The organism is Microbacterium sp. M4A5_1d (genome assembly GCF_053345465.1).
Map to the genome: position 1 here is coordinate 1 of NZ_JBKFAD010000003.1, position 55100 is coordinate 55100.

57 protein-coding genes and 1 tRNA gene (1 of these 58 running past the window's edge) are annotated in these 55100 nt (G+C 69.4%); 18 read left to right on the forward strand and 40 right to left on the reverse strand.

Annotated elements, in window-relative coordinates:
• Nucleotides 1-346 precede the first annotated feature (346 nt).
• The 9 genes from ACLBWJ_RS11770 to ACLBWJ_RS11810 all read right to left on the reverse strand — a co-directional run bounded on the left by ACLBWJ_RS11770 (nt 347) and on the right by ACLBWJ_RS11810 (nt 7534).
• Entirely contained in the window at nt 347-1126 is a 780-nt protein-coding gene (locus ACLBWJ_RS11770) for an ABC transporter ATP-binding protein (RefSeq protein ID WP_447660362.1), read from the reverse strand.
• Nucleotides 1123-1938 (reverse strand): ATP-binding cassette domain-containing protein, encoded by an 816-nt coding sequence (locus tag ACLBWJ_RS11775; protein WP_274178554.1) that lies wholly within the window; start codon nt 1936-1938, stop codon nt 1123-1125. Before ACLBWJ_RS11775 ends, ACLBWJ_RS11770 begins: the two co-directional genes overlap by 4 nt.
• Entirely contained in the window at nt 1935-2810 is an 876-nt protein-coding gene (locus ACLBWJ_RS11780; RefSeq protein ID WP_114588264.1) for an ABC transporter permease, read from the reverse strand. Before ACLBWJ_RS11780 ends, ACLBWJ_RS11775 begins: the two co-directional genes overlap by 4 nt.
• The gene (locus tag ACLBWJ_RS11785; RefSeq protein ID WP_447660663.1) at nt 2807-3793 is read right to left on the reverse strand and encodes an ABC transporter permease; all 987 of its coding nucleotides are present in this window, start codon (nt 3791-3793) and stop codon (nt 2807-2809) included. Before ACLBWJ_RS11785 ends, ACLBWJ_RS11780 begins: the two co-directional genes overlap by 4 nt.
• A complete protein-coding gene (locus ACLBWJ_RS11790) occupies nt 3790-5304 on the reverse strand; it encodes an ABC transporter substrate-binding protein (protein WP_447660363.1) in 1515 nt (504 codons plus the stop codon). The genes ACLBWJ_RS11785 and ACLBWJ_RS11790 overlap by 4 nt, the downstream gene beginning before the upstream one ends.
• Before the next feature lie 78 nt (nt 5305-5382).
• Nucleotides 5383-6147, reverse strand: a complete 765-nt coding sequence (locus tag ACLBWJ_RS11795; RefSeq protein ID WP_282501069.1) for a DUF1684 domain-containing protein — start codon at nt 6145-6147, stop codon at nt 5383-5385.
• Nucleotides 6148-6204: 57 nt separating this feature from the next.
• Complete coding sequence (locus ACLBWJ_RS11800; protein ID WP_282501070.1) at nt 6205-6615, reverse strand: DoxX family protein; 411 nt, start codon at nt 6613-6615, stop codon at nt 6205-6207.
• A 9-nt stretch (nt 6616-6624) separates the two neighbouring features.
• A complete protein-coding gene (locus ACLBWJ_RS11805; protein WP_112617002.1) occupies nt 6625-7086 on the reverse strand; it encodes a DUF3817 domain-containing protein in 462 nt (153 codons plus the stop codon).
• A 22-nt stretch (nt 7087-7108) separates the two neighbouring features.
• Nucleotides 7109-7534, reverse strand: coding sequence for a MarR family winged helix-turn-helix transcriptional regulator (locus ACLBWJ_RS11810; protein ID WP_112617533.1), 426 nt, complete (start codon nt 7532-7534; stop codon nt 7109-7111).
• 39 nt (nt 7535-7573) lie between these two features.
• Here ACLBWJ_RS11810 and ACLBWJ_RS11815 point away from each other — a divergent pair, with 39 nt between their 5' ends.
• The 3 genes from ACLBWJ_RS11815 (at nt 7574) to ACLBWJ_RS11825 (ending at nt 9684) form a co-directional block, all read left to right on the forward strand.
• A complete protein-coding gene (locus ACLBWJ_RS11815) occupies nt 7574-7789 on the forward strand; it encodes a hypothetical protein (protein WP_282501071.1) in 216 nt (71 codons plus the stop codon).
• A gap of 114 nt (nt 7790-7903) precedes the next feature.
• Nucleotides 7904-8332, forward strand: coding sequence for a MarR family winged helix-turn-helix transcriptional regulator (locus ACLBWJ_RS11820; RefSeq protein ID WP_274178558.1), 429 nt, complete (start codon nt 7904-7906; stop codon nt 8330-8332).
• 44 nt (nt 8333-8376) lie between these two features.
• Nucleotides 8377-9684, forward strand: a complete 1308-nt coding sequence (locus ACLBWJ_RS11825) for an MFS transporter (protein ID WP_323987754.1) — start codon at nt 8377-8379, stop codon at nt 9682-9684.
• A 137-nt stretch (nt 9685-9821) separates the two neighbouring features.
• Here ACLBWJ_RS11825 and ACLBWJ_RS11830 read toward each other — a convergent pair whose 3' ends face one another.
• The 5 genes from ACLBWJ_RS11830 to nrdH all read right to left on the reverse strand — a co-directional run bounded on the left by ACLBWJ_RS11830 (nt 9822) and on the right by nrdH (nt 15166).
• Nucleotides 9822-10991, reverse strand: a complete 1170-nt coding sequence (locus tag ACLBWJ_RS11830; protein WP_323985862.1) for an RtcB family protein — start codon at nt 10989-10991, stop codon at nt 9822-9824.
• A gap of 337 nt (nt 10992-11328) precedes the next feature.
• Complete coding sequence (nrdF, locus tag ACLBWJ_RS11835; RefSeq protein ID WP_094259728.1) at nt 11329-12306, reverse strand: class 1b ribonucleoside-diphosphate reductase subunit beta; 978 nt, start codon at nt 12304-12306, stop codon at nt 11329-11331.
• Between the two features lie 35 nt (nt 12307-12341).
• Nucleotides 12342-14510 carry a class 1b ribonucleoside-diphosphate reductase subunit alpha gene (gene nrdE / locus ACLBWJ_RS11840; protein ID WP_023954601.1) on the reverse strand — a complete coding sequence of 723 codons (2169 nt, stop codon included), beginning with the start codon at nt 14508-14510 and terminating at the stop codon, nt 12342-12344.
• Nucleotides 14480-14929, reverse strand: coding sequence for a class Ib ribonucleoside-diphosphate reductase assembly flavoprotein NrdI (nrdI, locus tag ACLBWJ_RS11845; RefSeq protein ID WP_023954602.1), 450 nt, complete (start codon nt 14927-14929; stop codon nt 14480-14482). The genes nrdE and nrdI overlap by 31 nt, the downstream gene beginning before the upstream one ends.
• 3 nt (nt 14930-14932) lie before the next feature.
• Nucleotides 14933-15166: a glutaredoxin-like protein NrdH gene (gene nrdH, locus ACLBWJ_RS11850; protein ID WP_023954603.1), complete on the reverse strand. Its 234-nt coding sequence runs from the start codon at nt 15164-15166 to the stop codon at nt 14933-14935.
• Between the two features lie 383 nt (nt 15167-15549).
• Here nrdH and ACLBWJ_RS11855 point away from each other — a divergent pair, with 383 nt between their 5' ends.
• Nucleotides 15550-16755: an MFS transporter gene (locus tag ACLBWJ_RS11855; protein WP_447660364.1), complete on the forward strand. Its 1206-nt coding sequence runs from the start codon at nt 15550-15552 to the stop codon at nt 16753-16755.
• Between the two features lie 24 nt (nt 16756-16779).
• Here the strand turns inward: ACLBWJ_RS11855 and ACLBWJ_RS11860 are convergent, their stop codons facing one another.
• Nucleotides 16780-17187 carry a pilus assembly protein CpaE gene (locus ACLBWJ_RS11860; RefSeq protein WP_112617009.1) on the reverse strand — a complete coding sequence of 136 codons (408 nt, stop codon included), beginning with the start codon at nt 17185-17187 and terminating at the stop codon, nt 16780-16782.
• Nucleotides 17188-17233: 46 nt separating this feature from the next.
• On the opposite strand from ACLBWJ_RS11860, the gene ACLBWJ_RS11865 reads away from it, so the two are divergent.
• On the forward strand, nt 17234-18403 hold the full coding sequence (locus ACLBWJ_RS11865) for an acyl-CoA dehydrogenase family protein (protein WP_447660365.1): 1170 nt from the start codon (nt 17234-17236) through the stop codon (nt 18401-18403).
• A 110-nt stretch (nt 18404-18513) separates the two neighbouring features.
• Here ACLBWJ_RS11865 and ACLBWJ_RS11870 read toward each other — a convergent pair whose 3' ends face one another.
• The gene (locus ACLBWJ_RS11870) at nt 18514-18786 is read right to left on the reverse strand and encodes a metal-sensitive transcriptional regulator (RefSeq protein WP_023954607.1); all 273 of its coding nucleotides are present in this window, start codon (nt 18784-18786) and stop codon (nt 18514-18516) included.
• A 59-nt stretch (nt 18787-18845) separates the two neighbouring features.
• Between ACLBWJ_RS11870 and ACLBWJ_RS11875 the strand changes: the two genes are divergently transcribed.
• Together ACLBWJ_RS11875 and ACLBWJ_RS11880 are read left to right on the forward strand one after the other, a co-directional pair.
• Entirely contained in the window at nt 18846-20126 is a 1281-nt protein-coding gene (locus ACLBWJ_RS11875) for a DUF445 domain-containing protein (protein WP_274178562.1), read from the forward strand.
• Between the two features lie 4 nt (nt 20127-20130).
• Entirely contained in the window at nt 20131-20604 is a 474-nt protein-coding gene (locus ACLBWJ_RS11880; protein WP_274178563.1) for a SixA phosphatase family protein, read from the forward strand.
• A gap of 7 nt (nt 20605-20611) precedes the next feature.
• Here ACLBWJ_RS11880 and ACLBWJ_RS11885 read toward each other — a convergent pair whose 3' ends face one another.
• On the reverse strand, nt 20612-21088 hold the full coding sequence (locus ACLBWJ_RS11885) for a YbaK/EbsC family protein (RefSeq protein ID WP_274178564.1): 477 nt from the start codon (nt 21086-21088) through the stop codon (nt 20612-20614).
• A 94-nt stretch (nt 21089-21182) separates the two neighbouring features.
• Here ACLBWJ_RS11885 and ACLBWJ_RS11890 point away from each other — a divergent pair, with 94 nt between their 5' ends.
• Entirely contained in the window at nt 21183-22253 is a 1071-nt protein-coding gene (locus ACLBWJ_RS11890; RefSeq protein ID WP_274178565.1) for a Glu/Leu/Phe/Val dehydrogenase family protein, read from the forward strand.
• Nucleotides 22254-22379: 126 nt separating this feature from the next.
• Here ACLBWJ_RS11890 and mgtE read toward each other — a convergent pair whose 3' ends face one another.
• From mgtE to ACLBWJ_RS11915, 5 genes are all read right to left on the reverse strand, one after another.
• The gene (mgtE, locus tag ACLBWJ_RS11895; RefSeq protein ID WP_274178566.1) at nt 22380-23738 is read right to left on the reverse strand and encodes a magnesium transporter; all 1359 of its coding nucleotides are present in this window, start codon (nt 23736-23738) and stop codon (nt 22380-22382) included.
• Nucleotides 23739-24105: 367 nt separating this feature from the next.
• On the reverse strand, nt 24106-25752 hold the full coding sequence (locus ACLBWJ_RS11900) for a dipeptide ABC transporter ATP-binding protein (RefSeq protein ID WP_447660366.1): 1647 nt from the start codon (nt 25750-25752) through the stop codon (nt 24106-24108).
• Nucleotides 25749-26666 (reverse strand): ABC transporter permease, encoded by a 918-nt coding sequence (locus ACLBWJ_RS11905; protein WP_274178568.1) that lies wholly within the window; start codon nt 26664-26666, stop codon nt 25749-25751. The genes ACLBWJ_RS11900 and ACLBWJ_RS11905 overlap by 4 nt, the downstream gene beginning before the upstream one ends.
• Nucleotides 26663-27628, reverse strand: coding sequence for an ABC transporter permease (locus ACLBWJ_RS11910; RefSeq protein ID WP_274178569.1), 966 nt, complete (start codon nt 27626-27628; stop codon nt 26663-26665). Before ACLBWJ_RS11910 ends, ACLBWJ_RS11905 begins: the two co-directional genes overlap by 4 nt.
• Nucleotides 27629-27671: 43 nt before the next feature.
• Nucleotides 27672-29198 (reverse strand): ABC transporter substrate-binding protein, encoded by a 1527-nt coding sequence (locus ACLBWJ_RS11915; RefSeq protein WP_274178570.1) that lies wholly within the window; start codon nt 29196-29198, stop codon nt 27672-27674.
• A 150-nt stretch (nt 29199-29348) separates the two neighbouring features.
• On the opposite strand from ACLBWJ_RS11915, the gene ACLBWJ_RS11920 reads away from it, so the two are divergent.
• Nucleotides 29349-30017, forward strand: coding sequence for a DUF1028 domain-containing protein (locus ACLBWJ_RS11920; protein WP_274178571.1), 669 nt, complete (start codon nt 29349-29351; stop codon nt 30015-30017).
• Here the strand turns inward: ACLBWJ_RS11920 and ACLBWJ_RS11925 are convergent.
• The 3 genes from ACLBWJ_RS11925 to ACLBWJ_RS11935 all read right to left on the reverse strand — a co-directional run bounded on the left by ACLBWJ_RS11925 (nt 29998) and on the right by ACLBWJ_RS11935 (nt 31419).
• Complete coding sequence (locus tag ACLBWJ_RS11925; protein WP_282501081.1) at nt 29998-30591, reverse strand: helix-turn-helix domain-containing protein; 594 nt, start codon at nt 30589-30591, stop codon at nt 29998-30000. The genes ACLBWJ_RS11920 and ACLBWJ_RS11925 overlap by 20 nt on opposite strands.
• A gap of 98 nt (nt 30592-30689) precedes the next feature.
• Complete coding sequence (locus ACLBWJ_RS11930; protein WP_023954623.1) at nt 30690-31256, reverse strand: NADPH-dependent FMN reductase; 567 nt, start codon at nt 31254-31256, stop codon at nt 30690-30692.
• Nucleotides 31257-31346: 90 nt separating this feature from the next.
• Nucleotides 31347-31419 (reverse strand) — tRNA-Ala (locus ACLBWJ_RS11935).
• Between the two features lie 57 nt (nt 31420-31476).
• Here ACLBWJ_RS11935 and ACLBWJ_RS11940 point away from each other — a divergent pair.
• On the forward strand, nt 31477-32676 hold the full coding sequence (locus ACLBWJ_RS11940; protein WP_282501082.1) for an amidohydrolase family protein: 1200 nt from the start codon (nt 31477-31479) through the stop codon (nt 32674-32676).
• Between the two features lie 7 nt (nt 32677-32683).
• Here ACLBWJ_RS11940 and ACLBWJ_RS11945 read toward each other — a convergent pair whose 3' ends face one another.
• From ACLBWJ_RS11945 to galU, 3 genes are all read right to left on the reverse strand, one after another.
• On the reverse strand, nt 32684-33586 hold the full coding sequence (locus ACLBWJ_RS11945) for a large exoprotein (protein WP_274178576.1): 903 nt from the start codon (nt 33584-33586) through the stop codon (nt 32684-32686).
• 72 nt (nt 33587-33658) lie between these two features.
• Nucleotides 33659-34300, reverse strand: coding sequence for a GNAT family N-acetyltransferase (locus ACLBWJ_RS11950; RefSeq protein WP_404568602.1), 642 nt, complete (start codon nt 34298-34300; stop codon nt 33659-33661).
• A 37-nt stretch (nt 34301-34337) separates the two neighbouring features.
• Entirely contained in the window at nt 34338-35216 is an 879-nt protein-coding gene (gene galU / locus ACLBWJ_RS11955) for a UTP--glucose-1-phosphate uridylyltransferase GalU (protein WP_447660367.1), read from the reverse strand.
• 66 nt (nt 35217-35282) lie between these two features.
• Between galU and ACLBWJ_RS11960 the strand changes: the two genes are divergently transcribed.
• The 3 genes from ACLBWJ_RS11960 to mscL are packed head-to-tail and all read left to right on the forward strand — an operon-like array spanning nt 35283 to nt 36695.
• Complete coding sequence (locus ACLBWJ_RS11960) at nt 35283-35879, forward strand: 5-formyltetrahydrofolate cyclo-ligase (RefSeq protein WP_447660368.1); 597 nt, start codon at nt 35283-35285, stop codon at nt 35877-35879.
• Between the two features lie 13 nt (nt 35880-35892).
• On the forward strand, nt 35893-36171 hold the full coding sequence (locus tag ACLBWJ_RS11965; RefSeq protein ID WP_447660369.1) for an FmdB family zinc ribbon protein: 279 nt from the start codon (nt 35893-35895) through the stop codon (nt 36169-36171).
• A 29-nt stretch (nt 36172-36200) separates the two neighbouring features.
• Nucleotides 36201-36695, forward strand: coding sequence for a large conductance mechanosensitive channel protein MscL (mscL, locus tag ACLBWJ_RS11970; RefSeq protein WP_112617025.1), 495 nt, complete (start codon nt 36201-36203; stop codon nt 36693-36695).
• A 186-nt stretch (nt 36696-36881) separates the two neighbouring features.
• Here the strand turns inward: mscL and ACLBWJ_RS11975 are convergent, their stop codons facing one another.
• Entirely contained in the window at nt 36882-40610 is a 3729-nt protein-coding gene (locus ACLBWJ_RS11975) for an AAA family ATPase (protein ID WP_447660370.1), read from the reverse strand.
• A 166-nt stretch (nt 40611-40776) separates the two neighbouring features.
• Between ACLBWJ_RS11975 and ACLBWJ_RS11980 the strand changes: the two genes are divergently transcribed.
• The gene (locus ACLBWJ_RS11980; RefSeq protein ID WP_282501087.1) at nt 40777-41298 is read left to right on the forward strand and encodes a methylated-DNA--[protein]-cysteine S-methyltransferase; all 522 of its coding nucleotides are present in this window, start codon (nt 40777-40779) and stop codon (nt 41296-41298) included.
• A gap of 72 nt (nt 41299-41370) precedes the next feature.
• Here ACLBWJ_RS11980 and ACLBWJ_RS11985 read toward each other — a convergent pair whose 3' ends face one another.
• On the reverse strand, nt 41371-42987 hold the full coding sequence (locus ACLBWJ_RS11985; protein WP_323987756.1) for a solute symporter family protein: 1617 nt from the start codon (nt 42985-42987) through the stop codon (nt 41371-41373).
• Nucleotides 42988-43004: 17 nt separating this feature from the next.
• The gene (locus ACLBWJ_RS11990; protein WP_112617029.1) at nt 43005-43355 is read right to left on the reverse strand and encodes a DUF485 domain-containing protein; all 351 of its coding nucleotides are present in this window, start codon (nt 43353-43355) and stop codon (nt 43005-43007) included.
• Nucleotides 43356-43477: 122 nt separating this feature from the next.
• Here ACLBWJ_RS11990 and ACLBWJ_RS11995 point away from each other — a divergent pair, with 122 nt between their 5' ends.
• The gene (locus ACLBWJ_RS11995) at nt 43478-44335 is read left to right on the forward strand and encodes a LuxR C-terminal-related transcriptional regulator (protein WP_447660371.1); all 858 of its coding nucleotides are present in this window, start codon (nt 43478-43480) and stop codon (nt 44333-44335) included.
• A gap of 8 nt (nt 44336-44343) precedes the next feature.
• Here the strand turns inward: ACLBWJ_RS11995 and ACLBWJ_RS12000 are convergent, their stop codons facing one another.
• From ACLBWJ_RS12000 to ACLBWJ_RS12010, 3 genes are all read right to left on the reverse strand, one after another.
• Nucleotides 44344-45528 carry a glycosyltransferase gene (locus tag ACLBWJ_RS12000; RefSeq protein ID WP_447660372.1) on the reverse strand — a complete coding sequence of 395 codons (1185 nt, stop codon included), beginning with the start codon at nt 45526-45528 and terminating at the stop codon, nt 44344-44346.
• A gap of 126 nt (nt 45529-45654) precedes the next feature.
• Nucleotides 45655-46494 (reverse strand): SDR family oxidoreductase, encoded by an 840-nt coding sequence (locus ACLBWJ_RS12005; RefSeq protein WP_114588288.1) that lies wholly within the window; start codon nt 46492-46494, stop codon nt 45655-45657.
• Between the two features lie 110 nt (nt 46495-46604).
• Nucleotides 46605-47366: an MBL fold metallo-hydrolase gene (locus tag ACLBWJ_RS12010; protein ID WP_447660373.1), complete on the reverse strand. Its 762-nt coding sequence runs from the start codon at nt 47364-47366 to the stop codon at nt 46605-46607.
• A 206-nt stretch (nt 47367-47572) separates the two neighbouring features.
• On the opposite strand from ACLBWJ_RS12010, the gene ACLBWJ_RS12015 reads away from it, so the two are divergent.
• On the forward strand, nt 47573-48445 hold the full coding sequence (locus ACLBWJ_RS12015) for a manganese catalase family protein (protein ID WP_112617034.1): 873 nt from the start codon (nt 47573-47575) through the stop codon (nt 48443-48445).
• A 114-nt stretch (nt 48446-48559) separates the two neighbouring features.
• Here ACLBWJ_RS12015 and ACLBWJ_RS12020 read toward each other — a convergent pair whose 3' ends face one another.
• The 3 genes from ACLBWJ_RS12020 to ACLBWJ_RS12030 are packed head-to-tail and all read right to left on the reverse strand — an operon-like array spanning nt 48560 to nt 50798.
• Complete coding sequence (locus tag ACLBWJ_RS12020; protein WP_112617036.1) at nt 48560-48766, reverse strand: CDGSH iron-sulfur domain-containing protein; 207 nt, start codon at nt 48764-48766, stop codon at nt 48560-48562.
• Complete coding sequence (locus tag ACLBWJ_RS12025) at nt 48763-49716, reverse strand: glycosyltransferase (protein ID WP_447660664.1); 954 nt, start codon at nt 49714-49716, stop codon at nt 48763-48765. Before ACLBWJ_RS12025 ends, ACLBWJ_RS12020 begins: the two co-directional genes overlap by 4 nt.
• Nucleotides 49716-50798 carry an iron-containing redox enzyme family protein gene (locus ACLBWJ_RS12030; protein WP_447660374.1) on the reverse strand — a complete coding sequence of 361 codons (1083 nt, stop codon included), beginning with the start codon at nt 50796-50798 and terminating at the stop codon, nt 49716-49718. Before ACLBWJ_RS12030 ends, ACLBWJ_RS12025 begins: the two co-directional genes overlap by 1 nt.
• Before the next feature lie 226 nt (nt 50799-51024).
• Between ACLBWJ_RS12030 and ACLBWJ_RS12035 the strand changes: the two genes are divergently transcribed.
• The gene (locus tag ACLBWJ_RS12035; protein ID WP_447660375.1) at nt 51025-52173 is read left to right on the forward strand and encodes a zinc-dependent alcohol dehydrogenase; all 1149 of its coding nucleotides are present in this window, start codon (nt 51025-51027) and stop codon (nt 52171-52173) included.
• Nucleotides 52174-52176: 3 nt separating this feature from the next.
• Nucleotides 52177-52767, forward strand: coding sequence for a hypothetical protein (locus ACLBWJ_RS12040; RefSeq protein ID WP_447660376.1), 591 nt, complete (start codon nt 52177-52179; stop codon nt 52765-52767).
• A 13-nt stretch (nt 52768-52780) separates the two neighbouring features.
• On the opposite strand, the gene ACLBWJ_RS12045 is transcribed toward ACLBWJ_RS12040, so the two are convergent.
• From ACLBWJ_RS12045 to ACLBWJ_RS12055, 3 genes are all read right to left on the reverse strand, one after another.
• A complete protein-coding gene (locus ACLBWJ_RS12045; RefSeq protein ID WP_447660377.1) occupies nt 52781-53683 on the reverse strand; it encodes an SDR family NAD(P)-dependent oxidoreductase in 903 nt (300 codons plus the stop codon).
• Nucleotides 53684-53772: 89 nt separating this feature from the next.
• Entirely contained in the window at nt 53773-53907 is a 135-nt protein-coding gene (locus tag ACLBWJ_RS12050) for a hypothetical protein (RefSeq protein WP_269268695.1), read from the reverse strand.
• 136 nt (nt 53908-54043) lie between these two features.
• A protein-coding gene (locus ACLBWJ_RS12055; protein ID WP_447660378.1) for a DEAD/DEAH box helicase crosses the window boundary here: on the reverse strand, nt 54044-55100 show its 3' portion. It continues 770 nt past the right edge of the window; 1057 of the gene's 1827 nt are visible here — the last part of the coding sequence; the start codon falls outside the window, past its right edge — the gene reads right to left on this strand; the stop codon is at nt 54044-54046.

Consider the following 55100-nt stretch of genomic DNA (forward strand, 5'->3'; position numbering starts at 1 on the left):
ATTTGACAAGTGCACGCTGTTGAGTTCTCAAGGATCGGACGCTCCCCCAACTGACCTCACAGCCAGCCCAGAGGGCAACTTCACAACCATACCCCACCGACGACCTGTTCCAGAACGAGACTCGGAGACCGAGTCAGCTGTGGGGGTGTGATGGGGACCCTGTGGCAGGTCTTGGACCTGCGACGCCCGGAAGCGTCTGTTTCGGGTTGTTCTCCGCTTGAGGGAGGCGGGACCTTCCGGCCCTCTCGCTCTTCCCTGTGGGGCGAACAAGTAATAAGTTACGCGGCTCCTGGCATCGTGGCAAAGCGACGCGACATCCCGGGCGTGTCGCGTCCGCAGATCCGCGTCATTCCGCGGGAAGACGGGGCACGGCGTCGACGAGCTGCGCGGTGTACTCGTTCGCCGGCGAAGTGAGCAGCCGCGACGTCGGGCCCTCCTCCACGACGCGACCGGCGCGGAGCACCGTCATCCGCTCGCACAGCGCCGACACGATCGTCAGGTCGTGCGAGACCAGCAGCATTCCGATGCCCTGCTCTGCCGCGAGCCGCTGGAACAGCTGAATGACATGCATGCGCACAGACGTGTCGAGAGCACTCACGGGCTCATCCGCCAGCAGCAGTCGGGGCCGCGGCGCGAGGGCGCGAGCGATGGCGATCCGCTGGCGCTGTCCTCCGGAGAACGCGTCCGGGTAGCGGCCCGCGGCATCCGCGTCGAGGTCGACCGCCGTGAGGAGCTCGGCGACCCGGGCGTCGAGCTGCGATCGGTCGCGGGTGATGCGGAGGGACCGCAGCGGTTCGGCGATCGACTGCCCCACCGTCATCCGCGGGTCGAGCGACGAGAACGGGTCCTGGTAGACCGGCTGCACCGCTCGGCGCAGCGAACGCATCTGTGCACGGTCCGCGCCGCGAAGCGGCGCGCCCTCGAAGAGCGCGCGCCCCGATGTCGGCGTCGCCAGGCCCAGCAGCAGCCGGAGTACCGACGTCTTCCCCGCGCCCGACTCCCCCACGAGCCCGACGGTCTCGCCGGAAGCGAGCGAGAGCGATACGTCGTGGAGCACATTCGCGCTGCGACCGTAGGCGAAGTCGACATGCTCGAGCGCGAGTGTCGCGCGACCGTCGGCCGTCATCGGGTTCCCTTCGCCGGCAGGAAGTCGTCGAGAGCGCGCGAGGCGGCGACCAGTTGCGCGGTGTACTCGTGCTGGGGAGACCGGAGCAGTTGCGCCGTGTCGCCGAGCTCGACCTGACGCCCATCACGCATGACGAGGACGCGGTCGGCGATACGCGAGACGACCGGCAGGTCGTGGCTGATGAACAGCAGCGTCATCCCTCGCTCGCTCACCTCGCGCTGGAGCAGATCGAGGATGCCTGCCTGGACCGTCACGTCGAGCGCGGTCGTCGGCTCGTCGGCGATGAGGATGCTCGGCCCGGCGGCCAGGGCGAGCGCGATCGCGACGCGCTGTCGCTGGCCGCCGGAGATCTCATGGATGAACGATCGCGCGATGCGCTCGGGGTCGGGCAGCTGCACGTCCGCGAGCGCATCGAGCACGCCGCGACGCAGCCCGTCACCGCTCAGGCCGCGGTGCTTGGCGAGCGGCCACGCCAGCTGTCTGCCGACACGCATGAGCGGATCGAGCGAGGCGAGCGGCTCCTGGAAGACCGCCGAGATCGTCCGGCCGCGCACCCGGTCGAGGCGGCGCGAGGCGGTTCCGACAACCTCGACCCGGCCGTCGGGGGTCGCGATCGTCGCCGAACCGAACGGCGTCAGCGGAAACGCGAGCAGACCGAGCATCGCCAGCGCGGTCAGCGACTTGCCCGAGCCGGACTCGCCGATGATGCCCAGACGTTCGCCGGGCTCGAGCGTCACGTCGACGCCGTGCACGAGCGTGCGGTCGTCGCCGATCCGGACGCCGAGACCGGATGCGGTCAGCGCGGCGGTCATCCGATGCTCCTCGTGGTCGGATCGGCGATGTCGCGCAGGCCGTCGGCCAGCAGGTTCGCGCCGATGATGAAGGCGACCAGCAGGACGCCGGGGAGGATCGCCGCCGTCGGTGCGACGAGCACCGTGCTCTGCGCCTCCTCGAGCATCCGGCCCCACGATGCGTTGGGCGGCGGGGAGCCGAGCCCGAGGTACGACAGCGACGCCTCCGCGCCGACCGCGCCGCCGAACTGCAGGGCGAGCGGCACGATGAGGGTCGGCCAGACGTTCCGCAGCACGTGTCGGAACACGATGCCGAGCCTGCTCGTGCCCGAGGTTCGAGCGGCGGTGACGTAGTCCATCGCGAGGACGCGTGTCGCGGCGATGCGGGTGAGCCGGGCGATCACCGCCGAGCCGGCGAGACCGATCGCGAGGATCGCCGAGTCGACCGATGCCCCGCGCCAGGCGACGATCAGCATCGCCAGCAGCAGGGTCGGAAAGGCGATCGCGATGTCGAGCAGGCTCGTGAGCGCATCATCGACCCACCGCCGGGCCACAGCCGCGAGCAGACCGAGCCCGATGCCGACGATGGCCGCGATCAGCACCGACCCGAATCCGACGGTCAGCGCGAGCCGCGCCCCGATCATGAGTTGCGTGAAGAGGTCGCGCCCGAGGCGGTCGGTTCCGGCCCAGTGCTCGGCGGACGGCGGCTGCAGCCGGCCGCCGCTGGTGTCGTCGAAGGTGAACGGGGTCCACAGCAGCGAGATCAGGCCGATCACCGCGATGGCACCGAACAGGATGCCGCCGACGGCGAGGTTCACCGAGCGCCGGCGTCGCGGGCGCCCGCGCCCGGGCGCCCTGACGGCACCCGAGTCCGGAAGGGTCGTCGCTGTCATGCCGCCGCCTTCGCTCTGCGATTGCCCGAGATCGTGTCGCGCAGTCGCGGGTCGATGATGCGCTGCGTGATGTCGGCCGCGAAGCCGAGCAGCAGCACGAGGGCGGTCGAGAAGAGCAGCACCCCCTGGACGCTCGGGAAGTCCTGCTCCTTGATGCCGACCAGCAGCATGTCGCCGAGACCGGGGAGCGCAAAGACCCGCTCGATGATGACGGCGCCGACGAAAGTCGTCGACAGCTGGATCGCGAGGATCGAGATCAACGGGACGACGGCGTTGCGCACGCCGTGACGCCAGATCGCCGTGGCGAAGCTCTGCCCCGTGGCCCGAGCCGCGCGCAGATACTGCTGGCCGAGCACGTCGAGCGTCGCGCTGCGGACGTACCGCGCGAGATCGCTGCCCGCCACGAGCGCGATCGTGAGCACCGGGAGCGTGAGCGAGACGAGCGCGGCGCCGGGGTCCTCCCAGTCGCGCCGCGGGAAGCCGCCCGCCGGCAGCAATCGCCAGTTAAGCGCGAACACCGCGACGAGCAGGATGCCGACCCAGAAGACCGGGATCGCTCCGCCGAGCTGCGACACGGCCGAGAAGGCGGTCCCGTACCAGGTGCGTGCCTTCCACGCCGCGATGAACCCCACCGGCACCGCGATCAGCACCGACAGGACGAACGCGATGAGCGTCAGGGGCAGCGTGACGTTCAGCCGACGGAGGATCTCGTCGCCCACCGGCAGGTTGTTCGTGAACGATCGCCCCAGGTCGAAGCTCGCGAGTTGGCCGAGGTAGGCCAGGAACTGCTCCGGGATCGGCCGATCGACGCCGAGCCGGGCGGCGGCGGCCGCGATCTCGGCGTCCGTCGCCCCCACCGAGATGAGGGCGAAAACCGGGTTGCCGAGAACGCGCAGCACGACGAACAGGATCACCACCGCCAGCGCGAAGGCCAGCAGCAGCAATCCTGTCCGTCGAATCAGATACCGGGTGATGGAGATCAGGCCTTCGTGATGTCGGAGACGTAGAACAACGAGTTCAGTCCATTCTTGGGCACGCCCGACACGCCCTCGGCCGCGATGCGCAGCTGCGGGTTGAGGTAGAGCCACACACTGGCCGCGTCATCCGAGATCTGCTGGTTCGCCTTCTTGATCAGCTCGGTCTGCTCGTCGACGGATGCGGCCGCCTCGGAGTCCGCGAGCCACGTCTGCACATCGGTGTTGTCGTACCCCCAGTAGAAGTCGGGGTTGCCGTAGAAGTTGATGTCGCGGTCGTTGACGTGGCCCTGCAGCGTGGCCTCGAAGTTCTTCTCGGTGTAGACCTTCTGGTACCACTCGTCGTCGGTGATGATGTTGATGTTCAGCGTGATTCCGACCTTCGCGAGCTCCGACTTCAGGAACTCGGCCACCGTCGAGTGCACGCCCGAGTCGGGGGTGTCGACGGTGAACGTGAACCCTCCCGGCTGACCGGCCTCGGCGAGGAGCTTCTCCGACAGCGCCGGGTCGTAGGGGTTGTTGTCCGCGAGGTCGAGGTACCAGGGCTCGGAGGGCGGCACCATCGAGCCGATGAGTTCGCCGCGGCCGTCCCAGATCGCATCGAGCAGCTTCTCGCGATCGATAGCCGAGTAGATCGCCTTGCGCACGCGCGCGTCGTTGAACGGAGCGATCCGGTCGTTGAACGCCAGCAGCTCCTTCGTCGTCGAGGTGCCCTCGATGACCTGGAAGCCGGCGGCCTCGAACTCGGCGATGCTGTCGGGGTTCGACTGGCTCGTGACGAGGTCGACCGCCCCGGTCGTCAGAGCGTTGTTCAGGGCCGTCGGGTCGGCGTAGTACTGGTAGACGACTCCGCCGTTCTTCGGCGCGTCGCCCCAGTACGCGTCGTTGACATCGAGGGTGATCGAGTCGCCCTTGCGGTAGTCACCGAGCTCGTAGGGACCGGTGCCGTCGGCAGTCGCCGTCAGGTCGCCGGCATCCTCGTTGACGATCCAGACGTAGCCCAGGTTGTAGGTGAAGCTGATCGAGGGCTGCGAGAGGGTCACCTCGACGGTCTTGTCGTCGACCGCCGTGACGGTGTCGATGACGCTCAGCTGGCGCTTGCGCGCCGCGATCGACTCGTCGCCCACGAAGCGCTCGAGGCTGTACTTCACGTCATCCGCGGTGAGCTCCTTACCCGAGTGGAAGGTCGCGTCCTCGAGGGTGAAGGTGTACACCAGCCCGTCTGGCGACACCGTCGTCTCGGCTGCCAGAAGGGGCTCGACCTGCGCGTCATCGGTGATCCGGAACAGACCCTCGTACACGTTCCCCGTGAAGACCTCGGTGACCCCGGATGAGCCGCCGAAGATCTGGTCGAGGTTGGTCGGCTCGTTCTGCGATCCGACGACGATCTCGGCATTCGGGTCGCTCGCGCCGGCCGAACCGGCCGGCTCGGTGGATCCGGAGCATCCGGCCAGGACGAGAAGACCGGCCGTCGCTGCCGCGGTGGCGGCGACGATCCGGGAGAAGCCGCGTGAAGTCACGGGTGTTCCTTTGCTGTGTGGAGGGGGCGGCGGAGCGAGGTGCGGGCGCTCGCCGTTTCGAGTGGTGCGGGAGAAAGGTCAGAGCGAGAAGTCGCCGGCGAACCGGACCTTCTTCTCCCCGGCACGGACCGGGAAGGGCAGGCGGTTCTGCAGCGGCGGGAGGGGGCAGTTCATCTGGTTCGAGAAGCCGCACGGCGGAACGACGGCCCGGTTGAAGTCGACCGTGACCGGCGTGCTGTCGCCGGGGGCCAGGTCGCCGGTCGCGCCGGGGTGGTCGAGGAAGAGGAAGCGACCGGCGCCGTAGGACTCGGCCCCGTTGGTCTGGTCGCCGAAGACGAGGTGCAGCTTGGGACCGCCGTAGTTGGTGTCGAACGCGGCGAGCCGGTACTCGGTGCCGTCGATCTCGAAGACCAGGTCGCCCGAGACCGGGAGGCCGCGCGTCGCGCCGCCGTCCTTGATGTGCTCGAAGGGGACCACGCGGTCTTCGTCGACGAGCTCGAAGCGGCCCTCGATCACCCAGGCCGGGTCGTACTCCCAGCGCTCGATGTCTTCGAACGCTTCGTTGGCGGGCGAGTCCTGCCGCCAGATGCGGTAGCCCTCCTGGGGAAGACCGGTCTCGATGTCGGTTCGCTGCAGTCGGGTGAGCAGCGCGTCGACCGGATGCCCCGCACGCGCCGTCTCGTCGTCGACGGCGGGCTCGCCCGGAGCCGACCAGTGCGTGAGCACGAGGGCGAGGGACCCTTGCGGAGCTGAGACCGATTCCCGGCGGTAGGCCGCCCAGGCTCGGTAGTCGGACTCAGCCGAAGAGACGGATGCTGCTGCGGATGCGGATGTGCTCACCATGACAGGCAACCAAACGCGGGGCCGTCCCGAGAAATTCCGTGTCCGCGTATTGCGTCGTCAGCGCGACGACGCTGACGTGTCGCGCGCGGGGCCGCCCACCCACAGCGCCCAGGCGACGAGCACCGGCTGGAGGAAGAGGCGGCCGAATCGCCGCGCGTCGGTGTCGAGGCCGGGAGCCGCGGCTCCGGTGCGCCATTGGTGGATGTTGCCCGGGAGCACCGCGACGAAGAAGGCGGCGATCGCGGCGGCGATGCGTCGGCGCTCGCGCGGCAGCGCGATGAGCCCGGTGCCGAGCATGATCTCGACCGCGCCGCTGGCGACGACGAACATGTCCTTGTCGGTGTGCAGCAGCCGCGTCGCCCAGTCGGGCACCGCGATGCGATACCCCCGCCGGAGCACGGTCAGATGCGCGGCTCCCGCGACGATCAGCAGAGCGGCAAGGGCGAAGCGGGCAACGATGCGCAGCATTCGATCACGTTACGCCCGTCCGGGAGGTCCGATCACCAGCAGCACGACGTACGCCGCGATGATGCCGACCGCGAGGATCACGGCGAGCACCGCCGGACGGCGGACGAACCACCGGAGGAATCGGTCGACTGCCCGCTGGTCGCGCGGGTCGTCGGTCGCCTCGGTGCGCCACTCCCCCTCGAGGAGCCCGCGACGACGCAGCACGATCTCCGTCGGCACGGTCGCGTACGGGACCACGGCGGCGGCGACGGCGCAGATCGTCGGGACGAGCGACCACCGGTTGTTCCACGCGACGAGGACCGCGGTCGCGCCGTAGCAGAGGAACACGAAGCCATGGATGCCCCCGCCGATCGTCACGGCGATCGGAAGGTCGAAGGCGGACCGGAGGATGAGGCCCAGGATGAGCAGCGTCCACGAGAATGCCTCGGCGATCGCGAGCGAACGGAATGCGGTCAGCGGGGTTCGGAACACCCTCGAACCCTATCCAGCCGACTCAGACGATTCCTGCGCGGATGCCGTCCATCGACGAGGCCAGCCCCGGCATGTTGTCGCTGAGCGTCGCGTCGAGCTCGAGCAGCCGTTGGTGGGCCTGCTCCATGACTGCGATGCCTTTCGCTGTGATGCGCAGATCGGATGCCGAGCCGGCGTGCGCGGTCGCATCGGCGACGAGCCCCTCGTCGACGAGGGTGCGCACCGCGGTGTGCGCGGACTGCACCGTGATGTGCGACCGGCGGGCGAGCTCGGAGAACGAGATTCCGGGCTCTGACCCGATGTGCCCGAGCAGGCCGAACTTGCGGGTGGACAGGCCGAGGTCGCGCAGGGCTGCGGAGAGCCGGCCTTCCCACGACGCCGAGACGGCGATGAGCGCGATGACCGGGCTGAAGCGCGGCTCGCGCGTGAGGGCAGGAGTTTCCGACACGGTCACGATTGTAGGAGGCGCGGGCTCTCTCATGCGGTGATGGCGACCGAGAAAAGCTGTGTCGCGCGCCTAACGCGCCGAGCGTCGTTCGTCAAGGACCGCGCGCCGACGCGAGCCGATGTTCATGATGAGTTCCACGGAAGAAGCGGGGAGGTCACCATGATCACGAACGAAGAGCAGAACGAGCAACACACCGACATCCGCGGCGAGAAGCCGTTCGGTCAATGGCTCGGGCTGATCAACGGCGGCCGCTGACGCCACGCGAATGCCCCCGGCATCCTCTCTCGCGAGGAGGATGCCGGGGGCTTCGTCATTTTCGGGGGTCGAGCCTTTTAGATAGCTCCTCTATGCATGTTGTATAGTTGAGCTATGCAGTTCTCCGACTCCCCCATCCTCCTGATGTCGGCGTCGAGCCGGTTCAACCGTGCTGTGGCCCGCCGGGTCGAGGTCGCCGCCGCCGCGGGAACGTGGCGTGCGCTCGCCGCCCTCGACGAGCTCGGCCCCACGCGGGTGAGCGACCTGGCCGAGTGGCAACGCGTCAGCCAGCCCACCATGACGACGCTGGTGCGTCGGATGGAAGCGGAGGGGCTCGTCGAGCGCGCAGCCGACCCCGAGGACGGCCGGGCCTCGCTCGTGTCGATCACCGCGGAGGGGCGGCGCCAGTTCGAGGCGTTCCGCTCGCAGGCGCTCGAGGTGACCGGGCCGGCTTGGGCGAGGCTCAGCGCCGCCGACCGATCCACCCTTGCGCGCGCTGCCGAGCTCCTTGCAGGGCTGCTCGAGGAGCCGGAACTGCAATGACCACCACAGACGCCGAAGAGAGGAAGGTGCGCGTGACCAGCGCGATGCATACAGAACGGCCCGCGACCGGCGATCAGACGAAGGCGACAGCCGAGACCGCGAAGGCGTCGATCTGGCGACAGCCCGTCGCGGTATGGGCGATCGCCTTCGCCTGCACCGTCTCGTTCATGGGCATCGGCCTGGTCGACCCGATCCTCCCGGCGATCAGCCGCGAGCTGGATGCCACGCCGTCCGAGACGATGCTGCTGTTCACCAGCTACCTCTTCATCACGGGCATCGTGATGCTCTTCGCCAGCTGGGTGTCGTCGAGGCTCGGGGTGAAGAAGACCCTGCTGCTCGGGCTCGCCCTGATCGTCGTGTTCGCCGCGGCGGCAGGACTCTCTGGCGGCGTGGTCGAGATCATCGGCTTCCGCGCCGGCTGGGGAATCGGCAACGCGCTCTTCATCGCGACGGCGTTGGCCGCGATCGTCGGAGCCGCGAGCGGCGGAAGCCGTCAGGCGATCGTGCTGTACGAGGCATCCCTCGGCATCGGCCTGGCGGTCGGACCACTCCTCGGCGGCGCGCTCGGCGACCTGTCGTGGCGCGGTCCCTTCTTCGGCACCGCCGCACTCATGGCCATCGCGTTGCTCGCGATCCTCGTCGTGTTCCGCTCCCCCGCGCGGGCGGCCGGTGCCGCCGCGCCGGCGAAGGTGTCGCTTCTCGCGTCGTTCCGCGCGCTGCGCAACCCGGCCCTGCTGACGCTGTCGCTGACGGCGTTCTTCTACAACGTCGCGTTCTTCGTGCTGCTGGCCTATAGCCCGTATCCCATCGAGTCCGCCGCGGCGCAGGCCGGGATGACGTTCGGAGCCCACGAGCTCGGACTCGTCTTCTTCGGCTGGGGGCTCGCCGTCGCACTGACGTCAGTGCTCGCAGCTCCCGTGCTGACCCGGCGGCTCGGCCTGCGGCCCGTTCTCTTCACGATGCTCGGGCTGCTGGCCGTCGCCGAGGCCGTCCTCGCGATCGGCATCGACAGCGCCACCGTGCTGATCGTCACCGTCATCGTGGCCGGTCTGTTCCTCGGCGTGCTGAACACCGCGCTGACCGAGGCTGTCATGGAAGCCACCGACCTCCCCCGGAACGTCGCGAGCGGCACCTACTCGGGCGTGCGCTTCATCGGCGGCGCGATCGCTCCCGCCGTGGCCGGCCCCCTCGCCGCCGCGATCACCCCGAGTGCGCCCTACTGGCTCGGTGTCGCCGCGCTCATCGTCGCGATCGCGATCCTCGCCTTCGCCGGCCGGACCCTCAGCCACCTCGGCCGCCCGCACGAGACCGCGCTCGCCGAGGCCGCCGATATCGGCCAGGGCGACGCCTGACCGCTTCCGGAGGAGATCCGCACAACGGAGGGTGATTTCCCCCTGGGCCACCTCCTTTGTGCAGGTCTGCTCCGGTACCGCGGGTAGGGAGGGGCGGATGCCGCAGAATCCGCCCCTCCCATCCGTCACGACGAGGGTCAGTCGCCCTTCACGTTGACCAGCTGACGCAGTGTGTGCCGCACCTCCACGAGGTCGGCGGCATCCGCCATGACGCGATTGATCGGCTTGTAGGCCTGCGGGATCTCGTCGATGAAGGCATCCGTGTCGCGGAACTCGATCCCCGCCATCGCCGCACGCAACTGGTCGTGCGTGAAGGTCCGGCGCGCGGCCGACCGCGAGTACTCCCGCCCCGCCCCGTGCGGGGACGAGTTCAGTGACAGCGGGTTGCCGAGCCCCGAGACGACGTACGACGCCGTGCCCATGGATCCCGGGATGAGGCCGGGCCGGCCGGCATCCGCCTGGATCGCGCCCTTGCGCGACACCCACACCTGCTTGCCGAAGTGCTTCTCGCTCTCGGTGAAGTTGTGGTGGCAGTTGATGCGCTCGAGCTCCTCGACATCGGCGCCCATCGTCTCGGACAGCTGACGGGCGACGCGGTCCATCATCTCCTCGCGGTTCAGGAGCGCGAAGCGCTGCGCCCACCGGAGCTCGCGGATGTAGCGCCGGAACTCCTCCGTGCCCTCGACGAGGTACGCCAGGTCGGGGTCGGGAAGGTCGATCCACCACTGTTTCGCTAGCCGCTGCGCGACCCCGATGTGGTGCGTCGCGATTTTGTTGCCCACTCCTCGCGAGCCGGAGTGCAGGAACATCCACACCGCGTCGGTCTCGTCGACCGACACCTCGATGAAGTGGTTGCCCGAGCCGAGCGACCCGAGCTGGTTGCGCCAGTGCCCGGCATAGCGGGCGGGGTCGAACTCGTTCTTCTCGGCGAGCTCCTCCAGCTCGGCGACGCGCGGCTCAGCGGTCGCGACGATTCTGCGGTTGTCGCGACCGGCCGACAGCGGGATCGCCCGCTCGATCTGCTCACGCAGCGCCCCCAGGTCGCGGCCGAGCAGCTGCGACTTCGTGAACTGCGTGCGGACGGCGATCATGCCGCATCCGATGTCGACGCCGACGGCAGCCGGCATGATCGCCCCGAGCGTCGGGATGACCGATCCGACGGTCGCCCCCTTGCCGAGGTGCGCATCCGGCATGAGCGCCAGATGCGGGTGGATGAACGGCATGCCAGACGCGGTGCGAGCCTGATCGAGGGTCTTCTCGTCGATGATGCTCGCCCACGACAGCAGCCTGTTCGAGAGCTTCTCCATGGTTCCTTTCCTTGTGATGACGGTCCGGGAACGGGCGCATGGAGAGGAACACACGAACGCCCCGGACCTGTGCGGTGCGGGGCGTTCTGACAGTGGCGGGTCAGACGTCTCGCACCGGAGGGTACGACTCATTGCGGAGCTGGAACTGGCCCAGGTCCGCTGCGATCAGGCGCTCGTTGCGCGTGGTCATGTCGTTCCTCCGGTGATGCCGTGCGGATTCGCGCGGCGTCGCAACCCTATGCGTGGGCGCGGCGCGGCGTCAACGAAAAAGCGGCGCGTGCGCCGGGAATCGCCGGAGCGCTCCCGTCACACGCGCCGCTTTCGTGCGCGAGTCGGCTCAGAAGTCCCAGTCCTCGTCTTCGGTGGCCTCGGCCTTGCCGATGACGTACGACGAGCCCGACCCCGAGAAGAAGTCATGATTCTCGTCGGCGTTCGGCGACAGGGCCGAGAGGATCGCCGGGTTCACGTTGGTGACCGTGGCGGGGAACATCGCCTCGAAGCCGAGGTTCATCAGCGCCTTGTTGGCGTTGTAGTGCAGGAACTTCTTGACGTCTTCGGTCAGCCCGACGGCGTCGTAGAGGTCCTGCGTGTACTGCACCTCGTTGTCGTAGAGCTCGTAGAGCAGCGAGAACGTGTAGTCCTTGATCTCGTCGCGCTCGGCCTGCGTGAGCTGCTCGTAGCCCTTCTGGAACTTGTAGCCGATGTAGTAGCCGTGCACGGCCTCGTCACGGATGATGAGGCGGATAATGTCGGCGGTGTTCGTCAGCTTCGCCTTCGCCGACCAGTGCAGGGGCAGGTAGAACCCCGAGTAGAAGAGAAACGACTCGAGCAGGGTCGAGGCGACCTTGCGCTTGAGCGGCTCGTCGCCACGGTAGTAGTCCATGACGATCGAGGCCTTCTTCTGAAGGTTCGGGTTCTCGACCGACCAGCGGAACGCGTCGTCGATCTCGGGGGTCGAGGCGAGCGTCGAGAAGATCGACGAGTAGCTCTTCGCGTGCACCGACTCCATGAACGCGATGTTCGTGTAGACGGCCTCCTCGTGCGGCGTGATCGCATCGGGGATGAGCGAGACGGCGCCGACGGTGCCCTGGATCGTGTCGAGGAGCGTCAGCCCCGTGAACACGCGCATGGTGAGCGTCTGCTCATCGGGCGTCAGCGTGTTCCACGACTGGATGTCGTTCGACAGCGGCACCTTCTCGGGCAGCCAGAAGTTGTTCACCAGACGGTTCCAGACTTCGAGGTCTTTATCGTCCTGGATGCGGTTCCAGTTGATCGCCTGCACGTGGTCGACGAGCTTGAGCGGTTCGGGAGTCATGTCGCTTCAGTTCCTGGTTCGGGTTCCGGCATCCGTCACAGCATGCAGCTGACGCACTCGGACATGTCGGTGCCCTCGAGCGCCATCTGCCGCAGGCGGATGTAGTAGATCGTCTTGATGCCCTTGCGCCAGGCGTAGATCTGGGCCTTATTGATGTCGCGCGTGGTCGCGGTGTCCTTGAAGAACAGCGTGAGCGACAGACCCTGGTCGACGTGCTGGGTCGCGGCGGCGTAGGTGTCGATGACCTTCTCGTAGCCGATCTCGTACGCGTCCTCGTAGTACTCGAGGTTGTCGTTCGTCATGAACGGCGCCGGGTAGTAGACGCGGCCGAGCTTGCCTTCCTTGCGGATCTCGATCTTCGACGCGATCGGGTGGATCGACGACGTCGAGTTGTTGATGTACGAGATCGAGCCGGTCGGGGGCACCGCCTGCAGGTTCTGGTTGTAGATGCCGTGCTGCTGGATGGATGCCTTCAGCTCGCGCCAGTCGTCCTGCGTCGGGATGTGGATGCCGTCGAACAGACCCTTCACCTTGTCGGTCTGGGGCGCCCACTCCTGCTCGATGTACTTGTCGAAGAACTCGCCCGACGCGTAGGTCGAGTCGGGGAAGCCCTCGAAGTACGTGCCGCGCTCGATCGCGATCTTGTTCGAGGCCCGCAGCGCGTGGAACAGCACCGTGTAGAAGTAGATGTTCGTGAAGTCCAGGCCCTCTTCCGAGCCGTAGTGGACGTGCTCGCGCGCCAGGTAGCCGTGCAGGTTCATCTGACCGAGACCGATCGCGTGCGAACGGTCGTTGCCGTCCTCGATCGAGCGGACCGAGGCGATGTGGCTCTGATCGCTGACCGCGGTGAGGGCGCGGATGCTGGTCTCGACGGTTTGGGCGAGGTCCTTGCCGTCCATCGCGAGCGCGATGTTCATCGACCCGAGGTTGCAGGAGATGTCCTTGCCGATCTGGGCGTACGAGAGGTCCTCGTTGTACGTCGTCGGCGTGTTGACCTGGAGGATCTCCGAGCACAGGTTCGACATGTTGATCCGACCCTTGATCGGGTTGGCCTTGTTCACCGTGTCCTCGAACATGATGTACGGGTAGCCCGACTCGAACTGGATCTCGGCGAGGGTCTGGAAGAACTCACGAGCGTTGATCTTCGTCTTCTTGATGCGCGCGTCGTCGACCATCTCGCGGTACTTCTCGGTGACCGAGATGTCGCCGAACGGAACGCCGTAGACCTTCTCGACATCGTAGGGCGAGAACAGGTACATGTCCTCGCCGTTCTTGGCGAGTTCGAAGGTGATGTCGGGGATGACGACACCCAGCGACAGCGTCTTGATGCGGATCTTCTCGTCGGCGTTCTCGCGCTTGGTGTCGAGGAACTTGAGGATGTCGGGGTGGTGCGCCGACAGGTACACCGCGCCGGCTCCCTGACGCGCACCGAGCTGGTTGGCGTAGCTGAAGCTGTCTTCGAGCAGCTTCATGACGGGGATGATGCCCGACGACTGGTTCTCGATCTGCTTGATCGGAGCGCCGGCCTCGCGGATGTTCGACAGCAGCAGGGCCACGCCGCCGCCGCGCTTGGAGAGCTGCAGGGCGGAGTTGATGCCGCGGGCGATCGACTCCATGTTGTCTTCGATGCGGAGCAGGAAGCACGACACGAGCTCGCCGCGCTGGGCCTTGCCCGTGTTGAGGAACGTCGGGGTGGCGGGCTGGAAACGACCCGAGATGATCTCGTCGACGAGCTGCATCGCGAGGTTCTCGTCACCGTCGGCGAGGCCGAGGGCGGTCATGACGACGCGGTCCTCGAAGCGCTCGAGGTAGCGCTTGCCGTCGAAGGTCTTCAGCGTGTAGCTCGTGTAGTACTTGAACGCGCCGAGGAAGGTCTCGAAGCGGAACTTCTTGCCGTAGGCGAAGTCGTTGAGCTTCTGGATGAACTCGAGCGAGTACTTCTCGATGACCTTGGGCTCGTAGTACTCCTTCTCGACGAGGTAGTCGAGACGCTCCTTGAGGGAGTGGAAGAAGACCGTGTTCTGGTTGACGTGCTGGAGGAAGTACTCCCGGGCCGCACGCTTGTCGGCGTCGAACTGGATCTTGCCGTCCGCGCCGTAGAGGTTGAGCATCGCGTTGAGGGCGTGGTAGTCGAGCCCGTCGAAGCGTGCGTCGACCTTGAAGCCGTTATCGGTCAAGGCTGTTTCCAGTGCTGATTCCACCATCGTTCCAATCCTGCGCTCACGCGCTCGACGTCTTCGGGCGTGCCGAACAGTTCCACCTTGTCCAAGTGCGGCACGGAGCACTTGCGACTGATGATGTCGCCGGCGAGGCAGTACGACTCGCCGAAATTCGTGTTGCCGGTGGAGATGACTCCCCGGAGGAGGGTGCGGTTGCGCACGTCGTTCAAGAAGCGAACGACCTGCTTGGGCACCGCACCCTTCTCCTCACCGCGACCCTGTCCCCCGCCGTAGGTGGGGGTGACGAGCACGAAGGGCTCGGTCATGACGAGGGGCGTCGGTGAGGAGTGAAGGGGGATGCGGAGCGCCGGCAATCCCAGCTTGTCGATGAATCGCGCGGTGTTGCCGGAGACGCTCGAGAAGTACACGAGCAGAGGCGCCCGCGTCGCGACCGCCGTGCTCATGGCTCAGGCGAAGCGAGCGGCCAGCTCGTCGATCTTGTCGGGACGGAAGCCCGACCAGTGGTCCTCGTCGGTGATGACGACGGGGGCCTGCAGGTAGCCGAGCGACTTGACGCGCTCGAGCGCCGCCGGGTCCTCGGAGAGGTCGAGGACGTCGTATTCGATGCCCTTCGAGTCCAGCGCACGGTACGTCGCGTTGCACTGCACGCAGGAGGGCTTGGTGTAGACCGTGATCGCCATGTCGAGTGTGGTTTCCCTTCGCTTCTTACGCATCTCCGGCTGAGAACCTGCCGGAGCCTCAATACTACATATGGGTGCCGACATCGGGGGGCACCACAAGGGGTAGTAGTTACAAGTCTGTAGTTTTGCACCGCTCTCCCCAGGTACAACACATCTTGTCCACCGTTTCATCCACAGATCAGCGACTCGATCGAAGCCCGGTTCGACGCGTGATTCCGCGCTTCCGGGCGACGCCGCACGAGTCTGTCCACAGGTCGGACGCTAGACCGACCCACCGACATCCGATTCGGGCGGATCTCGTCGCATCGGCGTGTCGCGGGCGTGTCGCCGCGGCAGCCGTCCGGGCGTCGCCGACCGGGCTTCGGAATCGCTACCGTTGAGGGGTGGCGGGATACAGAGAACTGCTGCGCGCACCGGGTGTCGCGCGCATCATCGCCGCACAGTTGACCGCTCGCTTTCCGAGCGGGATGACGAGCCTCGCCATCCTGCTCCACATCGAGCACGTGACCGGATCCTACGGGTCGGCCGGTCTGGTCCTGGCGGCGACCTCAGTCGGACAGGCGATCGCAGGTCCGGTGACGAGTCGATGGATGGGCGTCTGGGGCATGCGGCGGGTGCTGACGCTGACGCTCGCCGTGTGCGCCGCGTCGATCGCTCTGCTCGCGGTGCTCGACGTGCCGCTCTGGGTCTACATGGCGCTCGGTCTCATCGCGGGCCTGTCGACCCCGCCGGTGCAGTCGGCCGTGCGCACGATCTACCCGAAGATGGTGACGTCGCGGCAGCTCACCCCCCTCTTCTCCCTCGACGCATCGCTGCAGGAGATCATCTGGATCATCGCGCCGGTGCTCATCACCTTCGTCGCGCTGCAGGCCGGCACGGTGCCGGGGCTCCTGCTCGTCGTCGTCATCCTCATCGGCGGCGGCGCATGGTTCATCTCTTCACCCGAGCTCGGACGCGTCCGCATCCCGCGCAGCCGGCGCAGCCTGGGCCGCGTGCTGCTCAAGCCGCCGGTCATGCTCGCGACCGCGACCGGCTTCCTCCTCATCGGCGCGTGCTCCGCGGTCGAAGCGGGCGTCGTCGCGTCGTTCGGTCACGGCGGACTCGAGTCCGGCCTCGTCCTCGCGGTCTTCGCCGCCGGCAGCCTGGCCGGCGGCCTGTCGTTCGGCCACATCCCGATCGGACGGTGGGCCATGGCTCGCCGCTTCCTCATCGTCACCGTCGGGCTGGCGGCGACCATCTTCTCGCTCAACGCCTGGTGGCTCGGCGGCTCGCTGCTGGTCGCCGGCATCGGCATCGCGCCGGCGCTCGCGGTCATGTTCGCCATCACCTCGGCGAGCGTGAAGTTCAGCGAGACGGCCGAAGCCTACGGCTGGATCGGCACCGGGCAGCTCATCGGAGCCGCGGCGGGTTCCGCCATCGCCGGTTTCCTCATCGACGGCGTGGGCCCGCAGGGCGCATATGTGGCCGCTACCCTGTTCGCCGTCGTCGGCCTCGTCGTCGCGGTGACGTGCGTGCAGTGGTTCCCCGACCTCCGCGGGCGCGACGCGTCGCCCATTCCCGACACCGCACCGGTCCACACGATTACGTGAGGCTGGTTCCGCGCGGACGATCGCTCAGTCGTTGACGCGCTGCAGCATCGCGAGGACGGCCGCCGCGTAGGCATCCTCGGGCTGCGGATGCTCGAACGCCAGCTCCTCGCCGGCGAACTCGATCTCCACGCGGTGAGTGTCCGCGAGCCGGCGCAGACTCCGGAAGCCGCCGCGGAGCATCTCACGCAGCTGGTCCTCACGGGGAAGCCAAAGCGCCTCGTCGAGCGCGACGGAGTCGAGCGCCCACTCCGTCGTGCCGTTGAACGCGAGGATCGTCCCGGTCGGATAGCGCCGCGGCTCGATCGTCATCTCGCTGACGGTGAAGACGTCGGCCTCGAACTCCGGCTCGTTGAGCTGGAAGCGGTCTCCAGATGCCGGGCGCCAGACGAGCCCGGCCTCGCGCAGGGCGAGCGCGGCGTCGGTCGAGATCATGCCCCCATCCTGCACCAGGCGACCGGGTGAGGAGGGCGGGAGCAGAATGGATGCCGTGAGCGACTTCGACCCGGCCCGATACCTTCCCGACAGCCTCATCGAACGGATCCGCGAGCGAGCCGCGGGCGTCGACGCGGACAACATCTTCCCCGACGAGGATCTCGCCGAGCTGCGAGAAGCCGGCTACCTCGGCATCCTCGTTCCGGAAGAGCTCGGCGGCGCGGGCTTGTCGCTCGCGCAGGCATCCGTTCTGCAGCAGCGGCTGGCCGGTGCCGCGCCCGCGACAGCGCTCGCGATCAACATGCACCTCGTGTGGACGGGTGTTGCCAAGGTGCTGTCCGACCGCGGTGACGACGCCCTGCGCTTCGTGCAGGAGGGCGCCGCTGCGGGCGAGGTGTTCGCGTTCGGCATCAGCGAGGCGGGCAACGACCTCGTCCTGTTCGGCAGCGACACCGTGGCCGAGCCGCAGTCCGACGGCGGGTACGCCTTCACGGGCACGAAGATCTTCACCTCGCTCGCTCCGGTGTGGGACCACCTCGGGCTGCACGGCCTCGACACGACGAGCGAGGACGCGCCGAAGATGGTGTTCGCCTTCGTCGACCGCACCGACGCGGTGCGCACGCGCGACGACTGGGACACCGTCGGCATGCGGGGGACGCAGTCGCGCACGACCGAGTTGCACGGCGCCCTCGCATCACCGAACCGCGTCGTGCGCCGCCTCTCCCCCGGCCCGAACCCGGATCCGCTCGTCTTCGGCATCTTCTCGGTCTTCGAGCTGCTGCTCGCGTCGGCGTACACCGGCATCGCCCGACGCGCTCTCGACGTCGCCGTCGTCGCCGCCCAGTCGCGCACCTCGAAGAAGACGGGGCTGGCGTACAGCCAGGATCCCGACATCCGCTGGCGCATCGCCGAGATGGCGCTCACGTACGACGGGATGCTGCCGCAGCTCGAGGCGATCGCGCGCGACATCGACGAGCGGGCCGATCACGGCGGCCTCTGGTTCGCGAAGCTCAGCGGGCTGAAGCACCGCGCCGTCACCTCGGCGAAGGCCGTCGTCGACGAGGCGATGCTGGTGGCGGGCGGGTCGTCGTACTTCTCCCGCTCCGAGCTCGGTCGCCTCTACCGTGACGTCGTAGCAGGGATGTTCCACCCTTCGGATCCGGAGTCCGCCCACAGCACCGTCGCCGCCGCCTGGCTCGGCCCTCTCACCCCCTGACCGGTTGCCCGCTCGGCCCGGGCCGGTCGACTCGCCACAAACCGCGGATGCCGGGGCCACCGGATCCGCAATTCCTGGCGACTCGACGGTAGGCGGAGGGACGGATGCGGTCAGCGGGTCTCGAGGTCATAGGCCTTGAGGAGCTCGGCGACGGCCTGCTCGCGATCGGCGCCGCCGTTCTCGAACATGTGGGTCACGTGGGTGCGGAGGTGGTTCTCGATGAGGAGCTTGTCGAGCGAGGCGAGTGCCTTCTGGATGGCCCGTGACTGGGCGATGATGTCCATGCAGTAGTCCTCGTTCTCGATCATCCGGGCGAGCCCGCGGACCTGGCCTTCGAGGATGCTCGTGCGGCGCAGGGCTCGCTTCTGGATGTCGTCGATCACGCGGTCAGGATACGCCGAGACCGGCCCCGCTCGGCGAAGCCCCGTGGGAGGATGACCGGATGGCACGCACGCCGACCTCCCTGCTCTCCCCCGCCGACCAGGCTCGACGCCAGGGGCTGCGGCGGATGAAGGCCGTCGCCCTCGGCGCGCTGATCTTCATGGCGATCGTCTTCGCGATCTCCTTCCCCCTGCAGCAGACCGTCCCCGCCTTCGGCTATGTCCGCGCCGCCGCGGAGGGTGGCATGGTCGGAGCCCTCGCCGACTGGTTCGCCGTCACGGCGCTGTTCCGGCATCCGCTCGGCCTGCCCATCCCGCACACGGCGATCATCCCGAGGCGCAAGGACGAGATCGGCCACACCCTCGGCGAGTTCGTCGAGACGAACTTCCTCGAAGCGGGCGTCATCCGCGGCAAGCTCGAATCGATGGGCATCGCGACGCGGCTCGGCGCGTGGTTGCGGCGTCCCGAGAACGCGGAGCGCGTCTCGGCCGAGGCATCGGCGGCGGCATCCGGCATCCTGACGGCGCTGAGCGACGACGAGGTGCAGGACCTGCTCGAAGATCTGGCGCGCGAGCACCTGCTGGCCCCCTCCTGGGGGCCCTCGATCGGCGGATGGCTCGAGCGCGTCGTGGGCGCCGGCGCCCACCACGGAGCCGTCGATCTCGCCATCGACAACATCGAGACCTGGCTCGTCGCCAACCGCTCGGTGTTCACCGGGCTCGTCTCCCGTCGCCTGCCGTCGTGGCTGCCGTCGGTGGCGACCCGTCTCGTCGACGACACTGTCTACCGCGAGGCGCTGACGTTCGTCGCAGCCGTGCGAAACGACCCCGAGCACCCGGCACGGAAGGCCATCGACGGCTACCTCGCACGCCTCGCCGGCGATCTGCAGGGCGAGACCGAGACGGCGGCGCGGCTCGAGGCCGCCAAGGCGGCGGTCTTCGACAGTCCTCGCGTTCGCGCCCTGGCCGCCGAGGCGTGGGGCACGGCGAAGGCCGGTCTCGTCCGCTCGCTCGGCGACGCCGAGAGCCCGCTCCGCCGTCGCATCGCTGCCGCGCTCACCGAGGTCGGCGAACGCCTGTCGACCGAGACGGCACTGCAGCAGCGGATCGACGCGCGCGTCATCGACGCCGCCGCGACGCTCGTGGCCCGGCATCGGGCCGACATCGCCTCGGTGATCACCGAGACGGTCGAGCGCTGGGACGCTCAGGAGACGACAGAGAAGATCGAGCTCATGGTCGGCCGCGACCTGCAGTACATCCGACTCAACGGCACGATCGTGGGATCGCTCGCCGGACTCGTCATCTACACGATCGCCCACGCGGTCTTCGGCGCGGGAGGATGATTCCATGACGACGCTCATCCTCGCGCGGCATGCCAAGAGCGACTGGGGCTCGCCCTCACTCGACGACCACGACCGTCCGCTGAACGACCGCGGCATGCGCGACGCCCCCGCGATGGCTGAGCGGCTGGCGAGCACGGGCGTCGAGGTCGAGCGCATCCTCGCCTCGACCGCGCTTCGCGCTCGCACGACGGCGGCGGCCTTCGGTGCCGTGCTCGGGCTCGAACCCGAACTGCGCGACGAGCTCTACGGCGCCTCGGCGCGCGTGCTCCTCGACGCGGCGAGCGGCACCGGTGCGCGGTCGGTGCTCGTGGTGGCGCATGACCCGGGGATGACGGTGCTCGCCGAGCGCTTGTCGAACGGCGGCATCGGCGGGATGCCGACGTGCGCGGTGGCCACTTTCACGTGGCGGACCGACGACTGGGATGTCGCGACCGCGACCGATCCCGACGAATGGACCTTCGACAGCCCGAAGGGCTGAGCCCCGCTCAGACGACGGCGACGACCGTTCCGCCGGTGAGGCGCACCAGCTCGTCGAAGGTCAGCGGGAAGACGGTGTGCGGGGTGCCGCCGGCCGCCCAGATCTCGTCGTACTGCGCGAGGTCTTCGTCGATGAGCGTCGCGAGAGGTGCCGGGTGTCCCGTCGGCGCGACCCCGCCGATCGCCTGTCCCGTCGCGGCGCGGACCTGCTCGACGCTCGCGCGCGTGATCGCGCTGCGCCCGGTGCGCTCGGCCAGTGCGGCCGTGTCGACGCGGTGCGCCCCGCTGGTCATGACCAGCAGCGGCTCGCCGTCGGACCAGAAGACCAGGCTGTTGGCGATCGCCCCCACCTCGACGCCGAGCGCCGCTGCGGCGAGGGCGGCCGTGGATGCGGCATCCGGCAGAACGACGATGTCGCCGAGGATGCCGGCAGCGCGCAGGGAATCGTGGACGATTCGGCTTCGTGGAGGCAGATCAGTGGTCACGCTCACACTCTAGAAGGGGCACAATGGGCTGGATGCCGCAACGCCGCGGCACGGAGAGCATGAGCCCACAAGGCTCCGCCGAAAGAGGATCGCGATGACCCACGCCCTGCCCTTGCCCGATTTCACGCACGAGCGCGTGGAGGTGATCACGGGGCGGCGGAGCGGCCTCTTCATCGCCGCCGCGCTGCACTCCTCGGTGCTCGGCCCCGCCCTCGGCGGCGCCCGGGTGTGGACGTACCCGCACTGGAGCGACGCCCTCGGCGACGCCCTGCGCCTGTCGGCGGCGATGACGCTGAAGAACGCAGCCGCAGGTCTGGATGCCGGCGGCGGCAAGGCCGTGATCGGACTGCCTCCGGGAACCGTGCTCGACGCCGAGCGGCGCCGTGCCGCATTCCTCGACCTCGGTGACGCCGTCGAGTCGCTGGGCGGCCTGTACCGCACGGCCGAGGATGTCGGCTCGACCACCGACGACATGCTGACCGTCAGCGAGCGCACGGCGCACGTCGTGGGGCTCCCCGACCGCGTGGGAGGCTCGGGCGAGCCTGCCGGCCCGACGAGCATCGGCGTGCACGCGTCGCTGCTCGCGACGCTCGAGCGCGCGACCGGTTCTCGCAAGGTCGCGGGACGGCGGGTCACGATCGCCGGGCTCGGACAGGTGGGCAGCCGGTTGGCCATGCAGCTCGCGGCCGAGGGAGCAGAGCTGACCGTGACCGATGTGAACCCGGCCAAGCGCGAGCTCGCGACGAGCCTGGGTGCGACGTGGATCGAGCCCGCGGAGGCTCATCTCGCCTCGGCCGACGTGTTCGTGCCAGCGGGCATCGGCGGGGTGCTGACCGACGAGGTGATCGACGCCCTCGATGCGCAGGCGGTGTGCGGACCGGCGAACAACCCGCTGGCGCACCGCTCCGGCGCCGACCGCCTGGCCGCGCGCGGCATCCTGTACGCCCCCGACTTCGTCGTGAACGCGGGCGGCGTCATCTACCTCGACCTCGCCGCGAAGCAGCGCGATCGCAGCGAGATCGCGACGCGCGTCGAGGGCATCGGCGACGTGCTGCGGCGCATCTTCGACGAGGCAGAGGCCCGAGGTGTCACGCCGCTCGCCGCCGCGGAGTCGCTCGCCGCCGAACGCCTCGCCGCCGGGGCAGCGCGCGACGCCCTGGTCTGACCGCGTAACCGGGATGCAAGGGATCGTGGCCGACACGCCGGCGGAACGGCATCCGCACCGGCGCGCCGCGCCCGATCCCTTGCATCCCGGCACCGAAACGGGGCGACCCGGAACCTCCGGCGGAGCTCAGATCTGCAGGATGGCGCGGGCGATCAGGAAGTACAGGATGAGCCCGCTGGCGTCGACGAACGTCGTGATGAACGGGTTCGAGAACACCGCTGGGTCCACCCGGATCGCCCGGGCCAGCAGGGGCATGACTCCCCCGACCGTCGCGGCCATCGTGCACACCGCGATCAGGGTCGCCCCGATGACGAGACCGATGCGCGGCTCATAGACGAGGGCCGTGACCGCGAACCCGACAAGCCCCAGGATGCTGCCGAGGAAGAATCCCACGCGCACCTCGCGGCTCAGCACCCGCACGACGTCGCGAGGTCGCACGTCGCCCAGCGCGAGCGCACGCGTGACCGTCGTCGCCGCCTGATTGCCGGTGTTGCCGCCGGTGCCGATGAGCAGCGGGACGAACAGCGCGAGCACCGTGATCTGGGCGAGCGTCGCCTCGAACGCCGACAGCACCTGCACGGTCAGGGTCGCTCCGACAGCCAGCACCAGCAGCCAGACGACGCGTGACCGCACGATCTGCAGGATCGGCGTCGAGAGGTAGGGCCGGCGCAGCGGCTCGGCGCCGCCCTGGCGCGCGGCATCCTCGCTCTCCTCGTGCTCCAGGATGCGGGCGGCGTCGTCGACCGTCAGGATGCCGACGAGCCGCTCCTCACTGTCGACGATGGGCAGCGCGAGCAGGCCCCGCTCGGTGCAGCGACGCGCGGCGGTCTCGGCGTCGTCGTCCACGCTCGCGGTCTGCGCGCTCTGCATGATGTCGCGGAGGCCGGCGTCGGGGTCGGCGGCGAGCAGGTCGCGCAGGCTGACGACCCCGGCGACGCGACGACCCGCGTCGACGACGGGGAGCGTGTACACCGTCTCGGCGTCGTGCAGACGCGCCCGCACCCGGTCGAGCGCGCCCGCGACCGTGCTGCCGATCGGAACCGACACGAACTCCGGGCTCATGCGGCGCCCGATCGAGCCGCGACGGTAGCCGAGCACGGCGGCGGTCATCTCGCGCTCGTGAGCGGGAAGCCCGCGCATCAGCCGGGATGCGAGCGATGCCGGCAGCTCGTCGACGAGCCAGGCGCGGTCGTCGGGGTCGAGGTCGCCGAAGATGTGCGCCACCTCGGCGTCGCGCAGGTCTCCGATGAGCTCCCCCTGCATGTTCGGCGAGAGCGCTTCGAAGACCTGCAGCGCGTGGTCCTTCGGCAGCAGCCGGTAGGCGACGGCGCGGCGACGACCGTCGAGTCGCTCGAGCACCTCGGCGAGACGCTCGGGCTCGACGTCGGCGAGAGCGGCCGCGGCCGACGGCAGATCACCGCGCGACAGGGGCGCGGCGATGCCGTCGACGACGATGGTCAGTTCGTTGATCTGCTCCGGAGTCATGGGAGCCCTCCTCATGTGGACGCGCGCACATCCGTGGCATCGTCACGAAGACGACGGCACGGAGAACATCGCGAAGCCTGCTGGCGCGTCGCACCGCGGCTCGTCCGCTCAGGAGTCGATTCGGTCGACGAGCGGGCCGGCAGCGGGCGCGGCGCTGATGATCTCGCGATGGCAACTATCACCGCTCATTGAGCACCTCACCTCACTTCCTTTTTCTCGCAGGTCGACGACGGACAGAAGAAGATCTGCCGCCGATCACGGGCCGGGCGGCGGCACATCGGATGCCGCGGGCCGAACCCCGCCGACCATGCTACGCCTCACGCCTGGAAGAACCCGACCATCGCAGGCCAACCCCGTACCGGCCTCGTTACGAGAGCGACAGGCGGACCCGCGGCTCCTCGGGCGGCACGGCGGCGAGGAGCCGCCGGGTGTACTCATCGGACGGCTCGGCGAAGATGTGCCGGGCGGGGGCCGACTCGACGACTCTCCCGTCACGCAGCACGACCACGTCGTGACTCATCTGCTGCACGATCGCGAGGTCGTGAGCGATGAAGAGGTACGTCAGCCCGAGCTCGTTCTGCAGGTCGCGCAGAAGGTCGAGCACGCGCGCCTGCACCGAGACGTCGAGCGACGCCGTCGCCTCATCGAGGATCATCAGCTCCGGTTCGAGGGCAAGTGCGCGAGCGATCGAGATGCGCTGACGCTGCCCGCCCGACAACTCATGGGGGAACCGAGTCGCGAACGCCGCAGGAAGACCGACCATGTCGAGGAGCTCTGCTGTGCGCCGCTCTCGCGCCGCGGCATTCGGCCCGCCGAGCCGGTGTACGGTGAGAGGTTCGGCGATGGCGTCACCGACGCTCCGCCGCGGGTCGAGCGAGGCGAACGGGTCTTGGAAGACCATGGAGATCCGCCGACGGTCGCGCCGCCCGGCGCGCAGCACGTCGCGACCGGCGAGCGTGGCGGTGCCCGAGTCGGGTCGCACGAGACCCGTCAGGGTGTTCGCGATCGTCGACTTGCCCGAACCCGATTCCCCCACGAGAGCCGTCGTGCAGCCCCGCCGCACCGAGAACGACACCCCGTCGACGGCGTGGATGGTGCGACGTCCGGTGGGAGTCGGAATCGTGAACGACACATCGAGATCTGTCACCTCGAGAAGGGACTCGGATGCCGCGGGCTCGGGCGGGCCGGCATCCGCCACGATCCGCGGCCGCGCGCGGAGCAGCTCACGCGTGTAGTCGTCGTCGGGGGCGGCGTAGATGTCGCCGATGGGCCGGTGCTCGCGGGTCCGTCCCTCGCGCAGTACGAGGACGTCGTCGGCCACTTGCCCGATGACGCCGAGGTCGTGGCTGATCCACACCACGGCGGTGCCGCGCTCGTTCTGGAGCTCGCGCACGAGGTCGATGATCTGGGCCTGGGTGGTGACGTCGAGCGCAGTCGTCGGCTCGTCGGCGATCAGCAGCGCCGGATCGCAGGCCAGCGCGATCGCGATCATCGCGCGCTGACGCTGACCACCGGAGAACTGGTGCGGGTAGGCGTCGACACGCTCGTCGGGTCGGGGCAGGCCGACGGCGTCGAGCAGGTCGATCGCACGCGTGCGCGCCGCGCGGCGTGACAGACGGCGATGGGTCTCGAGCGACTCGGTGATCTGCCGACCCACGGTCAGGAACGGGTTGAGCGACGTCGACGGGTCCTGGAAGACGAAACCGACGCGGTCGCCGTGCACGCTGCGCAGCGTGCGCTCGGATGCGCCGACGAGCTCCACGCCCGCGGCATCGATGCTGCCGTCGTCGTTCCGGCGGCGCAGCACGCTCGATCCGCCGACGCGGGCCCCCGGGGCGTCGATGAGTCCGGTCGCTGCCAGCACCGACATCGTCTTACCCGACCCCGACTCGCCCACGATGCCGAGCGTCTGGCCGGCGATGACGTCGAAGCCGAGGCCGTGAACGATCTCTCTCGTACCGATGGCCACGCGCAGATCGCGCACCGAGAGCACCGGGTGAGCAGCGGCGGTCATCGCGCCCTCCTCGCTTCGATCAGGGTCCGCTGACGCGGATCGAGGATGTCGCGCAGGCCATCGCCCACGAGGTTGAAGGCGAGCGCCGTGACGAAGATCGCGGCCCCCGGGAAGACGCTCATCCACCAGGCCTGGCCGAGGAAGCCCTGCGCGGTGAACAGCATCCCTCCCCACGATGGCGCCGGAGGCTGCACCCCGAGCCCGAGGAACGACAGCGCCGCCTCGGAGAGGATCGCGAAGGCGAGCGACAGCGAGGTCTGAACGACGACGGGACCGGCGATGTTGGGAAGCACATGGCGGGTGAGGATCCACCACCCGGGCGTCCCCATCGTCTGCGACACCTGGACGAACGCAGAGGTGCGCACCGACAGCGCGCTGGCTCGGGCCACCCGCGCGAAGATCGGGGTGTAGACGATGCCGATCGCGATCGTCGTCGTCACCTGGCCCGGCTGGAAGATCGCGACGATCGCGAGCGCGAGCAGCAGCACCGGGAACGCGAACATCACGTCGACGACCCGCATGAGGGCGGCATCCACCCACCCGCCGCGGTAACCCGCGACGGCGCCTATCGCGAGGCCGAGGACGAGGGCGAACAGCACGGCGACCACCGCGATCGTGAGCGAGGTCGACCCCGCCACGAGCACGCGCGAGAGGACGTCGCGACCGAGCTCGTCGGTGCCGAACCAGTGGTCGGGGCCGGGGGGCTGCAACGCGCGCGAGACGTCGATGTCGTTGATGCCGAAGGGGGCGATCCAGCCTGACAGCACCGAGAGCAGCACGATGGCGAACAGGCCGGCACCACTGACCACCGTCGTCGGGTTGGACAGCAGCAGACGCCAGGCAGGCGTGCGGCCATGCTCGGTGGCGGCGGGTGCCGTGGCGGGCTCGGAGGCGGAAGAGGCGTCGATGGTCATGAGACACGGATCCTCGGGTCGGCGATCGCGTAGAGCACGTCCACGATGAGGTTGACCGCGATGAACATCACGGCCACCAGCAGCACGGCCCCCTGGATGAGCGGATAGTCGCGGGCGGCCACGGCTTCGAACACGAGACGTCCGAGACCCGGCCAGGCGAAGACCACCTCGACAACGACGACGCCGCCGAGAATGGTCGCGAGCTGAATCCCGGCGATCGTCAGAACCGGAACCAGAGCGCCGCGCACGATGTGCCGGAACGTCACGACACGGCGCGGAAGGCCCTTCGACACCGCGGTGCGGACATACCCCGCCGACGCCACGTCGATGACGGCCGCCCGGATGTAGCGGGTCATGATCGCTCCCGCGACCAGGCCGACGGTGAGCCCGGGCAGGAACACCTGTCGCAGCCACCCGCCGGGGTCGGTGCCGAAGGCGACGTAGCCACTCGCCGGCAGCCAGCCGAGCGTCACGGAGAAGAGCGAGATGAGCAGCATCCCGAGCCAGAAGTCGGGGATCGAGACGCCGAACTGGCTCGTGAGCCGCACGATGACATCGCTCAGGCGTCCCTCGCGGAGGGCTGAGTAGATGCCGGCGGGCACGGCCAGGACCAGCGCGATGACGAGGCCGACCAGAGCCAGCGAGACCGTCGCCGGCAGGCGGTCGAGCAAGGTCACCGTCACCGGCTGGCCGTTGCGGAAGCTCACCCCGAGGTCCCCCGTGACGGCGCTGCCGAGGTAGCCGAAGAACTGCTCCCACAGCGGGCGGTCGAGACCGGATGCCGCGCGCAGTGCCTCGTAGGCCTCGGGGGTGTACCGCGTGCCGAGGGCCAATCGCACCGGGTCGCCCGGCACGAGCTGGATGAGGGCGAAGACGACGACGGCGACCCCGAGCAGCACGAGCGCCGACGAGAGCAGGCGCACGCCGAGGAACCGCGCGATGCGTGCGGGGCTGATTCTCATGAGGCCTCCTCTCGGGGGGACCGTGGTGCTCGAGGTCGTCATGTCAGTCGCCGATCGATGCGCCGGCGAACCGGATGGCGCGGTCGGCGCGCGTCTCGTAGCCCGAGACCTGCGGCGACCACACCTGGATGACCGACGGGTTGTAGAGGTAGATGTAGCTGGCCTCGTCGGCGATGATGGTCGCGGCCTGGGCGTAGAGGCCCTTGCGCGCGTCCTGGTCGACCTCGACACGGGCGGCGTCGAGCAGTCCGTCCACCTCACTGTTGGAGTACTTCTGCGCGTTGCTGGCCCCATTGGTGTGGTGCTGCGAGTAGTAGAAGTCGTCGGGGTCGATGTTGCCGAGCCAGCCCATCATGAGCATGTCGAAGTTGCCGGAGTTCTGCTCGTCGAGCCAGGTCGAGAAGTCGGGCTGGCGGATCTGCACGTCGATGCCGAGCGGTTCGAGGTTCGCGGCGATGATCTGTGCAGCCGTGACGGTCTCGGGGTAGTCGGACGTGGCCAGCAGGTCGAGCGTTCCGCCGGCGAAGCCGGCCTCGTCGAGCAGCCCGCGGGCGGTGTCGAGGTCGGTCGAGTACCGGTCGTACGAGGTGTACCAGACGCTCTGCTCGGGGATCGCGAGCTGGTTCTGGGCTGCGGTTCCGTAACTGACCGCCTGGACGATCGCGTCGCGATCGATCGCGTAAGCGATCGCTTGCCGCACCCGCACGTCACTCCACGGTCCCCGTGCCTCGTTCAGCGCCAGGTACCAGTAGTCGCTCGAGGGCGTGAGGCCGAGCTGCACCGCGTCGTCGCCCTGAAGGTCGGCGACCTGCTGCGTCGGCACGACATCGGTCCACTGGATGTCTCCGGCGCGGAGCGCGGCGAGAGCCGTCGCCGGCTCGGAGATGAATCGGAACTCGACACCGCCGAGGTCGGGCGCACCACCCCAGTAGTCCTCGTTGGCGGCGAGGTCGATGCGGTCGCCGGCCGTGTAGCTCGCGACCGAGAACGGTCCGGTGCCGATCGGCGCGGTGGTGATGTCGCCCGACTCGACGTTCTCCTTCTTCACGATCGCCATGCCCTTGAAGCCGCCGATGTTGCTCAGCAGGTTCGGCGTGGGCTGCGACACGGTGATGACGACGGTGTCGTCGTCGGGAGCGGTGACGTCGGTGACCGCGCTGAACTTCCAGGCGTTGGCGAGTTCCTCGTCGATGATGCGGTCGTAGGAGTAGACGACATCCGCGCTGGTGAAGTCGGATCCGTCGTGGAAGGTGACGCCGTCGCGCAGATCGAAGGTCCAGGTGAGCTGGTCGTCGCTGACTTCCCAGCTCTCGGCGAGAGCGGGCTGCATCTCGAGGTTCTCATCGGGGGCGACGAGCGTGTCGAAGACGTTCTCGAGCACCTCGAACGCGAAGTACGAGCTCGTGCGATGCGGGTCGAGCTGGTCGGGTTCACCGCCGATGGCCGCGACGAGGACGTCTCCTTCGACGCCGGCGGCGCCGTCGAGGTCGACGCCTTCGCCCGCGGAGCAACCGGCGAGGGTGAGCGCCGCGACGAAAGTCACGGCGCCGAATGCGGTGCGCTTGTTCATGGTCTGCCTATCGGGTCATCGGTCAGGGCATCATCGCTGGTGCATCATTTTGATGATGATTCGATCAGTATGTGCCACCATGAGGGAGGGCGACAAGCACAGGCCCATCTCGAAACAGAATCTTCACAATCGCCCCGCGAGAGGAATCGCATGACCTTCACCGTCCTGGCACGCGACGGCCGTACGGGCCTGATCGGCGCCGCCACGGCGAGCAGGTCGCTCGCCGTCGGCAACGCCGTCATCGAGGTGCGGCGGGGCGTCGGCGCGGCGGCGAGCCAGGCCTGGACCAACCGGGCGTTGCGGGGCCGCCTTCTCGACGCCGTCGCGTCGGGATCCGCAGCGGATGCCGTCGCCCTCATCCCCCATTGGGATGACGAGCCGGCACTGCGCCAGGCCGCCGTCCTGCCGTCGGCAGGTCCCGGCGCAGCGCACACGGGTGCGGACACGTCGCCGTGGAGCGGCCACCTCGTCGAGAGTGACCTGATCGTCGCCGGCAACCTGCTGACCGGCGAAGACGTGCTCACTGCCATCCGAGACGCCTGGATGGCAGGTGACGACGATGACGAGGTCGCCCCGGCCCCCGATGCGGCCGCGTTCGCCGCGCGTCTCGTCGCCGCTCTCGCGGCGGGGGAAGCGCAAGGCGGTGATCGCCGGGGTCGCCAGAGCGCTGCGGTCGTCGTGACCTCGTCGAGTCTCGCCGGAGACGCATGGGTCGACCTCCGGGTCGATGACCACGGCAACCCACTCGCCGAGCTCCACCGGCTCGTCGAGCTGCGCGCGAGCGATCTGCGCGCGGATCTCAGCGCTCGAAGGGCGTAACGGCGCCGAGCACGACCGTCACATCATCGTGCCCGTTGGCCCACCAGTGCGCCTCGGAACAGCCGTAGGTCACCGTGTCGCCGGCTTCGAGCCGCACGCGGCGCTCGCCCTGCGCGACGATGAGCACCCCGCGTTCGACCGTAACGGTCTCGGTGCCGATGTGCCGGAACGGGCGGCTCTCGTTGCTGAACCCGACCGGCAGGGTCGACCGGATCAGCTGCAGCATCGACTCCCCCCGGGGGGTCAGCAGTTCGCGGACCGACTGCTGACCGGCGGGGATGTCGGCGATCGGCGGCATCCGGTGCCCCTGGCCGGCGACCACGACGGCGAGCTCACCCGCCGGCTCGTCGAGCAACTGGCCGACCGGCACACCGAGGGCACCCGCGAGTCGATGGATCGACTGGAGCGACGGATTGCCCATTCCGCGCTCGAGCTGGCTGACGAGCCCGAAGCTCACTCCCGCCTTCTCCGCGAGGGCGTGCACGCTCAGCCCGAGGCGCTTACGCGAGTCACGGACGGTCGCGCCGAGAGCGCGCACCGCTTGGGCTTCGTCGGTCTCGGGAGGGCGCGTCACGCCTGTCACCCTACCGGCGACGACACCATGCGCCGGGGTGCATCACGACGACAGGGCGCCCGACCGTGTGGTCGGGCGCCCTGTCGAGAGGGGTCTGATCAGCTGGCGGCAGCGAGGTTCTTCGCGACGTGCGCGTGCACGGCCTTCAGCCACGAGAGCAGGAACTCGGACGTCGACTCGTTGGTGACGGTGCCGTCGTCGTCGATCAGCCCCTCGGTGAGCTGCAGGTAGCCCTCGGGCTGCGAGAGCTCGGGCGACGCGAGGAACGAGAGGATCGAGCGCAGGTGCTGCTGCGCGACGGCGGTGCCCACCGCGCCGATGGAGATGCCGATGACGGCGGACGGCTTGCCGGCGAAGCTGTTGTCGCCCCACGGACGGCTCGCGGTGTCGAGAGCGTTCTTCAGGACGCCGGGCACCGAGCGGTTGTACTCGGGGGTGACGATGATGACACCGTCGGCCTTCTCGACCGCAGCCTTGAACTCGGCAGCCTCGGCGGGGATCGACGCGTCGTTGTCAGCCGAGTAGAAGGGCAGCGGTGCGATCGGGATCTCGGTGAGCTCGAGCCCGGCCTGCGGGGCCAGCTTGGTGAGCGCCTTCGCCAGACGACGGTTGATCGAGGTCGACGAGATGCTGCCGACGATGACGCCGACGTTGTAGGTGGTCATGGACGAAACCTCCCGGGGGATCGATTCATTTGCATACAGTGTACCCGTCGTAGAACGCGAAAAGCCCCCGCGATGCGGGGGCTTTCTCGGTGGACCTGAGGGGATTCGAACCCCTGACCTCTTCATTGCGAACGAAGCGCGCTACCAACTGCGCCACAGGCCCGGAACTCCCCCACACTATCACGCTGTCAGGGTGCACCCGCGCGCGCACAATGGAGGGATGCACCACCCCGCGGCATCTGTCATTCGCAAAGTCCGCGTCTCCGACGCCACCGCCGTCGACATCCGCATCGCCGACGGCCTGATCACCTCGGTCGAGCCGGCCACGCCGCAGGCGCCGTCCGCAGACGCGGGCGACACTGGCCTCGAGATCGACGGGCGCGGGATGCTCGCGCTGCCCGGCCTCGTCAACACCCACGCCCACGTTGACAAGTCGTGGTGGGGACTCCCGTGGCAGTCGTACGGCGGCGAGGGCGGCACCGATGGCCGCATCCGACACGAACGCGCCCGCCGCGACGAGCTGGGGATCCCGAGCGTCGCGACGACGGCGCACGTCCTCGAGCAGTTCGTCCGTCACGGCACGACCGCGATCCGCACGCATGTCGATGTCGACCTCGGTGTCGCCCAGCGCGGCATCGAAGCGGTGCGCGAAGCGGTCGCGGCATACGACGGGGCCCTCCAGGTGCAGATCGTGGCCTTCCCCCAGGACGGCGTGCTGCGCCGCCCCGGCGTCATCGACCTGCTCGACGAGGCGGCCGCCGCCGGCGCGGAGTTCATCGGCGGGCTGGATCCTGCGTCGATCGATCGCGACCCGGTCGGCCAGCTCGACGCGCTCTTCCGCGTCGCCGCCGACCGCGGGGTCGGAATCGACCTGCATCTGCACGACCCCGCCGAGCTCGGCGCGTTCCAGATTGAGCTGATCATCGAGCGGACCGAGCGGTTCGGCCTCGCGGGACGCGTCAACCTCGCGCACGGGTTCGCGCTCGCACAGGTCGGCGCGTCGCACCGACGCGACCTGCTGCAGGCGATGGCCGCGCTCGACATCACGATGACGACAGTGGCGCCCCTGCGCCTCTCCCAGCTGCCGCTTCACGAGATGGATGCCGCGGGCGTGCGCTTCGGCTTCGGCACCGACGGCATCCGCGACCTGTGGAGCCCCTACGGCACCGGTGATCTGCTCGGCATCGCCTGGCAGTACGCCCGCGCCTCGAGCCTCGTCCGCGACGACGACCTGCGCCGTGTGGTCGACATCGCGACGGGCGGTTCGGCCCCCTTCGCGGGACTGCCGGTCGGCCGGATCGAGGCGGGCTCTCGCGCCGACATCATCCTCGTCGACGCAGAGAACCCGATGGACGCCCTCGTTCGGACGCCCGAGCGCGAGCTCGTCGTGGGGAACGGGCGCGTCCTGTTGCAGCGCTGAGCCGGGATCAGCCTGCTGCGCGCTGCGCGAGAAGTCGCCGGACGTGGTCCTCGATCTGCGCGTCGTCGACCTGACCCGTCGGCACGAACGCCGGGGTGGGTGCCTTGGCGGCGCGGCTGGCGGCAATGGATGCCGGCGCGCGACGCGCGGCCTCTCGCTGGATCGCCTCACCGACGGCGGCCTGACGGAGAGCTTCGCGCGCGTCGACCTCGTCGAGCACGGCGGCGGCACGCGACCCGGCCGAGGCCGTAAGCGGGCGGGGCAGCTCGCGGGGAGTCCAGGTGGCACGCGCGTCGGCGAACTCGAACTCGGGCACCACGGCCGAGGCCGGCTGGACGGTAGCGGTGACAGACGGCGCGACGACGGCAGAGCGGGCGGCGCGTCGAGCAACCGCAGCCATACGGTTGAGCACGACGGTGGCCACGAGCAGGGTCGCGATGCCCGCGATCAGCAGCGCGGCCGATCCGGACGATGCCAGCATCCAGCCGCCGGCGCCGCTCGCGCCGACAGCCAGCAGAGCGACGATCGTCGTCGCCAGGCGGAGACGGCGACGGACACGCGCGCGGTGCTCGGGCGACGTCATGCGTGCGGAGCGCGCGACACGCACTTCGCGGCGCGCTTCGATGAGCCGGCGGCGCTCGCTCTCGAGTCGCAGCTGCTCCTTCTCGTGCTGCACCTGACGCGCGAGCTTCTGCTGCGCCAGCGCGGTGCGCGTCGAGAGCTCGACCCGCACCTCCTCCGGCGCCTCAGCCGTCTCGGCGAGCACGCGCAGCGCCTGGTTCAGGCGGACGGCGTTGCGCTCGGCGGCGTCGTAGCGGTAACGACTGTGCCAGGACGGAAGCAGATAGACCATCCACAACGCGACCGCGACGAGGACGATCACGCCGCCGCCGAGAACCTGCCCACCCATGGGGACAACCGTACGTGGCATCCCGCGTGGTGACACATCAGACACACGCGTGTCTGAAGTTCTTGTTCAACTTTAAGGTTCGAGTCCCGCCGCGCGACGGTCGGCACGGGGGATGGCCGCCGCATCAGGCGGCACTGCGCCCTCGAGCCAGCGCCCGAGGACGCCGCGCGGCACCTCCTCCGCGACGAGTGCGAAAGCGAAGTGATCGCGCCAGTCGCCGTCGATGTGGATGTAGCGACGGCGGAGTCCCTCGTAGCGGAATCCGAGCTTCTCGACCACCCGCAGGCTCGCCCGGTTCTCCGGCCGGATGCAGATCTCCATCCGGTGCAGCCGCAGTTCCTCGAAGCAGAGGTCGGTCGCGAGGGCGACAGCGGTCGGCGTGATGCTCTTGCCGGCGAACCGCTCGCTCACCCAGTACCCGATCGTCGCCGACGACAGTGAGCCGCGCGCGATGCCCCAGACGTTCAGCTGCCCCGCGATCTGCCCCTCGTGCTCCATGACGAAGGGCACACCGGCGCCGTCACGGTACTGCTGCAGCAGACGTCGGATCCCGAGGCGCATGTCGAACGACACGGGACCGTCGGGGCTCGTCGCTTCCCACCGCTGCAACCACGACCGGTTCGCGAGCAGCTCGGACTGCAGGATGCGGGCGTCGCGCGGCCTGATCAGCCGAATGGCCACCGGTCCGTGGTGGCGGGGTGCGGTGGCATCCACGCGCGTTCCCGTTTCTCGTGTCAGAGGTTTTCTCGTGTCAGAGGGTCTCGACGAAGTCCTTCAGCCACGGGCGGAGCTCGGGTCCGAGGTCATCACGGTCAGAGGCGAGCTGCACGATGGCCTTGATGTAGTCGAGTCGGTCCCCGGTGTCGTAGCGGCGTCCGCGGAAGACGACACCCAGGACTCCCTCGGTCGTCGCGAGCTCCTGCAGCGCATCGGTCAGCTGGATCTCGCCACCCTTGCCCGGCTCGGTGCGCTCGAGGATCTCGTACACGTTCGGCTTGAGCACGTACCGACCGATGATGGCGTAGTTGGACGGAGCGTCCTCCTTCTTCGGCTTCTCGACCAGGCCCGTGACCTTCACGACATCGGGGTCGTCGGTCGGCTCGACCGCGGCAGCGCCGTACAGATGGATCTGGTCGGGATCGACCTCCATGAGCGCCACGACGGTCAGGCCCGAGCGCTCCTGCTCGGCGAGCATCTTGGGCAGCAGCGGGTCGCGCTCGTCGATCAGGTCGTCGCCGAGCATGACGGCGAAGTTCGAGTCGCCGACGTGCGCGCGGGAGCGCAGCACCGCGTGACCGAGACCCTTCGGCTCGCCCTGACGGACGAAGTGGATGTCGGCGAGGTCGGACGACTCCTGCACCTTGCGGAGCTTGACGTCGTCGCCCTTGCGGGTGAGGTTGTGCTCGAGCTCGGGGACGGAGTCGAAGTGGTTCGAGAGGTTGTTCTTGTTGCGACCGATGATGATCAGGACATCGTCGATGCCGGCCTGCGTCGCCTCTTCAACGACGTACTGGATCGCGGGCTTGTCGACGACCGGCAGCATCTCCTTCGGCATCGCCTTCGTCGCGGGAAGGAAGCGGGTACCGAGACCCGCGGCAGGGATGACGGCCTTGATGCGCTGCTGAGACATGGGTCCACCATATCGATCAGGTGGCGCAGGCGAGTGGTTTGATGCCCACCCTTTACAATCGGGGGCATGTCCGACGCGATCGACAACGCCAAGCGCGCTCTGCGGGCGGACCTCCGCGAACGCCGGTACGGGATGTCGGATGCCGCTCGCGCAGCTGCGGCAGACGGCATCCGCACACAGCTCCGCGAACTCGTCGCCAGCACCGGTGCCCGCTCGATCTCGTGCTACCTCTCGGCGCCGACCGAGCCCGGCACGCGCGCCTTCATCGACGAAGCCGTGGCCGCGGGCGTCCGGGTACTCCTGCCCATCAGCCGCAACGACGGTCTGCTCGACTGGGTCGTCGCCGAGCCGGGCGCCGCCGTTTCGGACGGACTGTTCGGCATTCCCGAGCCCATCGGTGAAGTGCTCAGTCCGATCTCCGTCGGAGAGGTCGATCTGCTGGTGATCCCCGCCGCGGCGGTCGACTCCGCCGGCATGCGTCTCGGCTGGGGCCGCGGCTACTTCGACAAGACCCTCGGTTCGATGGAGAACCGCCCGCCGGTGTACGCCGTGCTCTTCGACTCCGAACTCGTCGACGAGGTGCCGCGCGATCTGCACGATCAGCCGGTCACCGGCGTCGTCACTCCCACCCGAACCGTCGTCCTCGCCCCCGAGGCGCACTGAAGACCGAGGAACCATGCCCACCTACGCCTACGCCTGCAAGTCGTGCGGGCACCGCTTCGATGCGGTCCAGTCCTTCGCCGACCCCGCTCTCACCGTCTGCCCCGAGTGCTCGGGCGAGCTCCGCAAGCAGTACGGGTCGATCGGCGTGACGTTCAACGGCGGTGGCTTCTACCGCACCGACTCCCGCGCAAGCGGCTCGGAGGCGGGCACGTCAACCGGTGGCGGCGACTCCTCGTCTTCGGCATCATCGAAGTCCGAGGCGAAGTCCTCCCCCGCCGCGGCGGGTTCATGACACCCGGCGCGTCCGGAGAGAGGAGAGCCATGATCAAGGGCTTCCGCGACTTCATCATGCGCGGCAACGTCATCGACCTGGCGGTCGCCGTGGTCATCGGCGGTGCGTTCACCGCCATCGTCAACGCGATCGTATCGAGCATCATCAACCCACTCGTCGAGCTGTTCTACCAGCCCAACGAAGAGGGCATCGCCGGCCCGACGCTCACCGGGATCTACGGTCAGCCGGTCCCGTTCCCCCTGGGGGGACTCATCAGCGCGATCATCAGCTTCTTCGCCGTCGCTCTCGTGGTCTACCTCGTGTTCGTCGTTCCGATGAACAAGTGGAAGGAGCGTCAGGCCGCCAAGGCCGGCGTCGTCGAAGAGGCGGCGAAGCTCCCGACCGAGCAGGAGCTCCTCATCCAGATCCGCGATCTGCTGGAGAAGAACAACGCCGCGACCTCTGCTTCGAGCGCCGCAGCCGCGACCACCGACGCCCCGCTGCGCCGTTCGCAGAACACTCCCCCGGCGGCGCCGTCCGCCTGACCGGATCAGTAGTGCGGCGGAACCTCGTTCCGCATCCGCGCATCATTCGGACCGGATGCCCCGGCCGCGCCCTCGGCGCCGGCCGGGGCATCCGTCGTCTCATCGGCCGATGTCGGCTCGGCCGTCGTACCCGGAGCGGCAGTCAGTCGAGCTCGGCGGCTGCCGACCCGCTCGACCCGCTGTCGGTCACTCGATGACATCGAGCGGCTCGGTGCTCGCGTCCGCGGTCGGCGCCTCGGGCTCGACGCCCAGGATCGCAGCGACGCGCGCGGCCACACCGGCAGGGTCGCTGTAGAGGTCGAACGAGTGCACGCGGATGTAGTGCCATCCCAGCCGCCGCAGAATCTGGGGCCGCAGCCGCAGCGACTCCCGGAGCGACTGTCCGATCGTTTCGGGGTCACCCTCGACGACGACGGCCTTGCCGTCACGCTGGGCGACCAGCGGCAGCAGCCCGCGATACGCGACATCGACCGCGACGCCCAGACGGCGGAGGTTCTGCGCGAGGGCCAGAGTCAGCGGGTCGGCGAGGTCTTCGAGACGGGCCTCGCGAGCGCGTGCCGCGATTCCCCCGAGGATCGACATGAGCGTGGCGGCGCCGTTCTCGAGTCGTCCGTCGTCGAACGCCGACGGCCGGATCGACGACACGATCACCATGGAACGGCGGGCGCGCGTCATGCCGACGGTCAGCAGCCGCTCACCATCCGGCCCCGACAGCACACCGAAGTCGCTCAGCACGCGCCCGTGGCGCGTCAGACCGTAACCGAGCGAGAACACGACGCGGTCTCGGCTCTCGGCGACCGACTCCTCGAGCCCGAGCACGGCGAACGGCTCAGCCGTCTCGCGGCCGACGAACTCGGCGACATCCGATCGTCCGGCGAAAGCAGCCTCGACGGCGGCCCGGATGCGGAGGGCGTGTTTGGTCGACGCCGTGACGACCATCAGCGACTCGTTCGGCCGGTTGACGGCGTGCTCGACGACGAGCGTCACGACACGGGCGACCTCGGCATCGGGGCTCTCGACCGCTCCCGAGTCGGGGTCCGGTGCACCGACACCGCCCTCGACGTAGTCGACGCTGAGGCTGCCGCGTCCAAGATACGAGCCGGCCCAGGGGAACGAGACGATCTCGCCCCCGTAGAAGGCCTCGTTGACGAGTTCGGCGAGGTCTTCGCCGCCCGCGCGATAGCTGCGGGTCAAGGTCTCGACCGGAACGATCTCGGCGAGGCGCTCGAAGACGCTCCGCTCGTCGGGGTCTGCGATCGGCTCGTCCGACGGATCGCGGTCGGCGGCGATCTCGAACGGGGTCGGGCGCTGCGTGACGGGGTCGCCGAACGCGACGATCTGCCGCCCGCGGCGAAGGGCCGAGGCCGATTCGGCGACGCTCAGGGCGCCGGCATCCGCCAGGATCACGACGTCGAATGCGGGCCGAGCCGGCAGGGAGGCCACCTCGTAGGGCGACGCGATCCAGACGGGCGCGAGCGTGCGCAGGAGCTTCGGTGCGACGGCGAGCAGTTCGGCAGCCGACGCTGTGCCCTCGCGCAGCGCGGCCTTGAGCGCCGCGGTCTCGTCAGCCTCGTCGACGATCGCGATCTTCCATCGCGTCGCGAGCTCGGCCGCCAGCTGCTGCCCCGCCGAGGCGGCGTGCGCCTCGTCGACGAGGCGGAAGTCGCGTTCGAGACGATCGACGACGCTGGTGTTGGCTCCGAGCAGTGCACGGTCGCTGCGAAGCATCGCCTCGAGGGCGGACTGCCACCAGGCGAACTCGAACTCCGCCGCGACGCGCTCCTCGGGCACATGGCGCACCGAAAGCTCGGTGAGCAGGCCCTCGAGGCCGAGGGAAGCGAGTTCACCGCGCAGCGTCGCTCGTTCGACGAGGTTGTCGAACACGTCGGACTCCGCGGCGAGCCCGGCGAGGATCCGCACGAGCTCGGGGATCGGCGTCGCGAGCAGATCGTGCCCCGGGCCGAGCACGCGTGAGAGCTCGGCGAGATCGGCGTCGACGCGCTGCCACGAGGTCGCGACCGCGTCGAGACCCGCGGGGATCTCGGGGACGACGCCCACTTCGGCCAGACGCTGCCACTGCTCGCGCTGCTTCTGCACGCGCACGAGGGCGTCGTGCATGTCGGTGACGTGCATGCCCGGCCGGACGTACTCCTTCGAGAGCCGTCGCAGGCGACGCCGTGTCGCACCGTTCATCTCGGGAGTGTCGCGGCGGGTGGAGTGCGCCTCGATCAGATCGCCCAGCGGACGCTCGAAGACGGTCAGGCTGAAGCGGTCGAGCGACGCGCGGATCCCCTGGAGAAGGCGGATGTACGCACCGAGCTCCGCGAGCGTCGTGAACGGCCGCATCCGGGTCTGCCCGATGAGCTCGTACCCGCGCTCGAGGATCTCGGGGATCTCGGTGCGATGCAGGCGGCCTGCCAGAGCGTGTGCCGCGCGTGCCTGCTCGGTCGTCTCGAACGCGACGCCGTACCACGGCGAGTCATCGGGCCCGAAACGGAACTCGCCCAGCCGAGCGGCGGTCGCGAGCGATGCGGCCGCTTCGGCGCGACGCGTCGAGAGGCGCTGGAGGGTCGCGGCATCGAAGCGCGTGGCTGCCGACGGCTGCGGCGACTCGGCCGCGATCGTCGTCAGCTTCTGCAGCACTTCGAGCGGCGAGACGCCGAGCATGGGATGCCGCTGCGTCAGCGAGACGCGATAGTCGCGCAGAACCGTGCGCAGCCGAACGAGGGCGTCGTCGATCTCGCCCATCTTCGGGTGCTGCGCCTTCTCGTTGCGGGCGATCGCGCGAATGAGGTCGCGGTGGACGCCCCGGGGCGAGACGGCCAGCCCGGGCAGCCCGATGCCGGCGAGGCGGTGACGGACTCCCTCCAGAGTGGAGCGGCGAGCGCTGACGACGAGGACGCGCTTGCCGCGGCGGACCAGCTCGCCGACGGCGTTGATGATCGTCTGCGTGCCCCCTGTGCCCGGCAGCGTGTGGACGACGAGCGACTGCCCGGCGACAATCCGGTCGAGGACGCCTTCCTGCTCGGCGTCGGCGTCGAGCAGCAGTCGGTCGGATGCCGGCGGGCGGTCGTCCGAGGGAACGGCGTCGGGAACGGGGTAACGAGTAGCCACGAGCGCGCGGTCGTCCTCGTGGCCGGCGAGAGCGTTGAGCACGGGGACGTCGAGGTCTGCCGCATCGCGCTCGGCGCGAGCGGCGACATCCGCGAACGTCGAGACGATCAGCCGTGGCTGAACCGTGAAGGTGTCGACATGGGCGGTCAGGGCGCGCAGATGGTCGATGACGGGCTGCGGCTTGAAGATGCCGCCGTCGTACGCGAGCGCGGCGAGCCCGCGCCGGTCGAGGTCGATTCCGAAGTGCGCACGCGCGATCTCGACGAGCTCGGGATTGACGGAGAACGAGCCGTGCAGTTTGAGATCGAAGTCGCCGTGATGGCGGCGGATGGCGAGCGGTCGGAGAAGGACCGGGGCGTTGTAGGTGAGACCTCCGGCCCGCCACGAGGCGAATCCGACGCCCAGGTGGACGGTGTCGAGGCCGCGCGTGGTGCGGAGTTCGACGTCCTTCGCGGTGATGCGCCCGGCGGCGAGGCGGGCCGTGCGCAGCGCCACCTCGTCGCGGAAGAGGTTCGACAGGAGCGTCGAACGGCCGGTGATGAACTGCGGGAGGCTGCCCGGATGCGCCTTGGTGATGTCGATGCCGACATCGTCGGAAGCGATGTAGTGGAGCAGCGTCGAACGGCCGCCGAGGCGGGCGGCCTGCACACGGATGCGTTCACGCTCCGGGTCGGCCACGTGGGCGACGGCGACGTCGTCTTCGGCGACATCGAGTTGCGCCGGGGTCACCGAATCGACCCGAACCTCGTCGGCTGCGTCCGGACGGACGGCTCCTCGATCTCCTCGCCACACAGCACACACCCTAAGCGGCGCGCCTGCATCCGGCCCTCAGGCGCCGCCGAGTTTCGCGCTATTTCCGACACGCCGGACGATCGGCGGTTCCTCCCCCGGCGCCCGTCGCCGCCGCCCATCCCCCGCATCGTCGCCGCGCGCGGGGCGCAGCGGGGCCGCCCGGGATGATGGAGCCATGACCGACGCAGCATTCGCGGTGCACCCCACGCCGATCGGCGATGCCCTCCTGGTCGTGACCGAGACCGGCCTCGCCCACCTCGACATCCTGGACCGCCCCGCCGAGATCGCCCTCGCCGACCTCACCCTGAGCCTCGGCGCGCTCCCGGTCCACGACCCGGGCGCGGCTGCCGACGTGGCCGCCGAACTCGACGAGTACTTCGCGGGCCGGCTGCGGCAGTTCCGGACGCCGATCGACTGGCTCCTGGCCCCGCCGGGATTCGCCGGCGCCGCACTGCGCGCGGTCTGCCGCGTTCCCTACGGCGAGGTGGCGACCTACGGCGAGATCGCGATCACCGCCGGCTCACCGCGAGCGCACCGAGCCGTCGGGTCTGCGTGCGCGCGGACGCCGATCTCGATCGTCGTGCCCGCACACCGTGTCGTCCGCAGCGACGGATCGATCGGACAGTATGGCGGCCATCCCGAGCGCAAGCGATTCCTGCTCGACCTCGAGAGCAGAGCCGACTCCGGCCGCGTGTAGGCCGCGCCGGAACGGCGACGGCCCCGGGCAGCGCGCCCGGGGCCGTCGTCTCGATCAGCGAGGTGTCGCGGCCTAGTGATCAACCGCCTTCTCCGCGCCATGACCGGTCAGAGAACGCACCTCCATCTCGGACGCCTTCACCGGGTCCTCCCGCCGCCGCTCGGTGACCGAACCCAGCCAGCCGAGGAAGAAGCCCAGCGGGATCGACACGATGCCCGGGTTGTTGAGCGGCCAGATCGCCGTGCCGACGTTCTTGAACACGCTGGTCTCGGTGCCCCAGAACACGGGCGACAGGATGATGAGGATGATGGCTGCCGCCAGGCCGCCGTACATGCTCCACACCGCGCCACGCGTCGTGAACTTCCGCCAGAAGAGCGAGTAGATGATCGTCGGGAGGTTCGCCGAAGCCGCGACAGCGAAGGCGAGGGCCACCAGGAACGCGACGTTCTGTCCCTGCACGCCGATGCCGCCGACGATCGCGAGGATGCCGATCACGATGACCGTGCGGCGAGCGACCTTGACCTCGCCGTCGGGCGGCACGTTCCCCTTCTTGACGACGTTCGCGTAGATGTCGTGCGCGAACGACGCCGCCGCCGTGATCGTGAGGCCCGCCACGACCGCGAGGATCGTCGCGAAAGCCACCGCCGAGATGAAGCCGAGCAGCAGGGGGCCCCCCAGTTCGAGGGCGAGCAGCGGAGCAGCGGAGTTGACCCCGCCGGGCGCCGAGGCGATGCGCTCCGGACCGACGAGCGCGCCCGCACCGTACCCGAGCACGAGGGTGAGGAGGTAGAAGAGGCCGATGAGCCAGATCGCCCACACCACCGAGCGACGGGCCTCTTTCGCGGTGGGCACCGTGTAGAAGCGCATGAGGACGTGCGGCAGACCCGCCGTTCCCAGCACGAGCGCGACCGCGAGCGAGATGAAGTCCCACGGATTGGCGCCGTACTGCAGGCCCGGTCCGAGGATCGCCTCTCCCTTCGGCGAGGCGGCGACCGCGCTCTCGAGGAGCGTGTTGAGGTTGAACCCGTTGATCGCCAGCACCCAGATCGTCATGACGAGCGCGCCGCCGATGAGCAGGAACGCCTTGACGATCTGTACCCACGTCGTGCCCTTCATGCCGCCGATCAGCACGTAGACGATCATCAGCACGCCGACGACGGCGACCACGATCGACTGGCCGACCTGCTCGGTGATGCCCAGCAGCAGTGAGACCAGACCGCCCGCTCCCGCCATCTGCGCGAGCAGGTAGAAGAAGCACACCGCGAGCGTGGTGATGGCGGCCGCCATCCGCACCGGCGTCTGCTTCAGCCGGAACGACAGCACGTCGGCCATCGTGAACTTGCCGGTGTTGCGCATGAGCTCGGCGACGAGCAGCAGCGCGACGAGCCAGGCCACGAGGAATCCGATCGAGTACAGGAACCCGTCGTATCCGTTGATCGCGATCGCGCCGCAGATGCCGAGGAAGGATGCCGCCGACAGATAGTCGCCCGCGATCGCGAAGCCGTTCTGCGGTCCGGTGAACGAGCGGCCCGCGGCGTAGTAGTCGGCCGCGGTCTTGTTGTTGCGGCTGGCACGGATGACGATGAACAGCGTCACCGCGACGAATGCGCCGAAGATCGAGATGTTCAGCACCGGATTGTTGTCGACGGTCTCCCCCGCCGCGACGACGGCCGCCCCCAGGCCGTTCACCGCTTCCCAGAATCCGTTCACGATCCGGCCTCCTGTCGCTCGAGATCGTTCCGGATCGCCGACGAGATCGGGTCGAGCTTGTGGTTGGCGTACCAGACGTAGCCCATGGTGATCGCGAAGGTCGTGACGAACTGGCCGAGCCCGAACAGCAGACCGACGGTGATGTCACCCCAGACACGCTGCGCCATGAAGTCGGTCGCGAACGACGACAGCAGCACATAGACGAAGTACCAGACGAGGAAGACGATCGTCAGCGGCCATACGAAGCTGCGGTGCTTGCGCTTGAGTTCCCGGAACGGCGCCGACTCCTCGACGGCGACATAGTCCACTCCGCCGGGAGGCGGCGAGTGGGTGGGCGATGCGGTCATGTGGCCTCCTTGCCTCATGGTGAGCAGCTCTCCAGCGGTCGTCGTCGTCGAGCGACCGCGATGGTAGGGTCGACGCTACGAAAGGCGGCAACGAGGCCGTCACCCCCGGAAGTAGGTAGTGCGTGACGGCACTGGCGGTACCCGAGAACGACGCGCAACTGGTCTCCCGCGCGGTCGACGACCTCGCGCGCAGCACACGCTTTCCCGTCGTCTTCGGCGGCCTCGAGAGCCAGGGCTCGGTTCACGTCACCGCGATCGCCGGAGCGCGGTCGCATTCCATCGACGATCTGGTGGTGCGCGTCGGCCGCGGGCTGGGCGGCGCCGCGATGGTCGAACGGCGTCCGCGGCTCGCTCTCGACTACCGCACCGCGCGCACCATCACGCACGACTACGACCGGGCCATTCTCGGCGAGGGCATCGCCACCCTCTTCGCCGTACCGATCGTCACCGAGGGCCGGGCGCGCGGGGTGCTGTACTGCGGCTCCTGGTCGCAGGCTCCGGTGGGCGACCTCGTGGCGCGTCCGGCGTTCCGAGCGGCTGACGCGATCAGCACCGAGCTGCGCATCCGCGACGAGGTGCAGCGCCGGCTGGCGCTGGCGCCGGCACCCGAGTCCGCGGCCGGCCTCTCCCCCGCCGCGCGAGAGGACCTACGCGAGAGCTTCGCCGAGCTGCGCAGCATCGCCGCGACGATCGACGACGCCGACCTGCGGGCACGGCTGGCGGCGATCGAGCGCCGCCTCACCACAGTTGCGGGCGACGGGGCGGCGTCGGCGAAGGATGCCGAGGTGCAGCTCTCTCCGCGGGAGCTCGACGTTCTCGCCTGCTGCGCCCTCGGCTCGACGAACGCGGAGATCGGCGCGGCGCTGAGCCTCAAAGAGGGAACCGTGAAGTCGTACCTCCAGGCGGCGATGGCCAAGCTCGACGCGTCGACCCGTCATGCGGCCGTCGCGCGCGCGCGGCGTCTCGGCCTGCTGCCCTGACCGCGGATTCAGGCGGCGATGCGCAGGCCGGCGACCTGCTCGGCGATGACGGCGCCGTACTCCGTGATCATCCGGTCTCGACCCAACCGGTCCCGAGCGGCGAGCGCGGCGCCTCCGAACGCAACGCGCTCCTCGACGGCACGACCCCAACCGGCCGCGATCGCATCCGGGTTGCGCGGGGTGACGATGCCGATCCCCTCGACGAGACGGGCCGCGTCGCCGACATCCGTCGTGACCGGTACCGCACCGCTCGCCACCCCCTCCAGCAGGCACAGGGGGGCCGCCTCACCGAACGCGCTCGTAAGTGAGACGACGTCCGCGGCGCGGTAGATCGCGGGCATGTCGTCACGGATGCCGAGAGCATGGATGCGGTCGCCGCCGATGACCTCCAGCAGCTCCGTGAGACGGGGGTTCTCGCGCGTCATCCCCGCTCCGCACATGACGTAGTGCGCATCGGGCACGAGCGCTCGATGCGCGGCGACCGACCGCAGGAACAGCTCGGGATCCTTCATCGCGTCGAACCGAGCCGCATAGGCGACGACGACCGCCCGGTCGGGGATGCCGAGCTCACGCCGCACGCGGTCGCCCCCGCGGGTGACCGACGGCTCGAAGCGCGAGAGGTCGATGCCGTTGTCGACGACATGACGCTGCGTGTCGCCCAGGACCGACGCGTAGGCGGCATCCGTCGACCGCGCGCATGACACCGCCGCCGTGACGATCCCACGACGGACGCTCTCACCCAGCCACTCCAGAGCATCGCCCGAATGCTCCGGGTCGGACCGGTGCAGGCATGTCACGACAGGCCGGTCGGGCAGCATCATCGCCTCGTCGAGAGCGAGCAGGAGTCCGAGCGGCTGCTCTTTGAGGGTGAGCACGACGTCGGCCGCGGCGATAGCGCGCGCCGCGGTGCGCAACTGCCGCGAGGAGAAGGCGTGCGGCGCGTGCGGCACCGGCCCCGCCGTCTTTCCCAGAGACGTGATCCCGATGCCCGAGGCGCGCAGCGCCCGATACCGCGGGTCGCCGGCCATGTGCTGGACGGTCGACTCGCGCCGCGCCCGCGACGCGATGGCGAGCACGCTGTGGTGCTGTTCGCCCCGCGCGTGGAGGCCGGCGACGACATCGCTGTGCAGGATTCGAGCCCCGCCGGCGAAGAAGCCCTCGGTGAGGGAGAGGACGCGAAGCGGAGCGCTCATTCAGGACCTTCGGGATCGACGCGGCGGGTGCGATCCATCGTGCGGCAACGCCCGCCCGCGGCGAGTGAACCGCGGACGAGCGTTGCGTGAACGAACGGCGCCGGACGCCGGTCCCGAGAGCCGGGCTCAGAGGATGGGCTTGCCTCCCGTGACCGCCAGACGTGCGCCCGAGATGTACGACGCTTCGTCCGACGCCAGCAGCACGTAGGCCGAGGCGAGCTCGGCGGGCTGCCCGGCGCGTCCCAGCGGCGTCTGCTCGCCGAAGCTCTCCACCGCATCCGACGGCAGGGTCGCCGGGATCAGCGGGGTCCAGATGGGCCCCGGGGCGACGCTGTTCGCGCGGATGCCGCGCTCGCCCAGCATCTGCGCGAGCGATGCCGTGATGCTCGCGATGGCCGCCTTCGTCGCCGCGTAGGGCAGGAGGTTGGGCGAGGGCTGGTCGGACTGCACCGAGCTCGACCCGATGATCGACGACCCCGGCCCCATGTGCGGCAGCGCAGCCTTTGTCAGGTGGAAGTACGCGTCGACGTTCGTCGCCCACGTGAAGTCCCACTCCTCGTCGGGGATCTCCTCGAGCGTCTCGCGGTTCATCTGGAAGGCGGCGTTGCTGACCAGGATGTCGATCCCGCCGAGCTCTTCCACGGTGCGGCGGACGACCTCACGGCAGTGGGCCGGGTCGGAGATGTCACCCGGGATGAGGACGGCGCGGCGCCCGGCCTCTTCGACGAAGCGCTTGGCCTCTTCGGCATCCTCGTGCTCGTCGAGGTAGCTGATGGCGACATCCGCTCCCTCGCGGGCGTAGGCGAGCGCCACAGCCTTGCCGATGCCGCTGTCGCCGCCGGTGATGAGCGCGCGCTTGCCGGCGAGCTTCCCGGAGCCGCGGTAGGTCTCCTCGCCGTAGTCGGGCTTCGGCACCATCGCCTGGTCGGTTCCCGGGACGTTCTGCTGCTGGGGTTCCATGGTCATCCCTCTCTGTCGTCGAACGGTGCTTCTACCCGATCCCCCTCAGCCGTCGGATTCACGGGGCTTGACACGAGAGGGCCGAGTCCGGCATCGCGCGACCGTGCGGGGCCGCCTCAGTCGACGCCCCGCGAGCGGGCGATGGCCGCAGCGGGGGCGATGCCGCCGTCCCGCCAGACCGCGCCGTGGCCGGGCAGCACGAGGTGTGCACCCGTCTCGGCGAGCAGCGAGAGCGAGTCCAGCGCCTCGTCGCTGTGCGCCGTGGCCGCGCGAGCGACGACCCGCGGACCGGTGCGTCCCGTGTACGGATCGAGGGTGACCAGTGCGTCTCCGGTCAGCAGGATCCCGGCCGATTCGAGCAGGAACGCGCAGTGTCCGTCGGTGTGGCCGGGTGTCGCGATCGGAAGGATGCCGCCCGCGAGCGGGATGGAGTGTCCGGGCACGATCGACGGATCGGTCCGCACGCCCTTCACCCCGAGCGCTCCCGCGCCAACCATCCTCGCCAGGATCGGGAGCGCCGCCGGGTAGCGGAAGGGATACGGGAACCGGGCGGCCTCGTGCGCATAGCGGTATGGATGCCGCGCCAGCTCCTCGTCGCCGGGGTGGACGTCGGCGACGAGGTGGTGCTCGTCTGCGAGGCGCTCGCACATCCCCACGTGGTCGAAGTGGCCGTGGGTGAGCAGCAGCGCGTCGATGTCGGACGGGTGGGCCCCCACGGCCGCGAGGGCCTGTTCGAGGAGCGGCCACATGCGCGGAAGTCCCGCGTCGATCAGGACGAGCCCGTCATCGGACGCCACGAGGTAGGCGTTCACTCCGCCGCGGGCGAGTTGATACACGCCCTCGGCGACCTCGGACACGCGCGGTCGGTGATCGATCATGGCTCCCCTTCCGGTCCCGCCCGATGATCCGCGGGGGCTAGGAGGAGCGCGCGGGGCTTGACAGATCGATCGGCCGTCACCCGCCGCGCGGGCGTGATGGTTGCACCGAGCCCGGGAGGAGTCAAGGCCCGTGGCGTGCGCGGCGGGCCCGACGTACGTTCGCGGCGCCGGCGCACTCGGCGTTCGGCCGATCCCCAGGAGGCGAGATGTTCTTTCATCGACAGGAACTGCAGTTCGAGGCCCGTCCGGAGAAGCCCGACGCGATCTTCGCGCGACGGATGCAGGAGGTGCTCGGCGGCCAGTACGGCGAGATCACCGTGGCCATGCAGTACGGGTTCCAAGCCTGGAACGCCCACATCCCGGGCAAGTACCGCGACCTGCTCTACGGCATCGGGGCGGAGGAGTTCGGCCACGTCGAGATGCTCGCGATCATGATCGCGCAGCTGCTCGAGAAGGCCCCGGCCGAGCAGTCCGAGGCTGCGGCGAAGTCCGACCCCGTCCTCGGCGCCGTCATGGGCGGCATGGATGTGCAGTCCGCGATCGTCGCCGGTGCCGGTGCGCGCCCGGTCGACTCGAACGGCAACCCGTGGCAGGGCTCGTACATCACCGCGAGCGGGAACCTGCTCGCCGACTTCACGGCCAACGCCAACGCCGAGATGCAGGGCCGTGTGCAGGTCGCGCGGATCTACCACATGACCGACGACAAGGGGGTCCGGGACATGCTCTCGTTCCTCCTGGCGCGCGACACGATGCACCAGAACCAGTGGATCCGCGCGGCGCAGGAGCTGCGCGAAGAGGGAGTGGAGGACATCCCCGTGCCGTCGAACTTCCCGCTCTCGAACGAGGCGCGCGAGCACGCGTACAAGTACATCAACTTCTCCGACGGTGCCGCGGCAGCCGAGGGCTCGTGGGCATCGGGTCCCACCCCCGACGGCAAGGGCGAGTTCACGTACCTCGACGGACCCGACACCTCGGTTCCGATGCCCCCGCCCACGCAGCCGGACCCCCGGTTCTACGGCACCGACGCGAAGCCGAACCTCCTCGACAAGGCCGAGGGCGTCATCCGCGACAAGCTCTGATCCTCGCCCGATGCAAGGGATTTCACTCGACACCCCGATCGGATGCCGTTCCGGCCGGGGTGTCGATGGTGATCCCTTGCATCGGCGCGCGCCGTGGCCCGGGCGGGCGGGCGCTTAGTCGGCTCTGAAGCCCGAGAGCTTGTGCGTGCCGTCGCAGAACGGCTTGATCGCGCTCACGCCGCACCGGCAGAGAGCCATCGTGCGCCGGTTGCGCGGGATCGGGTTGCCCGCGTCATCGAGCAGCTCCACGTCGCCCCGCACGAGCAGCGGCCCGTCGGGGCACGCGGTGATGGTCACGGATGCACCGCGGTGCTCGCTCATCGTGTCTCCTTCTTCCGTAGCGTTCTCATGCTGTTCGCCGCTTTCCGCAGTCGCGTGCCCCGGTAGGGCACCCCGCCGCGCAGGCGCAGAGACAGCGCCACCCAGCTCGTCACGCCTCGCTCGACGACCCAGGGGACGGCCCACAACGCATCCATCCGCCCGAACACCCCATGGCTCCCGTCGCGGCGGCGCCCGGCCTCCGCGACGGCGATGACCGCCACCACGGCGAGCGCGAGTGCTGCCGGTCGCCGGCGCAGCGCGAGGACGAGCGGAACGACTGCCAGCTCCACCGCGAGCCGAGCGGGCTGCGCGAGGCTGTCGTACGCCTGGCGCACCCGCTGCTCGCCGAAGCGGCCGGCAGTCGCGGGCCGGCGCGCGACGAAGATGTCGCGTGCGATGCGACGGCGGCCGCCGCGGGCGAGGATCGTGCGTTCGAGCTCGAGGTTCTCGAAGAGGACGTCGGTGTCGTATCCGGGGCGTCCGCGGGCGGTCCGCACGGCGACGGTTCCGGAGAAGTCTCCCCCGAAGGCCCGGTTGATGAGGGTTCGGCCCGTATCCCAGCGGGCGTGCCACGGGCGGGGTCGCTGCCAGATGTTCTGAGGCCGCACGATGTCGGCATCCGCCAGCGCCGCAACCACCCGTTGCAGCGCGCCGTCGTCGTACCGGACGTCGTCGTCGGCGATCACGGTCACCGGATGCCGGGCGAGGAGAAGCCCCGTCATCGCTCCGCGTGCCTTCCCATTGCGGCCGGGGACCGACGGCGGAACCACCCGCACGACGTCCCAGTCTCGGCGGTGGGCGGCGAACAGGTGCGCGGGCGAGCCGTCGACGACGGTGACGTCGACGCGACGGGCGAGCCAAGCGAGGTACTCCCCCAGCTCGGCCTCATCGGCCCGATGGGTCTCGTCATCCCAGCGCAGCGGCAGAACGTACTCGACGTCCCCGCGCATCACGCCGTGAGGTCGGGAAGAACGCCGCCGCGGAGCGCGCTGCGCCCCGCCTCCCAGGCGGCAAGCACATGGTCGCCCACGAGGTCGTCCATGACCAGGCATGCGCGGGCGCCGAAGAGGATGTCGGGCAGCAGGTCGGGCTCGTCCTCGGCGAGGGATCCCGCGAGGTCGCGGCCGGCGATCTGCTCGTGCACGGCGTCGGCCTCGACGTGCTCGTCGAAGTACCACGTGACGTCGGTCCCGAATCCGAGGCGGCGGAAGCCGTCACCGTAGGAGCGATTGGGGATCGACGAGGTCATCTCGAACGCCGCGAGGTGACCGACGATCGCGCCGCGCAGGCGACGGTGGAGCCCGAACAGCGACATGGCGTTGTGGCTGGCGAGCACGACGGCGGGCACCATGTCGATGTACGCGCCGTACGTGTCGTCGAGGCCCGCGCCGCGCACGCTCTGGGCGAAGATCGTCGCGTGCACGCGTGCCGGGTCACCGCCGCCGTACTCGTCGGACTGGATCTCGACGAGCGCCGCCTTCGAGCGACCGCTGAGCCGCGGGATCGCCCACGAGTGCGGGTCCGCTTCGCGCAGCGTGTAGACGGTGCGGAGGATGAGGAACTCGCGCAGCTGCTCGAGCGAGGCCTTCTTCGCGACGTATCGCGACATGCCGGGCCCCGCGGTCGGGGCGGTCAGGTCGAACAGCCAGCGAGCGACGGCGTCACGGTCGGGCTCGTGCGGGTCGATGACCTCGGCGGAATCACGCAGGGCCGCTTCGAAGGCGCGCTCGATGCGGCCGCGCGCGGCGATGAGCGACGGCTCCCATTCCCACGAGGCGTCGAGGCCGGGCAGCGAGCCGTAGTGGAGGGCGTACATCAGGAACAGGGCGAGCTGCAGATCATCGTCGCGGAGGATGTCGCCCGTCTCGGCGAGCGCGCGACCGACGATCTCGGGAGCATCGACGGGCAGACCGCTCGTCGCCGGTGCGACGAGCACCCGCTGGAGCATGGCGCTGACAGGTCCCCTCGAGCAGAACGGCAGGGGGTCGGCGACGCCGAGATCGATCGGGACGGTCTCGATGGTGGTGCTCATGGGGCTCCTCGGGGGTGACAGCCGTGACCGTACGTGCCCCGCGCGGCATCCTTCGAGCGGGTTGACCGGCATCATCCGCGTATGCAAGCTCACCTCACGGAACGGGCGCGACGCGCGCGGACGATAGCGCGCAGTCGTCGGCTCGTCCAGCCCGTGGGCCGTCGCCGGGCTGCGGCCGCATCGTGGCGGCACCGTGTCCGCTCGAACTCCGGCAGAGAGGCGATCGATGAAAGCCATGACCTATCGCGGACCGTACAAGGTCCGCGTGGAAGAGAAGCCCGATCCGCGCATCGAACACCCCCATGACGCGATCGTGCGGGTGACGCTCGCGGCCATCTGCGGCTCGGACCTGCACCTCTATCACGGCATGATGCCCGACACCCGGATCGGTCACACCTTCGGCCACGAGTTCATCGGCGTCGTCGAACAGCTGGGCGGTGCGGTGACGAACCTCGCCGTCGGCGACCGGGTCATGGTGCCGTTCAACATCTACTGCGGATCGTGCTACTTCTGCGCACGCGGGCTGTTCTCGAACTGCCACAACGTCAACGCCAACGCGACCGCGGTCGGGGGCATCTACGGCTATTCGCACACGGCGGGCGGATACGACGGCGGTCAGGCCGAGCGCGTGCGTGTTCCCTTCGCGGATGTCGGACCCACCGTCATCCCGGATTGGATGTCGGACGAGGACGCGCTCATGCTCACGGACGCCTATTCGACGGGTTACTTCGGCGCCCAGCTGGGGAGCATCGTCGAGGGCGACACCGTCATGGTGCTCGGTGCCGGGCCGGTGGGTCTCGCGGCGGCGCAGTCGGCCTGGCTCATGGGTGCGGGGCGGGTCATCTCGTTCGACCACCTCGACTACCGCCTGACCAAGGCGCGCGAGTTCGCGCACGCCGAGACGGTGAACATCTCCGAGCACCGCGACGTCGTCGTCGAGATGAAGCGGATGACCGACTACCTCGGCGCCGACGTCGTCATCGATGCCGTGGGTGCCGAGGCGGACGGCAACGTCACCCAGCACGTCACCTCTGCCAAGCTCAAGCTGCAAGGCGGCTCGCCCGTCGCCCTGAACTGGGCCATCGACGGGGCACGCAAAGGCGGATCGGTCTCGGTGATCGGTGCGTACGGTCCGTTGTTCAGCGCGGTGAAGTTCGGCGACGCCCTCAACAAGGGACTCACGCTGCGGATGAACCAGGCACCGGTCAAACGGCAGTGGCCGCGCCTGTTCGAGCACATCCGTGCGGGGTACATCTCGCCGAGCGACATGATCACCCACCGCATCCCTCTCGACCACATCGCCGAGGGTTACCACATGTTCTCGTCCAAGCTCGATGACTGCGTGAAGACGGTCGTCGTCCCCTCGGAAGGCTGACCCATGACCTCGAACCGCTCTGACGTGCCGACCCCGTACACCGCGAGCGTGCCCCGGCCGGCGCCCGACCGCGCGGCGCTGCGCGCCCGCATACCGGGATGGGGCGTCGACCTCGATCCCGCCGACCGTCCCTCCGGTACCGTCGAGAAGATCGACGAGGCCGCCGCCGAGCGCGGGATGCCGCCGCGCCAGGGCCTCGACCCGCGCCGCGAGCGCTCGATCGAGCACGCCTTCCTCACCCCCGTCTACGGCACGGCGCAGCCGCTTCACGGACTGTCCGGTCGTATCCGCAGGCTCGGATACGACCGGTTCAGCGAGGGGCGCGCCGCGCACTGGCTGCTCCTCATCGCCGGCGATCGCGTCGAGGCGATCGGTGCGCATCTGCGTTCGTTCGCGACCACGCGGCCCGATAACCCGATCACCGAGACCGGTGTTCTGAGCGAGGCCCGGCGGCATCCGATCCGGTCGCGGTTCGGACGCGGCCGCGTCGATCAGCGCCACACCTGGCTCGACCCCGTTCTCGTCGCGGGCCCATGGGTGCTCGCCGTGTGGGGCGTGTTCCGCGTCGTGCGTCGCACAGTTCGGCGGAGCTAGCCCGGGCGGGCGGTCAGCGCCGCGGTGTCTCGGCGACGGTCGCCGGATCAGCGAGGGGTTCGAAGAGCGCGCCGTCACTCGGCGGCGTCTTCGCACCGCGACGGACGCGCGCGTCGGCGATGTCGGCGGACAGGCGCGCGGTCACCCGAGGCGCCAGCCGCGCACCGATGAGCGAGGCCCGTGCCTTCCAGCCGGCGGGCTGCGCGACCCGCGGGTGCAGGCCCGCACGAAGGATGGCGTCGACGACCGGTTCCGGCTCATCCATGAGCGGCATCCGCAGCGCCCGGCCCGCGTGGTTGCCCGCGTGCCGCCAGAAGGGTGTCCGCACGGCCCACGGCAGCACGGCAGCCACCGCGACGCCTGAGACTCCCGTGAGCCGGAGCTCCTGCTGCAACGTCTGGGTGAGGCTGAGCAGCCCGGCCTTGGTCGCCGCGTACGAGGCCTGGTAGGCCAGGGGCACGACGCTCTCGACCGAGGCCGTGTTCACGAGCACGCCGGATCCCTGCGCGATGAATCGACGAAGCGCGACGTGCGCTCCGCGCATGGCCCCGATGAGATTCGTCTCGACGACGCGGACGTGCTCCTCGATCGGGACGTCGCCGAACAGGCCGATCGTGCCGACGCCGGCGTTGTGCGCCCAGACGTCTATGCGCCCGAACACCGTCTCCGCCTCGTCGGCGAGGCGCTCGAGGTCGCCCGCACGCGAGACGTCCCCGACCACGGCATGAGCTCGTCCGCCGGAATCCCGGATGCGCTCGACGAGGCTCGTCAGCGCGTCCGGTCGCCGGGAGAACACGACGACGGCCGCTCCGAAGCTCGCCGCGCGCAGGGCGACGCCTCGCCCGATGCCCGTCGAGGCCCCCACGACGACGACGGTAAGCCCGGACAGGTCGGCGAGACGCGAGGAAGCAGCCATGCTCGAAGCATCACCGCCACCGCGCTCACAGCGATGCCCGTTGCGCCCGGTGCTCCCAGGCGCTACGGGCATCGCCGTAGGCGCACTGGTCAGCGGTCGGTACGCGCGTCCTCGGCGGCCTCTTCGGCCTCGGCGCCCTCTTCCGGCGACTCGGAACCGGCCGAGGCCGCTTCGTTGTCCTCGTGCTGGTGCTCGTCGTCTCGTCCGTGGTGGTCGGCACTCATCTGGCTTCTCCGATCGGCTCGTGTGGCGCCCCCGACTGCGGAGGCACCTCCCACTCTGCACGCGGATCGGATGGCGCGAACCGGGCTTGCACCGGGAGCGGATGCGTGCGAGCCGCACCGCTCCCGGAAGCCGCGGTCAGTCGCGCGTCTCCGAGCGGTGGCGGGGCTTGCGAGCCGGCCGGTCGTCGCGGTCGCTGTCACGGTCGCGGTCACGCGGTCGGTCGTCACGGTCGAAGCGGCCGCGCGAGCTGCGGCTCGGGCCGCCGGTGTCGACGCGGATCTCGATCGCCTTGCCCGAGATGCGGGTGTCGGCCAGGCGGTCGAGCGTCGACTGGGGCATGTCGGACGGCAGCTCGACGAGCGAGAAGTCGGGACGGATCTGGATCGCGCCGAAGTCGCCGCGGCTGAGACCGCCCTCATTCGCGAGCGCCCCGACGATCTGACGGGGCTCGACGCGGTGGCGCTTGCCCACCGCGATGCGGTAGGTCGTCATGTTCGGGTTGCTCGCACGCGGGCGGCGTTCCGGCCGCCCGTCGCGGTCGTCGCGGTCGAACGAGCGCGGGGCACGGTCCTCGCGCGGCGCGCGTGCGCGCGGCTCGGGGTCGGGCTCGAGCAGCAGCGGGGTCTCGCCCTGCGCGACCACGGCGAGCGCGGCGGCGACGTCCACTTCGGGCACATCGTGGTGACGGACGTAGTGGGCGACGATGTCGCGGAACCGCTCGATGCGGTCGGTGTCTTCCAGCGCAGCGGTGATGCGGTCGTCGAAGCGCGACAGGCGCGTGACGTTGACCTCGTCGACGCTCGGCAGCTGCATCTGCGTGAGCGGCTGGCGCGTCGCGCGCTCGATCGCGTTCACGAGCCCGCGCTCGCGCGGCGTGACGAAGCTGATCGCGTCACCCGTGCGGCCGGCACGCCCGGTGCGGCCGATGCGGTGCACGTACGACTCGGTGTCGGTCGAGATGTCGAAGTTGACCACGTGCGAGATGCGCTCGACGTCGAGGCCGCGGGCAGCGACATCCGTGGCGACGAGGATGTCGAGCTTGCCCGACTTCAGCTGGTTGACGGTGCGCTCGCGCTGCACCTGAGCCACGTCGCCGTTGATGGCGGCGGCAGAGTAGCCGCGGGCGCGCAGCTTCTCGGCGACCTCCTCGGTCGCGCTCTTCGTGCGGGCGAAGACGATCATCGCCTCGAAG

Coding starts and splice junctions, on each gene's coding strand:
- ACLBWJ_RS11770 (WP_447660362.1), bottom strand. CDS start 1,126: ATGACGGCCGACGGTCGCGCGACACTCGCGCTCGAGCATGTCGACTTC.
- ACLBWJ_RS11775 (WP_274178554.1), bottom strand. CDS start 1,938: ATGACCGCCGCGCTGACCGCATCCGGTCTCGGCGTCCGGATCGGCGAC.
- ACLBWJ_RS11780 (WP_114588264.1), bottom strand. CDS start 2,810: ATGACAGCGACGACCCTTCCGGACTCGGGTGCCGTCAGGGCGCCCGGG.
- ACLBWJ_RS11795 (WP_282501069.1), bottom strand. CDS start 6,147: ATGGTGAGCACATCCGCATCCGCAGCAGCATCCGTCTCTTCGGCTGAG.
- ACLBWJ_RS11800 (WP_282501070.1), bottom strand. CDS start 6,615: ATGCTGCGCATCGTTGCCCGCTTCGCCCTTGCCGCTCTGCTGATCGTC.
- ACLBWJ_RS11815 (WP_282501071.1), top strand. CDS start 7,574: ATGGCGACCGAGAAAAGCTGTGTCGCGCGCCTAACGCGCCGAGCGTCG.
- ACLBWJ_RS11820 (WP_274178558.1), top strand. CDS start 7,904: ATGCAGTTCTCCGACTCCCCCATCCTCCTGATGTCGGCGTCGAGCCGG.
- ACLBWJ_RS11825 (WP_323987754.1), top strand. CDS start 8,377: ATGCATACAGAACGGCCCGCGACCGGCGATCAGACGAAGGCGACAGCC.
- ACLBWJ_RS11830 (WP_323985862.1), bottom strand. CDS start 10,991: ATGGAGAAGCTCTCGAACAGGCTGCTGTCGTGGGCGAGCATCATCGAC.
- nrdF (WP_094259728.1), bottom strand. CDS start 12,306: ATGACTCCCGAACCGCTCAAGCTCGTCGACCACGTGCAGGCGATCAAC.
- nrdE (WP_023954601.1), bottom strand. CDS start 14,510: ATGGTGGAATCAGCACTGGAAACAGCCTTGACCGATAACGGCTTCAAG.
- nrdI (WP_023954602.1), bottom strand. CDS start 14,929: ATGAGCACGGCGGTCGCGACGCGGGCGCCTCTGCTCGTGTACTTCTCG.
- nrdH (WP_023954603.1), bottom strand. CDS start 15,166: ATGGCGATCACGGTCTACACCAAGCCCTCCTGCGTGCAGTGCAACGCG.
- ACLBWJ_RS11860 (WP_112617009.1), bottom strand. CDS start 17,187: ATGATCTCGACCGACGCCGCGCTCGCCCTGCGCGAGGCCGGGCTCGTC.
- ACLBWJ_RS11865 (WP_447660365.1), top strand. CDS start 17,234: ATGGATGCCGTGAGCGACTTCGACCCGGCCCGATACCTTCCCGACAGC.
- ACLBWJ_RS11875 (WP_274178562.1), top strand. CDS start 18,846: ATGGCACGCACGCCGACCTCCCTGCTCTCCCCCGCCGACCAGGCTCGA.
- ACLBWJ_RS11880 (WP_274178563.1), top strand. CDS start 20,131: ATGACGACGCTCATCCTCGCGCGGCATGCCAAGAGCGACTGGGGCTCG.
- ACLBWJ_RS11890 (WP_274178565.1), top strand. CDS start 21,183: ATGACCCACGCCCTGCCCTTGCCCGATTTCACGCACGAGCGCGTGGAG.
- mgtE (WP_274178566.1), bottom strand. CDS start 23,738: ATGACTCCGGAGCAGATCAACGAACTGACCATCGTCGTCGACGGCATC.
- ACLBWJ_RS11900 (WP_447660366.1), bottom strand. CDS start 25,752: ATGACCGCCGCTGCTCACCCGGTGCTCTCGGTGCGCGATCTGCGCGTG.
- ACLBWJ_RS11905 (WP_274178568.1), bottom strand. CDS start 26,666: ATGACCATCGACGCCTCTTCCGCCTCCGAGCCCGCCACGGCACCCGCC.
- ACLBWJ_RS11910 (WP_274178569.1), bottom strand. CDS start 27,628: ATGAGAATCAGCCCCGCACGCATCGCGCGGTTCCTCGGCGTGCGCCTG.
- ACLBWJ_RS11915 (WP_274178570.1), bottom strand. CDS start 29,198: ATGAACAAGCGCACCGCATTCGGCGCCGTGACTTTCGTCGCGGCGCTC.
- ACLBWJ_RS11920 (WP_274178571.1), top strand. CDS start 29,349: ATGACCTTCACCGTCCTGGCACGCGACGGCCGTACGGGCCTGATCGGC.
- ACLBWJ_RS11930 (WP_023954623.1), bottom strand. CDS start 31,256: ATGACCACCTACAACGTCGGCGTCATCGTCGGCAGCATCTCGTCGACC.
- ACLBWJ_RS11940 (WP_282501082.1), top strand. CDS start 31,477: ATGCACCACCCCGCGGCATCTGTCATTCGCAAAGTCCGCGTCTCCGAC.
- ACLBWJ_RS11945 (WP_274178576.1), bottom strand. CDS start 33,586: ATGGGTGGGCAGGTTCTCGGCGGCGGCGTGATCGTCCTCGTCGCGGTC.
- galU (WP_447660367.1), bottom strand. CDS start 35,216: ATGTCTCAGCAGCGCATCAAGGCCGTCATCCCTGCCGCGGGTCTCGGT.
- ACLBWJ_RS11960 (WP_447660368.1), top strand. CDS start 35,283: ATGTCCGACGCGATCGACAACGCCAAGCGCGCTCTGCGGGCGGACCTC.
- ACLBWJ_RS11965 (WP_447660369.1), top strand. CDS start 35,893: ATGCCCACCTACGCCTACGCCTGCAAGTCGTGCGGGCACCGCTTCGAT.
- mscL (WP_112617025.1), top strand. CDS start 36,201: ATGATCAAGGGCTTCCGCGACTTCATCATGCGCGGCAACGTCATCGAC.
- ACLBWJ_RS11980 (WP_282501087.1), top strand. CDS start 40,777: ATGACCGACGCAGCATTCGCGGTGCACCCCACGCCGATCGGCGATGCC.
- ACLBWJ_RS11990 (WP_112617029.1), bottom strand. CDS start 43,355: ATGACCGCATCGCCCACCCACTCGCCGCCTCCCGGCGGAGTGGACTAT.
- ACLBWJ_RS12000 (WP_447660372.1), bottom strand. CDS start 45,528: ATGAGCGCTCCGCTTCGCGTCCTCTCCCTCACCGAGGGCTTCTTCGCC.
- ACLBWJ_RS12005 (WP_114588288.1), bottom strand. CDS start 46,494: ATGACCATGGAACCCCAGCAGCAGAACGTCCCGGGAACCGACCAGGCG.
- ACLBWJ_RS12010 (WP_447660373.1), bottom strand. CDS start 47,366: ATGATCGATCACCGACCGCGCGTGTCCGAGGTCGCCGAGGGCGTGTAT.
- ACLBWJ_RS12015 (WP_112617034.1), top strand. CDS start 47,573: ATGTTCTTTCATCGACAGGAACTGCAGTTCGAGGCCCGTCCGGAGAAG.
- ACLBWJ_RS12020 (WP_112617036.1), bottom strand. CDS start 48,766: ATGAGCGAGCACCGCGGTGCATCCGTGACCATCACCGCGTGCCCCGAC.
- ACLBWJ_RS12025 (WP_447660664.1), bottom strand. CDS start 49,716: ATGCGCGGGGACGTCGAGTACGTTCTGCCGCTGCGCTGGGATGACGAG.
- ACLBWJ_RS12030 (WP_447660374.1), bottom strand. CDS start 50,798: ATGAGCACCACCATCGAGACCGTCCCGATCGATCTCGGCGTCGCCGAC.
- ACLBWJ_RS12035 (WP_447660375.1), top strand. CDS start 51,025: ATGAAAGCCATGACCTATCGCGGACCGTACAAGGTCCGCGTGGAAGAG.
- ACLBWJ_RS12040 (WP_447660376.1), top strand. CDS start 52,177: ATGACCTCGAACCGCTCTGACGTGCCGACCCCGTACACCGCGAGCGTG.
- ACLBWJ_RS12045 (WP_447660377.1), bottom strand. CDS start 53,683: ATGGCTGCTTCCTCGCGTCTCGCCGACCTGTCCGGGCTTACCGTCGTC.
- ACLBWJ_RS12050 (WP_269268695.1), bottom strand. CDS start 53,907: ATGAGTGCCGACCACCACGGACGAGACGACGAGCACCAGCACGAGGAC.